The sequence below is a fragment of the Bowmanella yangjiangensis genome (genome assembly GCF_017255015.1).
Classification (GTDB): Bacteria; Pseudomonadota; Gammaproteobacteria; order Enterobacterales; family Alteromonadaceae; genus Bowmanella; species Bowmanella yangjiangensis.
This window is the reverse complement of sequence record NZ_JAFKCS010000004.1, coordinates 1-57,671: the sequence shown is the minus strand read 5'-3', so window position 1 is coordinate 57,671 and position 57,671 is coordinate 1. Positions and strand designations below refer to the sequence as shown.

At 48.4% G+C, this 57,671-nt stretch carries 43 protein-coding genes and 2 pseudogenes (1 of these 45 running past the window's edge); 21 read left to right on the top strand and 24 right to left on the bottom strand.

All coding sequences use genetic code 11. The features are described from left to right. Positions 1–214, top strand: the 3' end of a protein-coding gene (locus J0A65_RS06045) for a sensor histidine kinase (protein ID WP_206593244.1). 1,082 nt of this gene lie to the left of the window's left edge; 214 of the gene's 1,296 nt are visible here — the last part of the coding sequence; its start codon lies off the left edge, out of view; the stop codon is at positions 212–214. Here the strand turns inward: J0A65_RS06045 and J0A65_RS06040 are convergent, their stop codons facing one another. Continuing rightward, on the bottom strand, positions 215–1,054 hold the full coding sequence (locus J0A65_RS06040; protein ID WP_206593243.1) for a peptidylprolyl isomerase: 840 nt from the start codon (positions 1,052–1,054) through the stop codon (positions 215–217). A 73-nt stretch (positions 1,055–1,127) separates the two neighbouring features. Here J0A65_RS06040 and J0A65_RS06035 point away from each other — a divergent pair, with 73 nt between their 5' ends. Beyond that, the gene (locus J0A65_RS06035) at positions 1,128–3,173 is read left to right on the top strand and encodes a TonB-dependent receptor (RefSeq protein WP_332874302.1); all 2,046 of its coding nucleotides are present in this window, start codon (positions 1,128–1,130) and stop codon (positions 3,171–3,173) included. Here the strand turns inward: J0A65_RS06035 and J0A65_RS06030 are convergent. Beyond that, positions 3,140–4,192 carry a GGDEF domain-containing protein gene (locus J0A65_RS06030; protein ID WP_206593242.1) on the bottom strand — a complete coding sequence of 351 codons (1,053 nt, stop codon included), beginning with the start codon at positions 4,190–4,192 and terminating at the stop codon, positions 3,140–3,142. The genes J0A65_RS06035 and J0A65_RS06030 overlap by 34 nt on opposite strands. A gap of 15 nt (positions 4,193–4,207) precedes the next feature. Continuing rightward, positions 4,208–5,380, bottom strand: a complete 1,173-nt coding sequence (locus J0A65_RS06025) for a hypothetical protein (protein ID WP_206593241.1) — start codon at positions 5,378–5,380, stop codon at positions 4,208–4,210. Positions 5,381–5,471: 91 nt separating this feature from the next. Between J0A65_RS06025 and J0A65_RS06020 the strand changes: the two genes are divergently transcribed. Then, on the top strand, positions 5,472–5,885 hold the full coding sequence (locus J0A65_RS06020) for a hypothetical protein (RefSeq protein ID WP_206593240.1): 414 nt from the start codon (positions 5,472–5,474) through the stop codon (positions 5,883–5,885). A gap of 14 nt (positions 5,886–5,899) precedes the next feature. Here J0A65_RS06020 and J0A65_RS06015 read toward each other — a convergent pair whose 3' ends face one another. Further along, positions 5,900–8,047: a TonB-dependent receptor gene (locus J0A65_RS06015; RefSeq protein ID WP_206593239.1), complete on the bottom strand. Its 2,148-nt coding sequence runs from the start codon at positions 8,045–8,047 to the stop codon at positions 5,900–5,902. 364 nt (positions 8,048–8,411) lie between these two features. On the opposite strand from J0A65_RS06015, the gene J0A65_RS06010 reads away from it, so the two are divergent. The 8 genes from J0A65_RS06010 (at position 8,412) to J0A65_RS27810 (ending at position 24,474) form a co-directional block, all read left to right on the top strand. Then, the gene (locus J0A65_RS06010) at positions 8,412–15,005 is read left to right on the top strand and encodes an ATP-binding hybrid sensor histidine kinase/response regulator (protein WP_206593238.1); all 6,594 of its coding nucleotides are present in this window, start codon (positions 8,412–8,414) and stop codon (positions 15,003–15,005) included. Between the two features lie 78 nt (positions 15,006–15,083). Next, entirely contained in the window at positions 15,084–15,968 is an 885-nt protein-coding gene (locus J0A65_RS06005; protein WP_206593237.1) for an SAM-dependent methyltransferase, read from the top strand. A gap of 25 nt (positions 15,969–15,993) precedes the next feature. Next, positions 15,994–16,284: a hypothetical protein gene (locus J0A65_RS06000; protein WP_206593236.1), complete on the top strand. Its 291-nt coding sequence runs from the start codon at positions 15,994–15,996 to the stop codon at positions 16,282–16,284. 4 nt (positions 16,285–16,288) lie between these two features. After that, on the top strand, positions 16,289–19,393 hold the full coding sequence (locus J0A65_RS05995; protein WP_206593235.1) for a tetratricopeptide repeat-containing hybrid sensor histidine kinase/response regulator: 3,105 nt from the start codon (positions 16,289–16,291) through the stop codon (positions 19,391–19,393). Between the two features lie 15 nt (positions 19,394–19,408). Further along, the gene (locus J0A65_RS05990) at positions 19,409–20,365 is read left to right on the top strand and encodes a GGDEF domain-containing protein (protein ID WP_206593234.1); all 957 of its coding nucleotides are present in this window, start codon (positions 19,409–19,411) and stop codon (positions 20,363–20,365) included. Further along, complete coding sequence (locus J0A65_RS05985) at positions 20,331–22,151, top strand: response regulator (RefSeq protein WP_206593233.1); 1,821 nt, start codon at positions 20,331–20,333, stop codon at positions 22,149–22,151. Before J0A65_RS05990 ends, J0A65_RS05985 begins: the two co-directional genes overlap by 35 nt. A gap of 15 nt (positions 22,152–22,166) precedes the next feature. Next, the gene (locus J0A65_RS05980) at positions 22,167–22,547 is read left to right on the top strand and encodes a response regulator (RefSeq protein ID WP_206593232.1); all 381 of its coding nucleotides are present in this window, start codon (positions 22,167–22,169) and stop codon (positions 22,545–22,547) included. 61 nt (positions 22,548–22,608) lie between these two features. After that, positions 22,609–24,474, top strand: a complete 1,866-nt coding sequence (locus J0A65_RS27810; RefSeq protein ID WP_206593231.1) for a diguanylate cyclase — start codon at positions 22,609–22,611, stop codon at positions 24,472–24,474. 26 nt (positions 24,475–24,500) lie between these two features. On the opposite strand, the gene J0A65_RS05970 is transcribed toward J0A65_RS27810, so the two are convergent. The 5 genes from J0A65_RS05970 to J0A65_RS05950 form a co-directional block, all read right to left on the bottom strand. Further along, positions 24,501–24,974, bottom strand: coding sequence for a flagellar biosynthesis anti-sigma factor FlgM (locus J0A65_RS05970; RefSeq protein WP_206593230.1), 474 nt, complete (start codon positions 24,972–24,974; stop codon positions 24,501–24,503). 41 nt (positions 24,975–25,015) lie between these two features. Beyond that, positions 25,016–25,756: a substrate-binding periplasmic protein gene (locus tag J0A65_RS05965; protein WP_206593229.1), complete on the bottom strand. Its 741-nt coding sequence runs from the start codon at positions 25,754–25,756 to the stop codon at positions 25,016–25,018. 74 nt (positions 25,757–25,830) lie between these two features. Then, positions 25,831–26,904, bottom strand: coding sequence for a ferrochelatase (hemH, locus tag J0A65_RS05960; protein WP_206593228.1), 1,074 nt, complete (start codon positions 26,902–26,904; stop codon positions 25,831–25,833). A 22-nt stretch (positions 26,905–26,926) separates the two neighbouring features. Then, positions 26,927–28,528: an AbgT family transporter gene (locus tag J0A65_RS05955; protein WP_416135298.1), complete on the bottom strand. Its 1,602-nt coding sequence runs from the start codon at positions 28,526–28,528 to the stop codon at positions 26,927–26,929. 248 nt (positions 28,529–28,776) lie between these two features. Beyond that, on the bottom strand, positions 28,777–29,931 hold the full coding sequence (locus J0A65_RS05950; protein ID WP_206593226.1) for an AGE family epimerase/isomerase: 1,155 nt from the start codon (positions 29,929–29,931) through the stop codon (positions 28,777–28,779). Positions 29,932–30,009: 78 nt separating this feature from the next. On the opposite strand from J0A65_RS05950, the gene J0A65_RS05945 reads away from it, so the two are divergent. The 6 genes from J0A65_RS05945 to nspC all read left to right on the top strand — a co-directional run bounded on the left by J0A65_RS05945 (position 30,010) and on the right by nspC (position 35,776). Continuing rightward, complete coding sequence (locus J0A65_RS05945; protein WP_206593225.1) at positions 30,010–31,362, top strand: MATE family efflux transporter; 1,353 nt, start codon at positions 30,010–30,012, stop codon at positions 31,360–31,362. Between the two features lie 146 nt (positions 31,363–31,508). Continuing rightward, positions 31,509–31,982, top strand: coding sequence for a hypothetical protein (locus tag J0A65_RS05940; protein WP_206593224.1), 474 nt, complete (start codon positions 31,509–31,511; stop codon positions 31,980–31,982). Then, on the top strand, positions 31,982–32,215 hold the full coding sequence (locus J0A65_RS05935; protein WP_206593223.1) for a helix-turn-helix transcriptional regulator: 234 nt from the start codon (positions 31,982–31,984) through the stop codon (positions 32,213–32,215). Before J0A65_RS05940 ends, J0A65_RS05935 begins: the two co-directional genes overlap by 1 nt. Positions 32,216–32,544: 329 nt before the next feature. Then, positions 32,545–32,928, top strand: coding sequence for a YciI family protein (locus J0A65_RS05930; RefSeq protein WP_206593222.1), 384 nt, complete (start codon positions 32,545–32,547; stop codon positions 32,926–32,928). A gap of 410 nt (positions 32,929–33,338) precedes the next feature. Then, positions 33,339–34,538: a saccharopine dehydrogenase family protein gene (locus J0A65_RS05925; RefSeq protein ID WP_206593221.1), complete on the top strand. Its 1,200-nt coding sequence runs from the start codon at positions 33,339–33,341 to the stop codon at positions 34,536–34,538. 101 nt (positions 34,539–34,639) lie between these two features. After that, positions 34,640–35,776 (top strand): carboxynorspermidine decarboxylase, encoded by a 1,137-nt coding sequence (gene nspC / locus J0A65_RS05920; RefSeq protein WP_206593220.1) that lies wholly within the window; start codon positions 34,640–34,642, stop codon positions 35,774–35,776. Positions 35,777–35,850: 74 nt separating this feature from the next. Here nspC and J0A65_RS05915 read toward each other — a convergent pair whose 3' ends face one another. Beyond that, positions 35,851–36,567 carry a 2OG-Fe(II) oxygenase gene (locus tag J0A65_RS05915; RefSeq protein WP_206593219.1) on the bottom strand — a complete coding sequence of 239 codons (717 nt, stop codon included), beginning with the start codon at positions 36,565–36,567 and terminating at the stop codon, positions 35,851–35,853. After that, a complete protein-coding gene (locus J0A65_RS05910) occupies positions 36,557–37,408 on the bottom strand; it encodes a methylated-DNA--[protein]-cysteine S-methyltransferase (protein ID WP_206593218.1) in 852 nt (283 codons plus the stop codon). The genes J0A65_RS05915 and J0A65_RS05910 overlap by 11 nt, the downstream gene beginning before the upstream one ends. Before the next feature lie 200 nt (positions 37,409–37,608). Here J0A65_RS05910 and J0A65_RS05905 point away from each other — a divergent pair, with 200 nt between their 5' ends. Together J0A65_RS05905 and J0A65_RS05900 are read left to right on the top strand one after the other, a co-directional pair. Continuing rightward, positions 37,609–38,106, top strand: coding sequence for a DUF1203 domain-containing protein (locus tag J0A65_RS05905; protein WP_206593217.1), 498 nt, complete (start codon positions 37,609–37,611; stop codon positions 38,104–38,106). Between the two features lie 108 nt (positions 38,107–38,214). Then, on the top strand, positions 38,215–38,970 hold the full coding sequence (locus tag J0A65_RS05900) for a DUF4097 family beta strand repeat-containing protein (RefSeq protein WP_206593216.1): 756 nt from the start codon (positions 38,215–38,217) through the stop codon (positions 38,968–38,970). An 80-nt stretch (positions 38,971–39,050) separates the two neighbouring features. Here J0A65_RS05900 and J0A65_RS05895 read toward each other — a convergent pair whose 3' ends face one another. Together J0A65_RS05895 and J0A65_RS05890 are read right to left on the bottom strand one after the other, a co-directional pair. Beyond that, a complete protein-coding gene (locus tag J0A65_RS05895; RefSeq protein WP_206593215.1) occupies positions 39,051–39,542 on the bottom strand; it encodes a TlpA family protein disulfide reductase in 492 nt (163 codons plus the stop codon). Positions 39,543–39,660: 118 nt separating this feature from the next. Continuing rightward, positions 39,661–40,704, bottom strand: coding sequence for an alkene reductase (locus J0A65_RS05890; RefSeq protein ID WP_206593214.1), 1,044 nt, complete (start codon positions 40,702–40,704; stop codon positions 39,661–39,663). Positions 40,705–40,822: 118 nt separating this feature from the next. Between J0A65_RS05890 and J0A65_RS05885 the strand changes: the two genes are divergently transcribed. Then, positions 40,823–41,404, top strand: a complete 582-nt coding sequence (locus tag J0A65_RS05885; protein ID WP_206593213.1) for a TetR/AcrR family transcriptional regulator — start codon at positions 40,823–40,825, stop codon at positions 41,402–41,404. 441 nt (positions 41,405–41,845) lie between these two features. Continuing rightward, positions 41,846–41,974 (top strand): annotated as a pseudogene (locus J0A65_RS27885) (IS110 family transposase); the annotation flags it as partial. A 46-nt stretch (positions 41,975–42,020) separates the two neighbouring features. Here the strand turns inward: J0A65_RS27885 and J0A65_RS05880 are convergent. The 11 genes and pseudogenes from J0A65_RS05880 to J0A65_RS05830 form a co-directional block, all read right to left on the bottom strand. After that, positions 42,021–42,326: a hypothetical protein gene (locus J0A65_RS05880; RefSeq protein ID WP_206593212.1), complete on the bottom strand. Its 306-nt coding sequence runs from the start codon at positions 42,324–42,326 to the stop codon at positions 42,021–42,023. 97 nt (positions 42,327–42,423) lie between these two features. Beyond that, the gene (locus J0A65_RS05875; RefSeq protein ID WP_206593211.1) at positions 42,424–43,374 is read right to left on the bottom strand and encodes a hypothetical protein; all 951 of its coding nucleotides are present in this window, start codon (positions 43,372–43,374) and stop codon (positions 42,424–42,426) included. A 508-nt stretch (positions 43,375–43,882) separates the two neighbouring features. After that, positions 43,883–46,321, bottom strand: coding sequence for an alpha/beta hydrolase family protein (locus tag J0A65_RS05870; protein WP_206593210.1), 2,439 nt, complete (start codon positions 46,319–46,321; stop codon positions 43,883–43,885). Between the two features lie 471 nt (positions 46,322–46,792). Further along, entirely contained in the window at positions 46,793–47,845 is a 1,053-nt protein-coding gene (locus tag J0A65_RS05865) for a PepSY-associated TM helix domain-containing protein (protein ID WP_206593209.1), read from the bottom strand. Positions 47,846–47,909: 64 nt separating this feature from the next. Beyond that, complete coding sequence (locus J0A65_RS05860; RefSeq protein ID WP_206593208.1) at positions 47,910–49,970, bottom strand: TonB-dependent receptor; 2,061 nt, start codon at positions 49,968–49,970, stop codon at positions 47,910–47,912. Positions 49,971–50,073: 103 nt separating this feature from the next. After that, positions 50,074–51,150: a WD40/YVTN/BNR-like repeat-containing protein gene (locus tag J0A65_RS05855; RefSeq protein ID WP_206593207.1), complete on the bottom strand. Its 1,077-nt coding sequence runs from the start codon at positions 51,148–51,150 to the stop codon at positions 50,074–50,076. 324 nt (positions 51,151–51,474) lie between these two features. Then, complete coding sequence (locus J0A65_RS05850) at positions 51,475–52,299, bottom strand: LytR/AlgR family response regulator transcription factor (protein ID WP_206593206.1); 825 nt, start codon at positions 52,297–52,299, stop codon at positions 51,475–51,477. Next, entirely contained in the window at positions 52,275–53,390 is a 1,116-nt protein-coding gene (locus J0A65_RS05845; protein ID WP_206593205.1) for a sensor histidine kinase, read from the bottom strand. The genes J0A65_RS05850 and J0A65_RS05845 overlap by 25 nt, the downstream gene beginning before the upstream one ends. After that, positions 53,383–54,096, bottom strand: coding sequence for a LytR/AlgR family response regulator transcription factor (locus J0A65_RS05840; RefSeq protein ID WP_206593204.1), 714 nt, complete (start codon positions 54,094–54,096; stop codon positions 53,383–53,385). The genes J0A65_RS05845 and J0A65_RS05840 overlap by 8 nt, the downstream gene beginning before the upstream one ends. A 193-nt stretch (positions 54,097–54,289) precedes the next feature. Continuing rightward, positions 54,290–57,364, bottom strand: coding sequence for a TonB-dependent receptor (locus J0A65_RS05835; RefSeq protein ID WP_206593203.1), 3,075 nt, complete (start codon positions 57,362–57,364; stop codon positions 54,290–54,292). 201 nt (positions 57,365–57,565) lie between these two features. After that, positions 57,566–57,671: pseudogene (locus tag J0A65_RS05830) on the bottom strand (IS200/IS605 family transposase); the annotation flags it as partial.

Below are 57,671 nucleotides of genomic sequence, written 5' to 3'. Positions count from 1 at the left end.
TGACGGCCCAGGTATCGCTGATGAGAAACTACAGGATGTGTTTAAGCCTTTTGTCAGCCTAGAGCAAAATCGACAGCGCAATAATGACAATTATGGACTGGGTCTGGCTATTGTAGAGCGAGTCGTGACCTGGCATGGCGGTAGTATCCGAGCGGATCGCAGTACAATGCGGGGCGCCCGCTTTGTGCTTAGCCTGCCCCGCCATTCAAAATAGTTACCCCTCGGGCGTTAATCTGACCTTAGTGGGGTAATAACAGATGTCCAGGTTGCCGTTGCCTTTGAAATGAAAGAACGCATTGTCCATATCCCGGCCTCTTTTCAACCGGGCTTGCATAGCGGGAGAGTCCTGTTCTTGCACTTGCAAGGCCAGCCGCTGCTCAGCAGGTATATCGCTGGCGATTCTGGCTCGTACAATTTTGCCCTTTGGCTGATCCTTTGCAATAACGCCCATGTCTACTTCCGGGTTGCCTCTGGGCAAGCTCTGAATTAGTGGCATGCCCCATAGCACGCGGCCAAACACACTCATGTTACGATCCAGATGACGGGGTGCCTGACCAATAACGATATAAAAATCGGTACTGCCGCTATCCGCGTCGGTACTGCGGGCCATCGCCAGTGTACCGGGACAATGCACCAGCCACTCCTGTTTATCCTGGTGGTCTCGCGCGGCGGCAAACCCCTTTAAGTAGCCGGTTTGCTCAGCAAACAAGTCCGGCGCCTGAACCAGGCTGAAATCACTGTCTTGGCTTATAGGCCGGGTAAATTCGGCTTGCAGGTTTTGCTTATGCTCAGACGCTCTGGTTTCACTGACATCGCCGGCCTGGGCCACAAAACCCTCCACCACCCGATAGAAATCCAGTCCGTCGTAGTAACCTTCCTTTACCAGCGCTTTAAATTGTTTAACATGCTGGGGAGCCATAAAGGGGGCCAGCTCCAATACAACCGGCCCTTGTTCTAACTCTAAGTAAACCAGGTTATGCGCCTCTGGGGTGCGCCATTCATCGGCAGTGGCAGTGGCGGCTAGCAGAAACAAACCAGCTAAAGCGTACTTCATTCCATTTCCTTATTATTAGGGGATATGGAGCTATCATCTTCTTTGTCTGCAAAAGCTGCAAGTACAGTAAGCCGTGAGTGGTTGTGTTAACCTTGTCGGCAATTCTCATCCGTTCTTCCCTTGTATGCTGCGTCATTTTGCGATTATTTCTGTGTTCCCCCTGTGCCTGTCTGCCAACGAACTGGAGCGTATCAGCGTCACTGCAAAGCCAGCACAGTCGCTGCCACTTAGCCATAGCCGCATTGATGCAGAACAGCTGTCCCTGCTTGGGGCGACACACATCGCCGAATCTCTGGCCAGCCAGCCAGGCGTATGGATCAGCCGTGGCAATGGTCAGGAGCATCTCACTGCCATTCGCTCACCAGTCTTAACCGGCGCCGGCGCTTGTGGAGCATTTCTGGTAAGCGAAGACGGTATTCCCATCAGAGCCAGTGGCTTTTGCAACGCCAATCAGCTATTTGAGCTGAATAGCGAGCAGGCTTATGCTGTTGATGTATACCGTGGACCAGGCAGTAGTTGGTACGGTTCCAACGCCGTACATGGGATTATCAATCTAACCAGCCGCCCTTTGCCTGAGTATGCCACCTCAGAAGTGAAGATAGAGGCAGGCCCACATCAATACCAGCGAGGCAGTTTCGCACTTGGCAATCCGGATTTTCTGGCGTACGGAAATCTCGTCCATGATGGTGGCTATCAAGCATCATCGGGGTATGAACAGCAAAAAATCAACCTGGCTTACCAACAGACGCTGGGCGAATGGCATGTAGTCCATCGCCTGGCTGCTACCCACCTGAATCAGCAAACCGCTGGCTATATCAGTGGCTATGATGCCTATCGGGACAAAGATTTACGTCGCACTAATGACAATCCTGATGCCTACCGACACGCCTCCTCCCTGCGCTTTGTTAGTAGCTTCAGCCATCAGCTTGATGAGCAGCAAAGCTGGCAGATTCGCCCTTATGCGCGCTGGCAGCAAATGGACTTTCTGCAACACTATGTGCCGTGGCAGGCCCGTGAAGACAATAGCCAGCAATGTGTTGGCTTGCAGACCCGGTATTTATTCGAAAGCGAAAAGCTTAACTGGCAAGCTGGTATGGATGCCGAAGTCAGTGAAGGTGAATTGCAGGAATTTCAGGATAAGCCTTTCAGCCCAAACATCCCTCAGGGAATGCACTACGATTATCAGGTAATCGCTCGTAACCTGTCCCCTTTTGCCAGCCTGACATGGCAAACCGATACGCAATGGCAGCTTACCGCCAGTCTGCGTTTTGACCTGCAACAATACGATTATCGCAATCACTTGAGTGAAGGCAGCGCCTGCGCCGAGTCGGTCAGCGTTTGCCGCTTTTACCGTCCTGATAGCCAGACTCTGACTTACCAGCAATGGTCACCGTCATTGGCAGCACAATACGCATTGAGTGCCTCAAGTCATGTTTATGCGCGGGTCAGCCGTGGCTACCGCGCTCCGCAAGCAACTGAGCTGTTCCGCTTACAGGATGGCCAGGAAGCTGCCAATCTGGATGCCGAGCAGTTAACCAGCATTGAAAGTGGCCTGCGCGGCAACTGGGGAACCCTGGATTACGACCTGGCGTTGTATTGGATGGATAAGCAGCACCTGATCTTTCAGGACACTGAACGTCAAAATGTCAGTAATGGACACACCCGCCATCAGGGCATTGAAATCGCACTGGCGGGCCAATTAGGTACTCAGTGGTACTGGCATGCTACCGGCAATCTAGCCAAGCATACTTACCAAAGCGCGGTAAAACTGGCCAACGAAAATATCGCAGGAAACGACATGGATACTGCGCCTCGCCAACAATTCTCTGCACGAGTGGGCCGACGCGGTGTTGATGATTCGGTGCTGGAACTGGAATGGTTGCATATGGGCCGCTATTACCTGGATCCACAGAATAGCGCCAGCTATCCAGGCCATAGCTTACTGCATCTGCGCGCCCAATATCCACTCAGTCAAAACTGGCAAATCGGCTTAAGGCTTATCAACCTGACCAACCGTGACTACGCTGAACGCGCAGATATAGGTTTCGGACAATATAGGTACTTTGTTGGCCAGCCCCGTTCGCTTTATCTGTCAGTAAGTGCTAACTGGTCATCGTGAAATTCGCTGATACACAGATGATTCCGGCCATTGCCCTTAGCCCTGTACATGGCTTGGTCAGCCCGACCTAGCCATTGATAGCCAGTCTCACCATCCTGATACTGAGCAACCCCCAGTGAAATCGTCACCTGACAATCACTGATGGTGGCGCCGGCTATATCGCTGCGTAACTCTTCGGCCAGCAGGCAGGCTTCCCGCAGACCTGTGTTGTCCGTGATCACAACAAACTCTTCGCCACCAAACCGATACAAGTGGTCACTACGACGTATTCGGCGTTGGATTATATCGGTCACCGCGATCAGAATGCGATCGCCTTCATCATGACCATAACTGTCGTTAAAGTGCTTGAAATTATCCAGATCCAACAAGATCAGCGACATGGGCAAATGCACGCGCTGAAAATGGTGCACTGCCTCCAATAATTTTTCCTCCAACGCCCGGCGATTACCGGCACCGGTGAGAGGATCTTTAATTGCTAACCTGAGTAATCTGAGCTGTTGCTCTTTGGTTCGCCAGGCAAAAATAAACGCGAACCCCATAGTCGCGAGGGCAGATAACACAAAGCCAAACAGATGTAGCATGGTTATCTGAGACCACAGCAAAGTGCTCAAGACCAAAATACTCAGACTTACAATAGCCAATGCTAACCAGGGACGTAAAAGGAAAAACACCACAAGAGCGGCAGGATAGAACCAGAACAGCTGATCTGCGCCTTTGAGCATCACTGTCATGACCAACACCAGTTGACAAAGACCGACAAATACATGGCTCATCAATACCGTATTACCGCTGAAGTAGACACGTATAAAAATGCCAAACATGGCTACAACAGCAAAACCGTCGAGTGCGGCCAACAACCAATCTCCACGCAGCAAACGCAACAAGGCAAAAGTCAGAATAATCAACGCACCCAGCAGGCTGATGCTGATTAAGATCCACTCTTCGGTGCTGCGCTGCATCTTTTGCATATAGTTTTTACTGACCTCTTGTTCAAAAAACAGTACCAGCAGATGCAGCAATGCCTGATACGGCCTTTACTTAGTGACCACCTGAATCTGTTCATCCAAATGCTCAAGGTTATCCAAGCGGATATCGGTGTTGAATCCCAACAGATTACCGCTCCAAATAAACACCTGCCATACCAATACGCCGAATGGAATATAACCAAAATAGCCCAGCAGCGGCATCTCTGAGAACAGATGGATAACATTCACATAGGGAATGTTGTAAACCCAATAATTTGGATTAGTCAAAGTGGCATGAAACGCATGGCTGCCAAAGTTCCAAAACTCCCAAAATAAACCATTACACAACGAGGCAACACCAATCAGTACGCCAGCGCTCCAGTCCCCTTTAGCGATATCAGTAAAGGGATTCCAGATATTCAGGCGCATCAAGATGCCGGTCATTACGGCAAAGGGACCAATCCAGACAACCCAGAAAAACGGGTAAGGCCACATCACCATCAGTCCAATAAGAACCGTACCAATACCTATCATGGTATTGCCATTAAGTGGCATTTTGGGGCCGTTCTTATAGCGGGCCGGCAAAGCAGGAAAGGTTTGGAACAGGCTGTACCATTGAAACAATACCGGCGTGACCGTGCTGTAAGTCACCAGAAACTCCAACGCCAGAACAGGATAGGGCCAGGGAGCCTGATGAGCATCGGGGTAATACCAATTGCCCAGTACAAAATAGTCGTAATATTCAAAGTAAGCCCAACCGCCAATGGACACCAGCGCCGCAATAAACAATGTGGTTGGTCGGCTGGCGAATAACGACTTACCGTTATTGCGGTGATAAACCAGCCCGTCTAACACCAGGATAAATCCCCACCATAAGGGTGTGAATGACCAGTAAACCAGATCGCCAAACGCCGTAGAGTGGGACCACATCAACCACCAGAAAAATAAATTAAGTACCAACCCCAGCCAGAACCACCAAGGTAACGGCTGCTTGGCGGGTTGTGGCAATGGCGTGGCGCCTTTAAAGCCATATAGTTTAGGAAATAGAATTAAACCGCTGATATAGACTGCACCGGCCCCAACAGCCAGAAAAACCCATAGATTAAAACCTGCAGCCTGCTCAACAAACTGCGGAGGAAATACACCAAATCCAGGTGGTAGGTGAGTTGGGTAAACAAACCACGCTACAGCAAGTGGTACGATCAAAGTCAGCAAAACCGGCCAGATCAATTGAAATCGCATCTAGTTGCTCCAGTAACATCCTTTTAACATTGAATTTCAGTCTGCCACAGGTATTCTTTTTTCGTCAAAGACTTGTAGGAAATTTAAGCAATTGACTAGCAAAAATCTTCTGCCTTCATGGCAACCTGGGTTGGCACGTGATGCCATTTTGGAATTTATCGAACGAGTTACCCATCCAGAATCATTGGATTTTGTGCCCCAGGAGCAACGCATAGCAACCTTCGATAATGATGGCACCTTGTGGCCGGAAAAGCCGGATATTACCGAGCTGGTATTTCTCAAGGATCTGATGCGTTTTGATGAGCCTTGCTCCCTGCCAATAGGTGCGGGGCTCAGGCAAAAAATCAAACACTGGTTACACCACATTCATGATGAATTGATTGAACACACGGATGACATCCGCGAATATCGCTATTCCCCGGGAGACGACACCCTGGCAGCAGCCATTGCCCATGGCTGGACTAGAGTAGACATGCGGCGAGACTGGCAACAGGTGTTCAGTTGAACACCTGGTTAAGGCTAAAAGTGGTAGGTTACTTCAACCCCAAGCTGACGAGCTTCGCCACGTAGTTCAGTTACGGCTGACAAAGCTGCAATAGAATCAAAACGCAGTTCATGATATTCACGATTGAACAGGTTTTTTCCCCACAACGCGAGTTCCCAAGCTTCGTTTGGCTGATACGCCAAACGTCCGTGCCAAATACTGTAACCCGGTTGCTCAAGGTAGGGGTTTTCATTCTGATCAAAGAAAAACGACGATTGGTAATCAAAGCCCAATTGCGCCAGCATCCGGCCGCCTGCCAGGTTCATTTCATATTGCATCAGGCCGCTGAAATTCCACTTAGACGTAAAAGGTAACTGGGTGCCTGCAACATAAATGTCGCCTTCTCGGTATTCACCCAACTCAGCTTTGGGTAAGTAGCCCAGATTAAAATCCAGCATGAGTTGGCTGAAAGGAGTATATGCCAGGCTTAGCTCAACGCCATGAATCCTGGAATCACCGGCATTCTTAAGTACGTGATATGGACTCAAGCCAGTGGTCTGGTTAACAAACACCTGCTGATCCTGATAGCGGTACCAAAACGCTGCCATATCCAGATTCATGTTCCAGTCAGGCAGGTAAAATCTGGCCCCCACTTCCCAGGCATTCAGCCTTTCTGGGGCATACTCTGAATCTGCAGCCTGCTCAGCACTGGTGGAGTAGCCACCGTTATAACCGCCGCTTTTATATCCTCGAGAGTAACTATAATAAAGGCTGGTTTGCGCTGACATTTTCTGTACCAGAGCTAGCTTCCCAGACCATTCGGCATCTTCCACCTCGCCTTTGATATCCCACAAAGAGGGGATAAATGCCCCTTCTACATCCAGATCACTTACCGCGTGGTACTCGGTACTCTCATCGGTAAAACGTAAACCTGCTGTCAGGATCCATTGCGGGTTTAGGTAGTAGTCCACCTGGCTGTAGGCTGATAGAGAGCGATTATCCAGCTTGTTGTGATAGAAAAACTGCGCGGCATTGGCAGCTAGACTAGGTATAGCCCTGAAATCGCGGAACAAATCGAGATCGCTGTCCTGTAAGAGCTGTTCTTGCAAGTAAAACAGTCCCATTTGCCAGAAGCTATACTCCCCCTCCCGACTTAAACTTAACTCCTGACTAAAGAACTCACTGTCAGATCCCAATGACCCTTCAATAAAATTACCTGGCCCATCTGAATCAAAGGAATGAAAGCGTTGCAAGTCTTTATAGGCAGTGATGGACTTCAGACTCCAGATTTGATTTAGCTGCCACTGCCATTGCAAGCTGGTCCCCCAACTGTCTGTATCGTGACGTTTGTCCGCCGTATCCGCTTCAGTTTGCCAGAAGTCATCTGTAGCAGGGGCAAAACCGAAGCTGTCGACACACCGCCGACTACCTACATCAGCCGGTAAGCAGCGTTCTCCACTTACCGGGTTCTTCAGAATACCAGCGCTATATATTGGCTTAGGAGCACCGCGCCAATCTTCGGAATACAGTTTGAGTAAAACGGAAAAATTGTCCCATTCACTGCTAACGAGCAAGCGCAAACTATCCTGGCGCATGCCCCCATCCTGTCCATTCGGAGCAAGATTTTGCATAGAATAGTCATAGTCCAGATGGTTGATTGCCAGACGAGCCGCAGTTTGCTCCCCCAACGGCAGATTAACGGCTGCCTGGGCTCGCTGATAGTCATGTTCCGCCAGCGACAGACCTGCGTATCCATCGAACTCCATTTCAGGCAGCCTTGAGGAAATAAGAATGGCACCACCTGTGGTATTGCGACCAAACAGGCTTCCTTGAGGCCCACGAAGTATCTCTACTCGCTGAATATCAAACAGGTTGCTATCGAGAAAATTCGCACCTCCGCTCACCACATCGTCTGCATAAATAGCGATTGGTGAAATCGTCGAGGTGTTGTAATCAAACATCCCGATACCACGTATATTAAACGAGGGCGTCGTACCTTCTCCGGCAACCTTAGAGGACTTAACGTTGGGAGCCAGCGCGGCCAACTGTGTCGTATCTTTAATCTGTTGGCGCTCGATTTGCTCGCCGTCCACTAGGGTAACGGCCACCGACACATCACGAATATCCTGCAGGCGTTTTTGCGCCTTCACTTGAATGACTTCGATGTTTTGTTCTTCAGGCACGGATGCCGCATTCCCTATAGAAGGACTGGAAATGAAAACAGCGGCAGAGCCATAAAGGAGTTTAACTAATGACATGCAGGATCCAGCAAACGAAAACTTAGAATAATGCGCTTTTAACTAGTCAACCTGACACTAGCGCCGAATTTCGCTTCCCTTTGAACAGACCACAGGCGAATGGCTGGTAAATCCCTAAAAATCCACTGATGGAAGCCTAGCAGATTTCCATGACACTTTGTTGCTACAGGATAAAACTATTTAAAAAAACGTTAATTTCCTGTCGAAAAAAGCGTTAAGTGAGTATCTTAACAAGACACCTAATCTCCATTAAGCTCTTCATTTTGCAACAGTCCGTTTTGGTATAGGCATGGAAAAATTCAACGAGTATACAAGCCTCAGCGAACTGCCAGCTTTAAACTTTCACCTTAAGCTGTTCAAAGCGGTGGCACCTAGCGGTGAAAAAGTATTTATTAAACAGCGGATAAATGGGGCGTCCTCTTCTCAAGTACCAGAAACCAAGCTTCCCCAGTTTAGCTTCAGCCCCACAAAACTGACGAGTTTCGTTGAAGCAGGCCACTATATTGAAGTGTTAGCCATGTCTGATAACAGACTGGATCTTTGGCAATTCAGTGCCCGTATAGACGCACAGGATGTCGGCACGCGACTGCAAGCAATGGTCAGCATAGCCAGCGCATTAGAAGAAATTCACAAGCATAAACTTATTTGCGGCTACCTTAATCCCCGCGCAATTTACTGGTCAGAGAACGGTGAAAACCTTAGTGTGATTGATCTCGGTTATCCGAGCGTTGTCAGTCAGATCAGCCGTCAGGATCCTAAAACACAAATCGATATCAATCAGTTGCGTGCCATGGCGCCAGAATCTACCGGTCGGGTAAATTGTCCCATGGACAACCGCTCCGATCTTTATTCTCTCGGCACCCTCTGTTATTTCCTGGCTTCGGGCCACTTTCCTTTTGAAACGGACGATGGCATTGAATTAATTCATGCTCATATTGCGTCTGCACCACCTTCTTTAAGAGAGCTTAACCCTTCGCTTCCTGTACAGCTATGTAAGATAGTTTCGCGTCTGCTCAGCAAGAATCCAAATGATCGTTATGGCGATATCAGGGGGGTAGTTGAAGATCTCGCTAGATGCCTCAGTTGTTGGCAACAAACGGCCAGTATTCCCAGCTTTCCTTTATCAGTAGCGACGGGCAGCCAACGATTGCATTTTTCCAACAAACTTTATGGTCGGGACGAACAAGTCAATCATTTGCTAAGTGCTTTTCAGCAAATGCAACTACAAGGTCTAAGTCGTCTGGTATGCGTTAAAGGATATTCTGGAATAGGCAAATCAGCCATCATCGATCAACTTGATCATCCCAAAACGTTGAAGAAGGCTTATTTCATAAGAGGAAAATGCGAGCAATATCAGAGAGATGGATTGTTTGGTGCGGTCATGGAAGCACTCTCTGATTTGGCCGAGCAATTGCTGCTCGAAGATGTTCAACAACTCACACATTGGCAGAATACCCTTAAGGCAGCAGCGGGAGATGATGCCTACCTACTCAGTGCCTTTATGCCTCAGTGGCAACCTATAACTGGCTCCGCCAGCAATAGCCTGAGTAACGATTACCAGGATGCCAGGTTTAGCAAGCTATTAGTGCGTATTTTTAAGGCATTTGCGCAGCAGAATAGGCCTGTAGTGATCTTTCTTGACGATATGCAATGGACAGACACTGCCAGCCTGAAGCTGCTAGAGGAATTATTTAAAGACAAGCAAATTAGTAACTTACTGGTGATATTGGCCTACCGTGATAATGAGGTCGTCGAACCACACCCGCTGCTCCACAGTATTAAACAGATCAGCGACCAAGGTGGTCAGATAGAGTATATCCAAGTCAGCCCATTACCGCCTGAGAGCATTACCGAATTGCTGGCAGATACTCTGGATCAGTCGCCGGAAACACTTGCTCCCCTCGCGACATTGCTGATGCGCAAAACCAACGGCAACCCGTTTTTTGTTCGTCAGTTTTTATTAGCACTCCACGATCAGTCATTGCTGACGCGTAACGATAGTGGCCACTGGTGCTGGAATATCAAGGATATTGAGCAGCAGAAAATTACCGACAACTTGGTCGAACTCACCACCCAGCGCTTTGCCAGATTAACTCGCACCAGCAAGGCACTGTTAGGTGTCGCCGCGCTACTAGGCGGCAACATTCAATGCGATTTACTTGCCGCACTGCTGAATTTATCCACTATCGAATTAGAAAACCATATAGCCGAAATTGTTGACGAAGGCATTATGACCGCCTTCACCGACAGCAAAGGAACTCGTATTGTCAGCCTGCGCTTCAACCATGACAGGCTGCAGCAGACAGCTTTCAAGCTCAATGACGCTAATGCCAGGCGGCATATCCATCTCGCCATAGGAAATTACTACTTAGAACATTATTCTGAAACACAACAAGCGGAACTGGTGCTGGATTTTGTTGGTCATCTGAATGCCGCCGCCGATCTTTATCTGGTTGATAGAGACAAATTCCCCCTGGCCGAATTCAATTTACTGGCAGGTGAAAAGGCATTGGCCGCTAACGCTTATGCCGCTGCACGAGCCTATTTAGAGCTAGCGGCCAGCTTTCTGGAAGATAGCGATTGGTCTTTGCATTATGCACTTTGTTTCAGGATCTGTCAGGCGCTTGCCAGCAGTTTTTACCTAACCCAAGCTTATGAAGAAGCTAACCATCTTTGTCAGTTCTTAATTGAACAAGTACAGACGCTCAAAGACAAACTGCGGGTCACAAAATTACAATTGCTGATTTTATTCGGACAAAACCAGTTAGCTGAAGTTTATCAGTTGGGTGCTCAGGTATTAATGGAAGCCGGCTTTGATATTCGCGATCCAAGCGGCATCGGGGCTCTCTATCTGGATCTGGAGCACCTTTACGATAAACACAATATACACGCTCTGCTGGCTAAACCCGCCTTAACTGACGAAACCCTTCAGCTTGCCATTGAAGTGCTGAATGTTTTATCTACCGCCGCTTTTATATTGGGTCCCGAGCACTATCTGATGGTAACCCATGCCATGGTTGAATTAAGCGTCACACAAGGTAACTCTGCACCAGCCAGCCGGGCCTTTGGATCCCATGCCATCATTCTGTGCGGTGCATTCGGTCAATATCAGCAAGCACTGCAATTTGCTAACCTGGCCATTGAGGTTGATCAACAGTATCAACACCGCTACACCCCTGAAGTACAGTTCCAAAAGGCCGCAGCCGTACTACCTTGGGTTGCACCATTAAGTGATAGTCTGGAGAGATTAGAGAGCAATATATATGTAGCAATGGACGATGCTAACATAGAGTTTGCCGTGCATTCTGCCTTGTTTTATAGCTTCTATCTGTGCCTGAGCGGCACCCCCTTGGACAGGGTGATTTCGCAAATGGATAAATATGCGCGTTTCATCGCAGACAAACGCATTCCCTACAATCTGGAATTTATTAACCTGTGGCGTCAATGCGTAATAAATTTACGCAGTGACGAGGGACAACCACTGCTTTTGTGCGGCAGTGCATTTGATGAAACTCACCAGCTTGAAGCACTGGAGCAAACAGAGAACCTGACCATCCTGTTTTGTTATCACTGTGCTAAGTTAATCCTGGCTTATTTGCATGATGATTTAGAACTGGCGACCAAGCATTACAGATTAGCCGAACCTCTGGCAGCGGTTGCATTTTCACTTTATCACCAAACTGAGTTTCATTTATTTGCCGCCTTGTTGGCAGCCAGACTTAGCCAAAGCAAAGAGGATGAGTGGCACCAAATACTCATTAGCAAGCGTGCCTTAATAAACAACTGGGCGAACAGCACACCAGATAATCATCTGCACAAGGTCATGTTATTAGATGCAGAGTTAGCCCGATTAGGCAGACAAGCTGATGGTTGGCAAAAGTACGAAACCGCTATTGTTGCAGCCCAGCAAGCTGGTTTTTTACAGCACAAGGCCATAGCGGAAGAACGCTACGCCGACTTTTGGACGCAGATGGGCAATCCCGACTTTGCCAGACATCAACAATCCAAAGCGTATCAGAGTTATCAACTTTGGGGAGCTAACAGTAAAGCCCGCCATATGCGTGTGCGTTTAGGTAACGTGCTAACAACAGAGATAAGTAACTTACAGCATAACGATGATGTGGACTTGGCTTCGATACTCAAGGCCTCAGAAACCCTGAGTGGAAAAGTCAATCTGCGAGCCTATTTGGACAGAATGATCCATATCATTGTTGAGAATGCTGGTGCACAGTCAGGAAGCCTGCTGTTCGTTGACGATGAAAACCTGTTGAAGAACCGTGCCGGATACCCCGAGCTTAGGCATCAGGATGATTTACCTCAGAGCTTGCTGACTTTAGTTAGCCGGACACTTAAACCCAAATTAGTTAATGATCTTAGTCAAGCTGGCAGCCTTTCAAAAGATCCTTACCTGCAACGAAAACGTCCGCAGTCTCTGTTATGCATACCAATTATCGTTGCTGGCAATTACCGGGGAATTTTGTATCTGGAACATTTCAGTATGACAGGTGCATTTCCCTTTGATCGAGTCAATGTATTGCAGTTGCTGGCGAATCAAACGGCTGTAATGTTCGACAACACTCGCCTTTACCATAAAGTTAGTGAAGCCAATCGTAACCTTGAAAGAAAAGTCCAGCAGCGCACTGCAGAACTCGCCGCATCCAAACTGAAGGCCGAAGAAGCCACACAGGCAAAGTCTTCCTTCCTGGCCAAAATGAGCCACGAGATACGTACCCCGATCAATGCTGTTATCGGTTTGAGCCGCTTAGCAATGAAGACCGAGCTGGATAAAGAACAACTGGATTACATCAATAATATCCAGGAATCCGGTGAGACCTTACTGAGTCTGGTGAACGACATTCTCGACTTCTCGAAAATCGAAGCCGGCAAGATGATCATTGAACATTGCAGTTTCTCGCTGAATAAGTTGCTGCAACGCAGTATTAATCTCAATGCATTTCGTGCACATAGCAAAGGACTGGAACTACTGTGCGATGTGGATAGGGACCTCCCTGATAGCCTTTTGGGTGACCCACTGAGAATCCAGCAAATATTGGTAAATTTGCTCAGTAATGCCATCAAGTTTACTGAACATGGGTTAGTCCATCTTCGCATCACAGGGCAAATAGGAGATGACGCTAATTTGCTGCTGCGTATCAGCGTAAGGGATACTGGCATAGGTATGACAGAAGAGCAGCAAAGCCGGCTATTTCAGTCATTTACTCAGGCCGACGATTCTGTCACCCGGAAATACGGTGGAAGCGGTCTGGGATTAACCATCAGCAAGCAACTATGTGAGTTAATGCATGGGCAAATATGGCTCGAAAGCGAACTGGGTATAGGCTCAACCTTTCACGTCAGCCTTCCCCTTCAGCGTGCAAATCAGTCAGAAATCCAGCCAAGCTGCTGCAGCGCCAAGCACATAGCACAGATGCGGGTACTGGTGGTTGACGATGTGCCTCTGGCCAGGAAACTTCTGTTAGGACTACTAGATGAACTAGGCATAAAAGCAGACCAGGCTGACAGTGGCACCCAAGCCATCGAAATGGTGCGCCAGGCGGCCATGGAGAAGCGTCACTACCATACTATTCTAATGGACTGGCGCATGCCAAATATGGACGGTATTGAAGCATCCAGGCGTATACAACAACTTGGGCTGACAAATTCTCCCCGGGTCCTCATGGTTACGGCTTACGATAAGCAGGATGCACGTAAACAGCTAGGCGATACCCAAATAATTCAGTTTTTAGAGAAACCGGTAAACCACTCGACCTTAGTGGATGCTCTCACCAACGTACTTGCAGGGCAACATCAATTATCCCCCCCTGAATCCACTAAGGAATTCGTTGGAATACCAGATCTAAGCCGTTACAGAATTTTATTGGTCGAAGATAATGCCATTAACCGGCAGGTCGCCGTGGGGCTACTTAAAGACACCGGCGTAAAAATAGATACAGCGGAGAACGGTTTAGTTGCACTTGAGAAATTGCAGAAGCACGACTTTGATCTGGTATTAATGGATATCCAAATGCCACATATGGATGGCCTGACAGCCACCAATCTAATCCGCCACCAGTTAAAGCTCACAGAGCTACCAGTTATCGCCATGACCGCGCATGTTATGGAAGCCGACAGGCAGAAAAGTCTGGAGGTAGGAATGAATGAGCATATCTGCAAGCCTCTTGATCCTGACAGTCTCTTCCAAGTATTAGTCGCTCAATTACAAGCTTCGCCGTCTTTGCAGCCCCTTGAGACTGTGGCAGCAAAGCTAATCGCTGACACACCTGAGCTAACGCAAATTTCACGCATTAAGCAATTGAATTGCAAGAAAGCCATAGACAATATGAGTGGTAAATCTCAGCTGTACCTAAGCTTATTGCATGATTTCTATCACGAGCAGCAGGAAACTGCGGTGCAACTGCAACAACTTATGTTGGCCGGAAAGTTGGATGAACTTCTACATTTAGTTCATTCATTAAAGTCTACCTCCGCTTATATTGGCGCCTTTGAAATATCTAAACTTTGTGGCGAATTGGAAAGCTTGCTGTTGAAAAAGAGTTGTGATGAGAGAGCACTCACGACAATTTGTCAGATGTTGGAGCAATTACTTGATGATCTCAGCCCGTATTATGCGCTTAACCAAGGTGAGCAATCTGTACAAAGATTCAATACAGAACAATTTAGGCAAGAGTTAAACCTTTTGCTGCCACTATTGCAGCAGTCTGACTTCGCCGCTGAACAATATCTCGCCAACCTAATAAATCTGGCGCAGGATACCCCTTTTGCAGAGCAACTGGCCGGTATCAGCCAAAAAGTGGGAGAGATTGAATATGAGAAGGCTGCCAGGATGGCGGGGCAACTAATTGAACAACTGAACAGAAGCTAACCTATGAAGAGCGTACTATGTTTCGAGGTCGTAGCCTCGAGAATGGTGTGAACTCTGGCTTCGCCTATTGCGCAAGGCATGATTGTTTTTTATGCTTGCCTGATAAGGATAACAATAAATAAAAACACAAAGGGAACGTCTATGACAAAGGGTCGTCTTACAATTGCAGGTTGCGGCCTGCATCCAGGCCATATGACCTTAGAAACACAAAGCCTAATTCAGACGGCAGAAGTGGTTCTTTTAGTTGCCCCTAATCCGCTCTCCATTCAGCACATTCTGCAACTTAATCCCAATACCGAACATTTGGGTCGTTTTTATACTATGGGCTACTCCAGACCTGAGATTTATCGGCAGATGGCCAAACGGATTATTGAACTGGTCACCGAAGGTAAGGACGTCTGCACCGTATTTTACGGTCACCCAGGGGTTTTTGTTTCTTCTACCCGCATGGCCAGCAGGGTCCTTAAACCTCTGGGCCACCAAGTACGAATGCTACCAGGAATTTCAGCCGACGCCTGTTTATACGCTGATTTAGATCTGGACCCTGCCGATACAGGTTGCCAATCTTATGAATCTACGCGTTTTTTATTAACCCGTCGCCAAGTGGATACCAGCGCTGCACTGATATTGTGGCAAATCGGTCTGACCGGTGAACATAGCATGGACCACTTCAAACCTGGCGAGAAAGGGCTAGATGCGCTGACCCAATTATTGCTGCAAAGCTATCCGACCGATCACCAGGTATGTCTATACGAGGCACCGATATTTGCAGGTTTCGAACCAAAAAGGGATTGGGTTACTTTGGCTGAACTGCCCAAAGCGGAAGTAAATACAGTAACCACCCTATATGTGCCGGCTTGTAAAACTCCAGAGTTTGCCGAAGACCGCCTTACCTGGCTAGGTCTGACTGAACAGGATATTCATCATTGGGATGAGTATGAAGAAGTAGAAAGTGAAAGCTAAACCATAACAACAAAAGGAAAACATTATGGATAATCTAAGTCGTTTCTACATTGAGTTGGCAACAGACGCCAATAAACTTAACATCTTCAACACGGGTAACACAGCCGAAGAACTTGCATCTAATCGTCGACGTCTGCTATCAGAAGCCGGGGTGGAAAATGCGGAGCAGTTGCTGGCGATGGATAGTGAGACACTCCGCCAACGCATGGCAAGCGCACTCATAGCCTCCACGGGCGACTGGAAAGGGTTAGAAAATAGCTCTGCCAATAGTGACAATAAAGACAATATAGGTCGCATTGGCTTAACCACACATTAAAAACGTGATTAAGTTAACTAAGACCTTATTACTTTTACTCTTTCTTCTGCCAGCAATGGCAGAAGAAAAGAGCGTCATTTCTGAAAGACCAGATATATCAGAGATAAATTTAGACTTTGTTGAAGATCTCGAAAAGCAAGCACGCAAAAATCCCTCCACAGCATTAACAGTTTCAGATTTAATACTGTCAAAATATCGAGAGCAAATTTCGCCAGATTTGTTAGGCAGAATAATTAACAGCAAGTCATACGCACTTTACTTCCTTGGTGACTATGAAGATTCAATGAAGAATGCACGTGATGCAGAAGTGTTAGCCAAAAGAAATGAACTTTTTAAGGTGAAGGCACGTGCAAAAATGTTGCAAGGCAATGTATTACAGGTATTAGGCGAATACCCTAAAGCAATTAGCTTATACAATGATGCCGCAGAGATATACAAGGAAATTGGAGACAACAAATACCTAGGTTATTGTTACAACAACATTGCGAATTCTTTTGAGCGCTCTGGAAAATACCAAGCTGCACTCTCGTATTATGAGAAGTACAAGTCGCTAAACAAGGAAAACACAGAGGCCGGTGTTGAACTGGGTATTGCTACTGTTGAATTAGCGATGGGAAACATTGAAAAATCAATAACCCATTTTAATTTATCAATGCAGCAGTATATGAATGATGGCGATGAGCTTGGAATTGCATTGGCTTCCAACGGCCTAGGTGATGCGCTTTCCAATCAAGGAAAACATGCTACTGCACTTGAACGCTATAATGATGCTATCAATATTTCCCAAAGAAAAAACATTAAGTATTTAGAAGCATCGACGCTGAGAAAAAAATCAGTAGCACTGCTAAAGATCGCGAATTTAGACGAAGCACTCCAATCAGCTAACTTAGCCATCTCAATATCAAAAAAAGTAAATGAGAAATTAGAATTAGCGGAAAGCTACCGAGTTCAAGCAGAAATTCAAGAAAGATTGGGAAATTTAACTGAAGCCTTACTCAGTTTAAAAAATGCGGAAAAAACAGACAAAAGCTTTAGGAACGAGAGGGCGGCTACGCAGTTGGCTGTCATGCAAGCCTTATTTGATAGTGAGGCAAAAGAAGCACAAATTGCAGATTTGGAAGAGCAGAATAGACTACTAGGTCTTGAGCGGGAAATCAGTCAGAAACGCAGCGAAAATGCCTGGTTAACTGCCACCTTATTGTTTGGATTACTGGGCTTCTTAGCCTTATGGTCCATGTACATGCATAGAGAGAAGACGCGTTTAGCCAGGCTCAGCAAACAACTAGCTGTTGCCCGACATGACGCAGAAGCTGCGACTGAGGCCAAATCTGCATTTTTGGCCAGAATGAGCCATGAACTCCGCACCCCTATTAATGCTATCACCGGCCTTAGTCGACTGGCATTAGAGACTCGCTCAACGAACGAGCAACGTAGCCATCTGTTGAACGTGCTGGATGCCGGGGAAATCCTGTTGCGTTTGGTGAATGATATTTTGGATTTCTCACGCATAGAAGCAGGAAAGCTAACCATAGATATGGTTCCTTTCGCGCCCCGCGAGGTGGTCAAATGTGCACTAAATATGCACATGCTTCAGGCTCGAGCTAAGAACCTGCAATTAATTGAAAAGATTTCCCCAGACATGCCTACGCAACTTTTAGGCGATCCTTGGCGCATAAAGCAGATCTTGAACAACCTAGTGAGTAATGCCGTTAAATTTACCGACAGTGGTGACGTTACTATAGAGTTGACTGCGCGTCAGTTACCTGACAATCAGAACCTTGTATTACTTGAGGGTGCTGTCCGTGACACGGGGATTGGCCTGAGCCAGGACCAGCAAGATGCACTATTCCAAAGCTTTAGTCAGGCAGATGACTCGATCACCCGAAAGTATGGAGGAACGGGTCTGGGACTGGCAATTTGCAAACAACTCTGTGATTTGATGGATGGTCGAATTTGGATTGAGAGTACCCCAGGTGAAGGTGCTTGCTTCAGATTTTCCTTGCCTCTGGCACAAGTCAATAAAGCGAGTATGCAAACTGTCGTTCTGGCCAAAGAAACATTGATTCCCGATTGGTCGCAATACCGATTGTTGTTGGTAGAAGACAATGAAGTCAATCGGCGGGTGGCACTGGGCATTTTACAAAAGACTAAGGTTGAAGTGGTGGTAGCTGAAAATGGCCAACAAGCGATCAGCAAATTGCAGGACGAGTTTTTTGATGCCGTCTTGATGGATATTCAAATGCCGGTCATGGACGGACTCACAGCAGCAGTTATTATTCGCCAGGATATGGAACTGCAAATTCCCATTATTGCTATGACAGCACATGCTATGGAAACGGACCGCCAGAAAAGTTTGAAGGCTGGTATGAACGGGCATCTAGCAAAACCGTTCGACAATAGCAGTTTATTTTCTATTTTGGCTGAACACCTTCCCACAGAGCGCACCATTACAGCATCAGATACACCTAACAGTGATTCTCTAACCTGGCAAAATGAGCAATTAGCGGGACTCGAGGTGCAACAGTCGATAACCAGATTAGGAGGCAACCCCGAACTTTATCGAACCTTGCTCTGTTCTTTCTATCGTGACCAGCAGGACACGCCTACACAATTAAGACAACAACTTGCAGAAGCACAATTTACTGTATTGTTCAGGTTGATACATTCGCTCAAATCTTCCAGCGCCTATATTGGTGCCCTTGGCTTATCCTCGCAATGCAGCGCATTAGAGCCAATACTTGAACATGGACCCTGCGACCCGAAAGCGATATTGATGATTGCCGAAGAGTTGGAGCATTTGCTGCAAGGTCTGGCACCAATGGTGAAAGAACAACAAATGGCTCATTCAATGTCATTGTCTGAATCAGACTTAGTTGAGGCGCTGCGGCAGATTTTAGATTTACTCAAGCACTCAGACTTTCAGGTAGAAGACAAACTGTTCGCCTTAAGAGACATAACAGAGGATTCCCTTATCAGTGAACGTTTGGCAGAAATAATTAAAAAAGTAGAAGATGTCGAGTACGAACGAGCTGCAAAATTGACAGTATCCCTGCTAAACGAAATAGAGAGACACGAACAAAAAAGCCCCCACAAAGTGATTAACTCTTAATTTGGACCTGAAATCATGTTGGCGAAACAGCGGGTACTTATCATCGACGATGAAAAGACCAATCTAAAAATACTTAGCGATATACTTCGTGATGAAGTCGAAATCGTGTTGGCCAAAAATGGAGCCCAGGGAATTCGCAAAGCCGGAGAGTTTGCGCCAGATTTAATTTTACTGGACGTCGTTATGCAGGATATGGATGGCTTTGAAGTCATCAACCACCTCAAACATGATGCCGCAACCTGTGCAATTCCAGTTATATTTATTACATCGCTGGGCGATGTTAGTCACGAAGAAAAAGGACTTTTGCTGGGTGCCTGCGACTATATCCAAAAACCGTTTCACGCCGCGGTAGTATTAGCCAGGATTAAACTGCATCTTCAACTTGCTCGGCAGAGGGTGATGTTGGAAAAACTGGCTAATATTGATCCATTAACCTCAGTAGCAAATCGCCGTCGCTATGATGAAGTCATGCATCGTGAATGGCGTGTCGCTATGCGAAATAAGTCAGAGTTATCGCTAGTGATGGTAGATATCGATAATTTTAAACAGTTCAATGACCGTCACGGACATGCCATCGGCGACAAGATTCTGCAGGAAGTCGCTATGCAACTCCTGGCGCAGCTAAAGCGCCCCAGAGATCTCGTCGCCCGATATGGGGGCGAAGAATTCGTGATTCTGCTGCCTGAAATCAACAAAAAAGGCAGCATAGATGTAATGGAAAGTTGTCGCCGAGCCATAGAGGCTCTGCAGTTGGAAAAACCATACAGCGAATCCAGGCATAAGGTTACCGTCAGTATTGGTGGTGTAACCTGTCAGCCTAGTATGAACACAAGACCAGAGGATGCCTTAAAACTGGCTGACGATATGCTCTACCTGGCCAAGCACCAGGGGAAAAACAGAGTCTTGTGGTTTGGTGAAGAACAGGGAGTGATCCAGCATGACAGCAGCTCGCCCAACGGTACTGTTGGTTGATGATGAAAAAGCCAATCTAAGATTATTGAGTGACTTTCTTCGCCAGGATACCGGCATCATCCTGGCGCAAAACGGTAATCAGGCTGTCGAAAAAGCCGTAGCCATGCAACCTGACTTAATTCTTCTCGATATTCTGATGCCAGGAATGGATGGCTTCGATACCCTACGCACGCTTAAGTCCATCCCTGCCACCAGTGACATTCCCATTATATTCATAACTGGCTTAGACAACCCCGAAAAAGAACAGGAAGGGCTGCGTTTGGGTGCGCAAGACTATATCCACAAACCCTTCAATATTGACGTGGTGAAGGCCAGGATTGCCACCCAATTAGAGATAGTGCGACAGCGTCGGGCTTTACAACAATTATCCCGGGATTTAAGCCGAGCCAGTGAAGCCAAAAGTCGATTTCTGGCCAATATGAGTCATGAAATTCGCACCCCATTGACCAGCATCATTGGCTATGCAGAAGCGCTGCTGGCTGATGAATTTAAAGGCGAAGAGAAACAAGCCATCAAAGCCATCAGCATAAGTGGTAAACATCTATTAACTTTGCTCAATGACGTACTGGATCTATCCAAAATTGAAGCCGGAAAGCTGGAAATTGAATTGCTGCCGGTTAACCTGCCAGAGCTAATTGAAGAAGTACGATCTCTGGTTGAAGATAGTGCCAGGAAAAAGCAGCTTATCTTTGCCGTCAATATCGGCGAGGCGTTGCCCCGACACATTTATACTGACCCTGTTCGTCTTAAACAAATTTTGGTCAATCTGCTTTCCAATGCTATTAAATTTACCAAGCAAGGGAAGGTTACCCTGGATGTTGGCATCGAAACTGAGCAACTGTTTTTTAAGATTAGTGACACCGGCCTAGGGATTGACAAAAAACGCCAGGCAGAACTTTTCGCCCCTTTTACCCAAGGCGATTCAACAGTTACTCGTGAATTTGGTGGGACAGGTCTGGGTTTGAGTATTTCCGCACAATTGGCTAACAAGCTTTCCGGCCAAATAAGCCTTGAGAGTGAACTTGGAGTCGGTAGTTGCTTCACCTTGACCATGCAACCAAAACTATGCGAAGTCCCAAGAATGGAAGAGGAAAAACCAGACAACCAAAGCAAACTGAGCGGCAAGATATTACTGGCGGAAGACTCCAATGAAAGTCGTAAACTACTGACTCGCATGTTGCAAAGTCAGGGGTTGGATGTCAGAGCAGTTGAGAATGGCCAGCAGTTGATGGAAGCGGCTATGGCTGAGGAATTTGACCTGATTTTCACCGATATTAATATGCCCGTCATGGATGGTCTGCAAGCACTTAAGTTGCTGCGTGCTGTTGGTGTAGAAACACCGGTGGTCGCACTAACAGCCAATGTCATGAGCGATGATATTAAGATGTATATGCACGCGGGATTTTCCGAGCACTTATCAAAACCCATTGACCGTCAGAAGTTTGCCAGGCTGTTACAACAGCATTTGCCTGGTATTTCAGAGCAAAATGATCTGACCATGCCAAACGACGAAATGCGCCAGTTGATGTCACAATTTGTCAACGGTTTGCCAGCCCACTTGTGCGCTATAAAGTTAGCCTATCAGCAGAACAACCTCTCGCAACTTGAACAATTGGCACATAAACTGAGAGGCACAGCAGCTTTGTTCCAGTTTAAACAAATCAGCGAGATGGCCAGACAGCTTGAACACCATATGCCCATAGAAAAACTGCCATTGGCCCTCAAGGCTCTCAGTTTTGAAGTCGAGAAACTTATCGCCAACAAGGACAATTTACCCATTGATTGATGCAAGGAGTGTCTTATGTCATATCAGGATATGACGGCCCTGATTGTCGATGATGATGCCGATGTCAGAGCCTTTCTGCGCACGGCCTTAAGGAGTATGTTTGAATGTAATCTGTTCGAGGCTTCCTGCGGTGATACAGCCATAGGTATTTACGAAAAAAGTCCCACTGATATTGTCTTTTTAGATATTCAGATGCCAGGAAAAGATGGCTTAGCCATTCTGGCAGAGCTTAAGCAATTAGACGCCAATGCCAAAGTTGTAATAGTCAGCGCACATGGCAGTATGGATTACGTCACTGAAGCAATTAAACTGGGTGCATCCGGGTTTATTCTCAAACCCTTTCATTTGCAGAAAATCAAAGCCATTGTTGATAAGCTTCTTGGTACGATGGCCTGAACCAGACTAACACGCTGCAGCAGGACAACGAGATATTGACCAGAGATAACGGAGTTGTAGCGTGCGTAGTTTATTTAACGCCAGCATTGTGGCATTACTATTGATAGCAGGGCTGGCGTCAGCTACCCCGGCCCCAGGATTGACGCAGTTAGACGCCCCATTTGATAAATGGCAAAGCTTGATTAAATCAGATCCTGACCAATTGCTTGAGATTTTGGACGCTCAATCGCCAATGTCAGGGTTGGCACTTGTGCAATATCACCTGCTAAAGAGCCAGGCATACGCCGCATTAGTCTTAGCGGAGCGGTCCATCGCAGAAGCACAAAATGGGCTCGCTTTGCTCTCCCCCTATCAACAACCCTGGCTTTATCACAAATTGCATTTGAGTATGGCATTTGCTCAGGACTTACATGGAACACCAGCTAAAGGATTAGATGACGTCAATGACGCTATAGCATGGGCTGAATCTTATGACCACCTTGATCTTACCCTCGAAGCCCTGATGACAAGAGGCCTTCTGCTCACCAGCCTGAGTGACTATATCGCGGCGATGACAGACCTGCAGCGCGCGTATAATCTGGCCCCACAGCGCGATGCATGGGTTGTCAAAGCAGATTTAGCCGGCGCTATCGCCTTAGTGTACGAATACCGCAGGGAGGACGCGCTGGCCCTGCCTTACTTTGCTGAAGCTGTGGAATACTACCGGCAACAACAAAGCTGGATAAGTTTAAGCATCTACCTATATGGCTTGGGGCGCGCCAATAAAAATACCGGTAACCTCGAGCTGGCCAAGGCACAACTGCAAGAGTCTGCCGACCTGTCCCAACGCATAAATGACAGCCAGGGCGTCGCCTATGCCCTCAAGGAGTTGGCAGGGTTAGACTGGCAAAGTGGTAAGCATGAGCTGGCCAAACAATCAGCGTTGCAGGCGATGGCGTTGTTCGAGCAAGGCAACAATGCCTATATGATACTTGACAGCGCCTTGTTGCTTTCCAGCATTTATCTAGCGCAGCAACAAACGGAGTTAGCTAACCAGTATTTGAAAAAGGCCCGCGAGAGTCTTAATCCAGATAGTATGCCGCTGCAGAAGATAGCCCTACAAGAGCAAGCTGCGCGGATTATGGCTGCCACAGGTCAATACCAGCAGGCTTATGAAACGTTAGACATCACCAATGCTGAGCACCAAACTCTTCTTTCAAAGCAAAGTACTAAACAACTTCATCAGTTGCGTAGTCGTTACGAGCTCGAGGCGCAAGCCCAACAGAATGAATTATTAGAAGCTCAAAATCAGTTACAGCTTGCCCAACTGGCAAATCAGCAACGCAGTAACAGGCTATTACAAGTTCTGTTTGTCAGTTTGAGTTTAATCCTATGCCTGTTGCTGGTTTTGTTTCACCGCCAACGGCTGCATAAAAAAGCACTACAACAACTGGCGGATACCGATACTCTGACTGGACTATTAAACAGGCGAAAAACTCTGGAATTACTGCAGCTACAGGCAGATTTAGCCAAACGCCACCAGATTGATTTCTGTGTAGCATTGGTGGATCTGGACCACTTCAAGAAGATCAATGACAGTCTGGGCCATCAGGGCGGTGACCAAGTTCTCAAGCACTTTGCCAGGCTTTGTTCTCAGACCTTAAGACATACCGACATTGTGGGCCGTATCGGTGGGGAGGAGTTTCTTATTGCTTTGCCTCATACCAATGCACAGGAAGCTGCTTTGCTGTTAGAAAGACTGAGAAAACGTTGTGAAGGAATCGCTGAAACCATGCAACTTGATGAACTTAAAGTGTCAATATCCATTGGATTGGTAAGCAACACTCCTCCTCGCAGCGCCATAGAGCTGCTGGCCAGAGCCGATAAAATCCTTTACTCAGCCAAAGACGCCGGGCGCAACAGACTGGTCATTGATAGAGCTGCCTAACGCACCAAACATTGCTTTTTCGCCAATCAACCCAGGGAAAAGATACTTTTATAAGCCGCTAATTTATCGCCCACTGCGTCGTTCTTTCTTTCCTCGCGAGCAGCACGCTCAGCGGCCTCACGAATTAATTCTTCGAGCATTTTCTTGAGATCGTCGAGCTTTTGCTCCATGACATTCAAATCATCCTGTTGTTTAGCACTGAGAGGCCCCTTTGCTTTCATTCCCTCAATGGCGTCCTCAAGATCCTGAATTTTCTCTTTAAGCTCATCAATTTTTTCTTTATCAATTCCCAGCCTTTTGGCCAGCATATTTTCCAGCATGGATTGCATAAATGCTTGTTGCTTGGATTGCTCTGATAATGACACCTGATCTTCATTGTTTGGCGTATTAGTTGAAACATCTTGCCGCTGGCTGGCGGCAACCTGGCCGGAAGTTGCCGCTCTAGTATCGGATTGAAGCGGCGCGGTGTGAGGGGTGATGTGCATGTTGGCGTCCTGCATGTTGTCTTACTCATCAAAGAGCAAATCCAATGCCAGACTGATCAATTTATTTGGTAAGAGCTTTTCAACTTATCCAGCAGCCCCTGTTCCTTTAGTTGCTCGATTCGCCGATTTAATCTTCTGACCAAGTGCTCGTCAGTATTAATATTAAATGCCAAATGGTTACCGATAGAACGCTTGGGTAAAGTTAAGGCTGGGCTCAATAACTCAGCACCATAACCGGCTTCCTGTGCCATAAAAGGCATCGTAATGTCTGAGCCGGGTATCAGCTCCACCCGGCCCATAAACAACATATTGTAGGTGTCAGAAATATGCGTAACAGGAAATAATAATTCACCTTCGTTCATCCCCAGCGCAAGCAAACGCTGGTGCCATTCACCGTTCCTGACAACAGCGATACGCAGTTTCACAGCATCATTAAGCGTGGTTAATTGGATCTCGTCATTTTGTTTAAGACGATAAAAATAGGGCTGAGATGATAGTAGCGGTCCCACCCACTTAAACTGGGTTTCGCGATGAATATTACGCGGTAAGGTAAGTAAAGCCGTGTTGGGAGTTTCCTGCACCAGTTTGACAGCCCGGGCCCAGTTAATTCGCTCTATACGGTAGCGAATCCCCTCTTCGTCAAGCGCTCGGCGCACCAGTTCATAGTTAATACCCCGTGGCTTACCGTCGTCCATGAAGTGGTAGGGCTTTAAATTCTGAGTATAAATAACCAGCTCGGGAGTAGCCTGTGCTTGACCACACAAGAGTATCAATAGCAGGCCCCATAAACACTTCATACGTCCACTGTGATTGAAGAATGAGTTCACAAACACAGTAGCACAGTCATCTGACACTGTGCCACTGTTACGCCCTATTGTTTAGAATGTGCGTCTGCCCGTTGTTTACGTTCATCTGCATCGGATACCTGCCAACCTTCCAGGTTCTTACTGATCAGCGTTGCCAGCGCCTGGATATGTCCGGGTTCGGCATTTAGCGCAGAAATATATTGATAGCTCTCACCACCGGCTTCGAGAAAATAGTCTCGGTTCTCAACACCAATCTCCTCAATGGTTTCCAGGCAGTCGGCCGAAAATCCTGGGCAAATAACCTGAACAGACTTAACCCCTTCGGCCGGTAATGCCTTCAAGGTTTCATCGGTGTAGGGTTTTAACCATTCTTCACGCCCAAACCTTGATTGAAAGGTGGTGAGATACTGGCCTTTGTCTAACCCCAAACTTTCCGCCACTAACCTGGATGTTTTCAGACACTGGCAATGATAAGGGTCGCCATTATCCAGATAGCGTTGAGGGATACCATGATAGGAAAACAGTAAACGCTCTGCACGGCCATGAGCCTGCCAATGTGCCTGAACAGAATCGGCTAGCGCCTGAATGTAGCCTTTATCATCATGATATTGAGTGACAAAACGGACTTCCGGCATCCAGCGGCGTTGCTGCAAACAGCGACTCAATGCATCAAAAGTAGAAGCGGTGGTTGAAGCGCAGTACTGAGGATACAAAGGCAAAACCAATATCTTTCGTACACCTTGGTCCAGCATGCGATTCACAACACTGTCGATGGAAGGATTACCATAACGCATGGCAAAATCCACCACCAGATCATCCCCCCACTGTGCAGCCAAAGCTTGGCGTAAGCCTTTAACCTGATCTTCAGTGTGGAACAACAGCGGTGAGCCCCGCTCCGTCCACACAGTTTTATAAGCATGGGCGCTGCGCGCCGGGCGAAAATTGAGGATGACCATATTCAGTACCAGCCACCATAACCAACGGGGCGCTTCAACCACGCGAGGGTCTGATAAAAACTCCCGCAGATAGCGCTTTAACGCCGGTTTGGTCGGCGCATCCGGGGTACCTAAATTGGTAACCAACACACCGATTTTGTCGGCTTGCTCATGGCGAAAGCTGTCACTGTTGCGATAACGCATACAACATCCTCAGTCACATAGTTTAGGGAGTGTAATAAGTCGGGGCACCTGGTCCAACCGGCATGCCCAGCACAAATACCCACAAATAAAACAGTAGTGTCCAACCCACAAAAAAGATCATTGAGTACGGCAGCATAGTAGCAACCAGCGTACCAATACCCAGATTTTTCTGATAACGACTGGCCACCGCCAGGATCAGACCAAAGTAGCTCATCATGGGGGTAATCAGGTTAGTCACGGAATCACCTATGCGGTAAGCCGCCTGGATAACCTCAGGTGCAAAGCCCACTAGCATCAGCATAGGCACAAAAATAGGTGCGGTTACTGCCCACTGTGCAGACGAACTGCCCAGAGACAGGTTAACCATGGCGCACATCAGAATAAAGAACACAAAGACTTCCGGGCCATCCAACCCTAGTGCCGTCAGCAGTGCGGCGCCTTTAACCGCCAGTACGGTACCTAAATTGGTCCAATTAAAGAAGGCGACAAACTGGGAAGCGAAAAACACCAGAACAATATACATACCCAGGGTGCTCATGCCCTGAGACATGGCATTGATCACGTCTTTGTCGTTTTTCATGCAGCCCACAGTTTTGCCGTAAACAAAGCCCGGAATAGCAAAGCTGACGAAAATAAAGGCCACAATACCTTTTAGAAACGGCGAGCCTTTTAATCCCCCGGTTTCCGGGTGCAACAACACGCCACCAAACTGCGGAATAATGGTGATACACAGCACCAGACCAACCGCCAATAGCGCCAAACCGGCATTGCGCAAGCCACGTCGCTCTGTGGAAGTTAGAGCCTGCATTTGGGTTTTCTCCAAATTAGACTCCGCTTGAGAGGGGTCGAATTTGCCCAAACGTGGCTCAACAATTTTTTCGGTAATCACAGCCCCTAAAATGGCAATCAGAAACACACTGACAAACATAAAGAAGTAGTTTGCCTCAGGCCCCACCGCATACTCAGGATCAATCATTTTCGCCGCTTCAGTGGTCAAACCCGCCAGCAGAGGGTCGATAGTGCCCAAAAATAAGTTAGCACTATAACCGCCGGATACGCCGGCAAAGGCAGCGGCAAGCCCAGCCAATGGATGGCGCCCTAGTGAGTGGAAAATCATCGCAGCCATAGGAATCAGTACCACATAGCCAAGTTCGGCAGCCGTGTTCGATAAGATACCGGCGAACACCAGGGTAAAAGTGACCAAACGTGCAGGCGCCTTTAACACCAATCCACGCATCGCAGCAGATAACAAGCCTGAGTGCTCAGCCACTGCCACACCAAGTAAAGCCACCAATACCGTACCCAGAGGCGCAAAACCAGTGAAGTTGGTCACCAGGCCGCCAACGATGCGCTGCAAACCTTCAGCGCTAAACAGCGAGATAACTTCAATCATACCGTCAGGATCGCGCCCGGCAGCATCAAGTGGCCGGGGGTCGGGCACACTGACCTCAAAATAGCCGAGAATGCCGCTTAACAGTATGATAAACAGAGAAAAACAGGCAAATAGGGTGATAGGGTGCGGAAGCAGGTTACCCAGCCATTCCACGGTGCTGAGAAAGCGGTTAAACCAACCACCTCTGATCTGCTCCTTGTTGACGGAGCTATTGGTATTTTCTGCTAGCAAAGGATGTCCTCGCAGGTTCTGTCTTTTAGATGAATCCCGCATATTCTAGCAAAAAACCAGTCAAAGTCAGAATTTGACGATTGAGCGTCATTTTTAGTGGCTTCCAATCCTAAAAAAGCCCTTTGTAGCAAGCATTTAAAACATTCACATGTCAGCACCAACTCCAGCATGCAAGCGCTACAGAGCTAATACATTGTAAATGGTCAGACTAGTCTAAAAATAGTAACAAGAGTCTTATTTCCAAACATTTATACTAGTAGATCGCGCTCATACTGGCAGGCTTCCAGGCACGCCATCATCAGGTGGTACATGGAGGTAGCAGGTGCTTGCTGGGCCAAAGGTTGATTGTGATTATCCAGCCGCTCAATGTAAAAACCGCATACCGCAGTATTCAAATGTTGATTGAACAAAGCCTCTATGGCATTAGCAGCCGCAAGCTCAGCCCCTGGTCTGCCATGTCGAGCTTCGGCCAGATGGGCTTTTATCAACTCGGTTACCGTCCACAAGCGCTTAGAAGCTTTTTTAACACCACCGAGATTGTCCACCTCATCGAACAGCAGGCCATTAATATCCTGCCCAAACTGCAATCCGCGCTCATACAAGGTATGGCAATAATCATCCACTGGTGCGCCAGTAAACGACTGATAACGACGCAACAACCACACCCATTCCATATGATGGCCAGGCTCTACCACCTGCCCTTCAGCAAAACTCAAGGGGCGCAGATCCTGCTGGAAGTATTCATAAAGTACGCCATGACGATGATCAAAAAAGCACAGCTCAAATAAACTGAATATCTCGGCGGCTCTGGCCAACCATTTGGCATCCTTGCTCGCTTCGAACCAGGCAAGAAAAGCCTCGAACAAATGCATATGTGGGTTTTGCCGGCGTGTACCGCCCTGGCTGCCTTCCAGCCAACCTGCAGGCTTTCCCTTAAACTGCTTATCCAGCAATGAAAGCAGCTGGTCGGCTCGCGCTTTCGCCTGCATATCGCCAAATACACTGAACTGATAAGCCCAGGCCAGTAAAAAGAAAGCACAGTCGTAAGTATCCAGGCTGTCATCCACCACTTGATGGGCAGCATCCAACTTAAATACATAAGCACCTGGGTATGTTGGATGCTGGGCATAGGTGTCCAGATACCGCTGAATTCCCTCAACCACCTCGCGGCCTTGGGAGCACCAGCCTTGCTGATAAGCAGCTGCGAAGGTAAACATCTGGCGTGCCTGTACCCTGGTGCGTCTGTCCAACGAAAATGCAGCCAGGCCATCCTCATTCATGGATTCGGCGCAGGCTCCAGAAGACGCTTCAATAGCCTGTTGCTGCCAAAGCGGCAATGCATACGTTTGCATCCAGTAGGCAAATTTCTCGATAGCTTGTATAAGTGCAGCACTGCTTGTCATTAGGTTAAGATCCAGCCATTGGCAATGGGCAGATGATATTGAACACCAGCCGGGTTGCAACCGCTTTTAAGAGGCAATGTGAATACCAGAGCACAACAACAAGGTTTATGGGGCTTAAGTAAGCCGCTTTTACTAGAGCAGGCTTTACAATTCAGTGTGCCGTTAATGGACACCCTGTTCCTCGCCATACTTAGTGACGCCGCAGCCTCCGCTGCCGGTGCCCTGGCCCCTGTGCTGTTTCTGTGTGGAAATATTATCTGGGTGACTGTATTTGCCGGTGCCAGTATTGCCAATCAGCGCCTCGGTGCCGGTAACCCGGAAAAAGCCAAGGCCACCATCTGGATCTATGCCTTGTGGTCCATATTGCTTGGTGTATTGATTGCCTTGGGGCTGTATATCGCTACGCCCTGGATCACCAGCGTTATGGGACTAAGTGGCGATATTGGCGCCAATGCCAGCGATTATCTGCACATCGCCGCCATGCTGGTGATTGTCTGGGCCGTAAAAGGGGTCTGTCACTCTATCTTGAATATGCATGGTTTACCCGGCTGGAATTTGCTTGCCAACTTGGTGTACTTCCTGGCCAATCTGGCTGGCAATGCCATCGTGGTGTATCAACTCTTTGGCTTGCCCCATTACGGCATCACGGGGGTAGCCTGGGCCAGTGTTATTGCCTCCAGCCTTGGGGTGTTGGTCAGCCTCACCGCTATCACTTTTAACGTGCGCCTAAAGATAACACTCTCACAATTCACTCAGAATTTTTCTAACGTTACTCAGAATCTGCTGCGGATTGCCGCCCCCAGCGCTATCGAACCCTTGTCTTTTGACATCAATATGGTGGTGCTCAATAGCATGGCCGCAAAACTCGGCGCGCTGGCGCTGGCGGCTAAAGTCTACACCTTCAACACCTTTATGCTGGGCTTAATTATCTCAGTGGCGCTAACAACCGCGACACAAATTCTGGTCACGCAGAAAGTCGGAGCAGGGAAGCTACAGCAAGCGGATCAACAACTACGCCGTAGTCTTCGCATTGCTTTGCTGGGAACCGGCCTGACTGCGGCTTTATTGATTACATTTAACCAATCAATCATGCAGTTATACACTCAAGATGAATGGCTACTGGCCGGTGCATTCTGGTGGTTCCTGCTGGCGGGGTTATCTGAGCCTGGGCGTACAGTGAATATTATGACTGGCTTGAATCTGAGAGCCACAGGTGATGGCTGGTACATATCTGCGGTGGGTTTGTTGTTTACCTGGCTGGTTGCCCTGCCTTTGGCTTACCTGTTGGCATTTGTGCTGGAGTTGGGGTTGTTGGGGCTGCTGATTTCCGCGGTGGTAGATGAGTCTGGCCGCGCTTTATTATTTTACCGGCGCTGGCGACAACAGCGTTGGCATCATTCGCATATCCATGCACGAGAAGCACGTATGTAAGGCCAAGAACCTAGTACAGCGGCAAGTTTGAATGTATAAAAAACCAAACCAAAATAAATATATTTATTACTTAAAGTAAAAAATACTTTACCTCAAAAAGGTTTTAGATTACTTTTTGCGCTCCAATAACGTAACAAGGTAAGACTATGGAATTTCTACGTCACTTTTCCAACCGAGAGTGGAATGTGCTGGCAACCCTGGCACTGGATCTGGCTATTGCGGTGTTGTATTTCAGCAAACTGGCGTCGGTACCCGATGGTCTCGCAGCACCCAGCGCAGCTCTGGCCGGCATTATTATACAAATCACTATTGTTGCCGTGATCGGGGCGGCATTGTTATTCGGGCTGATAAACTGGCGCCGGGGTGATCAAGAACCCGCTGATGAGAGAGATAAATTTATTGCAGCTAGGGGTAACAGCATCGGCTATGGGGTACTGATAGGCGTAATAATCTTGTTCATCGGCCATTTGGTGCTCAGCGCTCTGGGTTTTGAATCTGAGCTGTTGCCCTACAGCCAAGTTACCCCTTTGGTCAGCGCTCATGCTCTTTTGCTTTGTCTGTTAATTGCATCCACCGCCAAACACCTGAGCCAACTAGTGATGTATCGAAGGGGTATTTGATGGCAGTGAATAAAGGCCATATCACTAACCAGATCCGCCGGTTACGTTTTGATCATAATGAAATGACCCAGGCCGAACTGGCTAAAGCTGCGGGGGTAACCAGACAAACCATAATGTCATTGGAAGCAAACAAATATTCCCCCTCTCTGGAATTAGCGTTTCGTATCGCGGGCGTCTTTAACCAGCCCCTCGAGGCCGTATTTCAATTTCAGCCAGCGGGTGGCGAAGAGTGAGCCCGAGAAACAGGTCGGGAGCTGAACAACCAAGCAGATGACAATGTCTGTGGTTATCTTGGTAGAAGCCGAGCCCCAATTCGTGTTCATAGCAATGCACAAGAGATTCGATGCCAGGCCTTCATCCAAGGGTTTTAAGCCCCGGCATCGCTCTCCTGCCCACCAATAAGACGACTTCTCTGCGATACTGCGCGCAAAATTAACCAGGCGCTGCTTTATTAAGCACAAATAATGGTCAAATAAACCACTTTCTTTAGTTCTTTTATGCTTTTACAGCAAAGGCGATTGGGGCATAGTGGGGATAGACCTCCACAACTAGGAAATGACTTGTGGCCGCTAAAAATAAGCAAACCTTTCTACTGCTGTCCCGCGGGCAATGGCATAAGGACCAATCAGCCGAAGACATTCAAGGTGCTATCGACGCATTTTATCTTTGGTATGAAGACAATCTGGCTAAGGGCCATTTTGGCCCGGGCTCGCGACTGGACACACAGATCCGCAAAGTATCCAGTCAAGGCATAACCGACGGCCCATTTACCGAAACCAAGGAAATCATTGGCGGGTACTGGTTTATTCTGGCGGACAACATAGATGAAGCCGCCAAATTAGCCGCTCAGAATCCCTGTATGGCCTGCGGGCTGGAATATGAAATCCGCCCTTTAGATGCGACACCCGCCAGTGCCCTGGTCAAAAGTAATGAAACCCCTGAATAAAACCGGACGTTGCCAGTGCCTGAGTGCAGATAGGCAGAAGACCGCCAGGATTCTGCGCATCTGGCGTCTCAGCACAACTTAGTTGCTCCTTTACCCAGGCATTCACGGCAGACATCTTTTTGTCATCTGTTGCTGACCGCGTGCTGATATTCTAAGGTTACTCCCTGCCTGAAAGGGAAATGACTGCCATAACGTTATGAGCATTTCACGGCAAGACGCAGGTTATGAAGGCCATCAGTACGCCCCCGACCAGGGTTCGCCTCAGTAATACTTGCCAGTTTGCAAATAGCTGATAGCATGCAGCGGTTTTCGCCTGGTAACAGGCCCGTACCTTGTTCAAAATGGTTCTGCCACTGGCAGGATGGCGTCTAACAAGGGCGCCGGAACACAACTTTAGAGGATTATGCCCTATGTCTCGCGTTTTGATCATTGGCGCCGGTGGTGTCAGTACCGTAACAGTCAAAAAATGTGCTCGTTTACCTGAGCATTTTGATGAAATTTATCTGGCCAGCCGCACTGTGTCGAAATGTGAAGCGCTGCAGCAGGAATGTGGCGCTGACCGGGTCAAGGGCGTATTCGCCGTAGACGCCGACGATGCCAAACAAGTTGCCGAACTTATTCGCAAGGTACAACCCGATTTGGTGGTCAACCTGGCCCTGCCTTATCAGGATCTGCCGATTATGGATGCCTGTCTGGAAACCGGCGTGGATTACCTGGATACCGCTAACTACGAACCCAAAGATGAAGCCAAGTTTGAATATTCCTGGCAGTGGGCTTATCAGGAGCGCTTTGAAAAAGCTGGCCTGATGGCACTGCTGGGCAGCGGTTTTGATCCAGGCGTGACCAACGTCTATACCGCTTACGCGGCCAAACACTATTTCGACGAAATTCACTATCTGGATATCGTTGACTGTAACGGCGGCGATCACGGTAAGGCCTTTGCCACCAACTTCAACCCGGAAATCAATATCCGCGAAATCACCCAGCGCGGCCGCTACTGGGAAAACGGTGAGTGGAAAGAAACCGATCCGTTGTCAGTACGTGAAGATCTGGATTACCAGAATATCGGTGTTCGTGCTTCTTACCTGATGTTCCACGAAGAGCTGGAATCTTTGGTTAAGCACTTCCCTACCCTGAAACGTGCCCGTTTCTGGATGACCTTCGGTGAAGCCTATCTGACCCACCTGCGCGTGCTGGAAGGGATCGGCATGACCAGCATTCAACCTATTGACTTCCAGGGCCAGCAAATTGTGCCACTGGAATTCCTCAAAGCCGTGCTGCCAAACCCTGGTTCACTGTCTGAAGGCTATGAAGGTCAAACCTGTATCGGTACCTACATCACAGGTATTAAAGATGGTAAAGAGAAGACTATCTTTATCTACAACAACTGTGACCACCATGCCTGCCACGAAGAAGTGGGTGCACAGGCAGTGTCCTACACCACAGGTGTACCAGCTATGATCGGCGCAGCCCTGATGCTAAACGGCACCTGGAAAAAACCTGGTGTGTGGAACATGGAACAGTTCGATCCTGATCCCTTTATGGACATGCTTAACAAGCACGGCCTGCCTTGGCATGTGATTGAGTGCGACAGCCCATTTAAAAAGTAAGGGTTAAAAAGGGCGAATTTATTCGCCCTTTTAGTTAGTCGACTAACCTAATGTAAAGTCGAATACTGGTCAGTGAACAGAACATAACCGAGGATGCGGCCTTGAACGATCCGATCTTGAATCCACAAATCCCCTCGCCATGCTATGTGTGTGAGGAAGCCAGGCTAGAAGCCAACCTGCAGTTGATGGAGCGGGTGCAAAAAGAAGCCGGGGTGAATATCATCCTGGCTCTCAAAGGTTTTTCCATGTGGTCCACCTTCCCGTTGGTAGGGCAGTATCTGCAAGGTTGTACCGCCAGTTCAGTATGGGAAGCCAAGCTGGCTAAATATGAAATGGGTAAGGAAGTACATGCTTACTCCCCAGCCTACAAGCAAGCTGACATTGATGAGCTGGTGACGCTGGTTAACCATATTTCCTTTAATAGCCTGGGTCAGTATCAGCGCTATAAAGATCAGGTGGCCGCTGCCGGTATTTCTATGGGTATACGTATTAACCCTGAGCACCGCGAAGCAGAAACTGAACTCTATGATCCTAGCGCGCCAGGTTCGCGCTTGGGAATTATGGCTAAGGATTTGGAAGGGGTAGACCTGTCAGGTATTGAAGGCTTCCACGTGCACAACTTATGTGAATGTGACTCCTTTGCCGCCGAACGAACTTTAAAAGCCGTAGAGCAGCGCTTTGCTAAATACCTGCCCAAACTTAAGTGGTTAAACCTGGGGGGCGGCCATTTGATGACCCGCCAGGGCTATGATGTGGACCATTTGATTGCCACACTTAAAGCCTTCCGTGAAAAATACGACCTGGAAATCATTCTGGAGCCAGGCTCAGCCGTGGCCTGGCAAACCGGTCCTCTGGTGGCCGAAGTGGTGGATATTGTGCACAACGAAGGCCCTATCGCTATTTTGGATATCTCCGCCACTGCGCATATGCCAGATGTGCTGGAAATGCCCTACCGCCCGGCGATTCGTGGCGCTGGTCTACCACAAGAGAAGGCCTTTACCTATAAGCTTGGCGGTAACTCCTGCCTGGCAGGCGATGTGATTGATCTGTATAGCTTCGATCACGAGCTGCAAATCGGTGAACGCATTATTTTTGAAGATATGATTCATTACACTATGGTTAAAACCACTTTCTTTAACGGGGTGGAGCATCCTTCCATTGGTATTTTGCAAAAAGACGGCAGCTTTAAGCTGGTGCGGAAATTCGACTATGAAGATTTTCGCGATAAGTTGTCCTGAGTAATTAACCTCAGTAAAGGCCCTGCTAAGCAGGGCTTTTTTATAGCGGGGACGCAACGCAAGAAGAATTCAACTTACAACGCATCGTGAAATATCAGCCCCAGGCTACGTCTGTTTCCTTGCAGAACTTTACTCACACCATGGCGCAGCTGACCACGCTTAAAGCCCAGATTAGCGGACACCAGGCTCAGACTATTAGGGAACACCACGGCCTGCCCCCGCTGCAGTGGCACTACTATGCCGCTACTTTGTTTACGCGGCTGATTCTCCACCAACATAAATTCACCGCCATGAAAATCCTGTCCCGGCTGGCTAAGTAAAATCAGTACCTGAAAGGGAAAATAGTGCTCGCCGTATTTGTCCTGATGCAGGCAGTTATAATCGCCTGGCCCATAATCCAGCATCAAAGGCGTTGCCTTGGTTTGGCCCGCGCTGTGGTTGCTGGCCAGAAATTCATTCAGTGTCGGAGGCCAATCAACATCTAACCCTAAGCGCTCTGCCCACAAGTTAGCCAGCGGTGCCAGTTGGGCATAAAACCCCTCCCGCAGTTGCTGTATAGCTGTGGGCAGCGGATAGGCAAAATAGCGATAACGGCCGCGACCAAAGCCATATTTTTCCATCCGTACTTCATTGCGAAACCTCTGCCGTTCATCAAACCAGGCAGACAGCGTCTGGCACGTTCCCGCATCCAGCTGTACCGGCATGACACTGTAGTTATGTGCCACTAAGTCCGCGTCTAACAAGGTTAAGGGTTTGGCGGCAGACAGACCTTGCAATGCATCAATGTTCACAGGCCAGTCCTTCTTCCATGGCCAGCAAGGCGCGTTTGCGTTGCTCACCCCAGCGATAACCACCCAAACTGCCATCGCCGCGCAGTACCCGGTGGCAAGGTATGAGTACGGCCAGTTTGTTCGCACCGCAAGCGTTAGCCACAGCACGATGCGCGCTAGGCGCACCGATTCCTTGTGCCACCTCCTTGTAGCTAAGATGCTGACCACAACCAATACGGGTTAAAAATTGCCAAACCCGGGTTTGAAACGCGGTACCAAAAAGTTGCACCGGCACCTGAGGCTGCGGCCCGCCGTGCTGTAAAAAAGCCTCCAGGGCAGCCATCCATTTATCCAGCTCAGTGTCCATGCTATCTGGTGTTGTCATAAGCTCAGCATTGGGAAAGCTTTGATGTAAGGCTTCCAGTAACGCCGTGAAGCTGTCAGCCAACTGCACACAACAAACCCCGCGATCGGTTGCTGCCATCAGCAAATGACCAAAGCGGGTTTCTCTTAGCGCAAAATAGATTTCCAGTCCTTTGCCGCCCTGACGCAATACCGAGGGGGTCACACCCAAATTCTCTGGTAGCTTCTCATACACCCGGCTGCTTGAACCAAAGCCCGCCGCATAAATGGCATCCAACACGGCATCGCCTTGCTGCAAAGACTGCCGTAGTTTTTGCAAACGTACGGCGTGTTGAAACTGTTTTGGGGTAACGCCCAGTAAGGCTTTAAAACTGCGCTGAAAGTGAAAACTACTTAAGGCCGCACGCTCCGCCAGTTCAGCCAAAGATAAGGGCTGTTCGGCATGCGTTTCAATATAGCCTGCTACCTGTAAAACCCTGTTATCGGTTGCGTCTGTCATATACCACCTCACTGAATAACCACAGTCTAAAGGCTATCGCACCAACAGGAAAATCGCTGTCCGGTTCTTGCTGTATTGCTCCTCCTGAGCAGGCTTCAATTTAAGAAAATGCCAAAGCGCGAAAGCACAAGAACCGGATCGTCAAGGTAGCTTTGCCTGATTAGGCTTAGTGCTCCTTCAATCCAATAAGGATTTTACTTATGAGTTTTCAATTTCATGCGCTGGACCACCAACAATTTGTTCCTTTTTATGGCCTAAGTGATCAGGAGCTAGCCGAACATGGGATTTCCGCCGACATTGTGGAGCGCCCAGCCGGTTTTCCCTGCCGCGTCAGCCTCACCTTGCCTGAACCCGGTGAACGAGTGCTGTTGCTAAACTACGCTCATCTGGATGTCGATAGCCCCTATCGTTCTCGCCATGCCATCTATATCCGTGACGGCCAACGCACCGGGCATTTTGATGTGGGGCAAATTCCTGAGATGTTTAATCTTAAACGAGTTGCAGTGCGGGGCTTGTCTAACCAGCACCACATTAAGGCCGGTGAAATGGTGCAGGGTGAACAGGAACTGAGGTTGTGTATCGAGCGGTTACTTAACAATCCCGACATTGCCTATCTGCATCTACATTCACCAACCCACGGCTGTTTTTTGGCAACCGTGTCACGTGCAGCGGTTGCCAGCGAGTTGTCCGGTGGATAAAGGCTGAAGCTATCGTCTACTTTAAAAGCGGGTAGAATCTTTTAGGCAATTTAAACCTTTGTCTATTCGTTACCGACTAAGTATCAAAATGCACAAAAAGGAACAACAATGAACAAACAATGGTTGCTCGGCTTGTCATTACTCAGCCCGTTTTGCGTTGCTCAAACACTGCAACTCGATACCCAGGGTCTGCATCAATTTAACATTGAAGCGGGCAGCGGCGACTTGCAAGTGAAGGGCGAGGCTGGTCTGAGCCAAGTTCAGGTCGAAGCCAAGGCCAGATACCATTCCGGTGAGCCTCTGGAGGCAGAGAACTACCAGCTAACCCTGGCCGCCGAGAAAGGCACGGCCCTGTTAGTCGCCCAAACCAATCCACACATCAGCAATGCCTATATTGATGTGGTTGTGCGAATGCCAGCCAACCTAATGCTGGATATTGCGGATGGTTCTGGTGATATGCAGGTAAGTGACATTAAAGCCGCGGTAAAGATACAAGATGGTTCCGGCGACATGCGAGTCAGTCGGATTGGCGGCGAGATGCATATCAATGACGGTTCAGGTGACATCCATATCACTCAGGTAGCAGGTTCAATCGAAGCAAAGGATGCATCTGGTGAAGTGCGCATGAGTGAAATTCAGGGTGACATCCACTTGGTAGATGCGTCGGGCGGTATCTGGATCCAGGATGTTCAAGGCGATATCAGGCTGTTTGACAGTTCCGGGGATATAGAAGTGGACAAGGTCACTGGCCTGGTGGAGGTCGAAGACGGCAGTGGTGATATCGAGGTCAACGACGCGCAGCGTTTTGTTCTCAAACGTGATGGCTCAGGGGACGTAGAACTGAGCAACGTAAGAGAACGTTAACCTAAAGACCTCTGGCACGCAAAGCTTGCATAGCGCTGGCTTTGCGTTTTTTGCCACAAGAGCACTCTGCTCAAAATACGTTATAAACCGGTGAGATCCGACGCCATACTGCGTTTGGGGCGTTCGACCATACGATGAGTTTCTACCCCTTGGTCCAGCACGATAATGGTTGGGGTATATCGCAACTTGTATTGCTTATACAAACCCGTGGGCTCTTGCTTGTCCCTATCGACCGGCACCAGTTGTAACCAGGCTGGGTTAACCTGAGACTCATCCAATAGTTTCAGTAGTCTGGGTACTTCGCGCTTACTGTCATGGCACCAGCTCCCATAAAACACTAATACACCTTTACCACGCAATGCAGCCATCTTCCGCAGTTCATCTCTGCTAGGGTTATAAGCCTGATACTCGGCACGAAAATCCGGGTCTGCCAGCAGCTCTGAACGCGACGTGGGAGCCGGATTTTCAACAGGCGGTGTTGAAGTATTCAGGGGTTGGGAAGCGGTATCCTGACCGCTTATCACACATCCACTCAGTACTAACAGCAGGGGGGCAATAAACTGAACTTTCATTTTCTGTCCTTGCGAAAAAGGACGCTCACCATACCCAATTTAAACAAAGGGGAAAAGCCCTGTTGTGCTGCAACAGGGCCTATACGCGTGATTTTTCAGCGAACGCCGCTGTTAGCCCTCAGACCAGGGTAGCCAGCATATCATCTCGGTATTCGACAAGGTCCTCCTGCTTACGCACCTTAGCTACATAATCAGGATTGGCTATAAAAGGACGGCCGATAGCAATTAGGTCAAACTTATCATCGGCTATCGCTTGGGCGGCGCCCTGTGCACTAAAACCGCCAACCCCCACCAGAGTTTTGTTGTAACGCTGACGCACATAGGCTGAGGCACGACCGTCCAAATAGTCAAACTCCATGCTGTCATCAAAAATACCGATATGCAGATAAGCAAGTGCCCGGCTTTGCAGCTCGCTCAGCAGGTAATCGAAGACCTGACGATCGCGGGCATCACCTTGCATATTAAAATACGCCCCTGGCGAGATTCTAAGGGCGGTTTTCTCCCAGCCGATTCTAGCTGCAATAGCGTCGGTGACTTCCAGTGCAAAGCGACTCATATTTTCTGGCGTGCCACCGTATTCATCAGTGCGCTTGTTGCTATCGTGATGCAGGAACTGGTCAATCAGATAGCCGTTAGCACCATGAATCTCCACCCCATCGAATCCAGCTTCAATGGCATTGGCGGCGGCTTGAGTATAGTCTTCGACTAACTGGTGTATTTCTTCCACACTGGCGGGCTTAGGTGTGACATAAGTCAGGTCACGACGACGGGGCACTGTGCCTTCAACTTTTTCAGCCGAGGGTGCTAATACATCACCGCCACCAAAGAAATGCGGATGCGCCACCCGGCCAGTATGCCAAAGCTGGGCAAATATCTTACCGCCAGCACGATGCACGGCACCGGTGACCTGCTTCCAACCCTCAATCTGTGCCGCGCTATACAACCCCGGCGTATTGGGATAACCCTGGCCGTCGGGACGAATAATGGTCGCCTCACTGATAATCAGTCCTGCATCGGCGCGGCGTGCATAGTAAGCGGCCATATCAGCAGTAGGCACCAGGTCATCGTCGGCCATACAGCGGGTCAGCGGCGCCATCAGAATGCGGTTGTTTAGCTCAATCTGGGCATTGAGGCGAAAAGGATGAAAAAGAATGTCCGACATAACGGGCTCCAATTTTGAATGAGCATTCAAGATAGACATTCTTGAACGATCACTCAAGAACTTTTTTGAACAAACGCTCAAATATAGATATATAATCGCCCCGATAGAGGAGATAAAGATGCGCCAGGCTGAATTTGATCGTGAACAGGTATTAAGAAGTGCCCTGAAAGCTTTTCTAAATAAAGGCTATGGCAAAACCAGCATGCAGGATCTGACCAAGGCAACCGGCTTACACCCCGGCTCTATTTATTGTGCCTTTGGTAATAAGCGCGGCTTACTGGTGGCCGCGGTGGAGCAGTACAAAGAGGACAGAGACGCTCAGTTTGCTGCGACTTTCCCAGCCAACGCACCGGTTTTGCCTTGCCTTAAACGCTATCTTGATGAACTGGTTAATGAATGCCACAGCTGTGACAGCAGCCGTGCCTGCTTTTTAGTTAAGGCACTGAATGAAATGGCCGACCAGGATGCAGAATTACAAGCCGAGCTGAGCACCAGTCTGGAGTCCTGGCAGGCCGCCTTAGAGGCGCAAATTCAACGAGCCAAAGACCGGGGCGAACTGGCCGCAGACAAAAACCCGCAAGTGCTTGCCCGGTATCTGGTTATGGGTATCTATGGCCTGCGAACCTACGCGCAAACCCACCCACAGCGCGAGGTACTACAGCAGCTAGCCGACCAGCTTTATTTGAGTATTTGTCAGTAGCAGTATCGGCTCGCATTTTCAGAGATATGGTCTTTTCCTGATAGACAAGAGCGGTATCAACTTGTGAGGCATTTCTCGGGGATGAAATTCTTAAGTTAAGTGATATCGCTTTCGCAGATTCTCAGTTCGCGTGATATCTATCTCGGCTATTAGCAAATTTTTGATTTAGCGGATGATTACCCATTCTTCGTGTTCTCGGTGGGCTTCGTGGTGAGGAAAAAATTCAAATTAACACGAAGGACACGAAATACACGAAGGGGGAACAGCTACCACCACAGATCTAAGGTGTTTTTTGCACTCTATACGGCCTTTGTGGTGAAAGAGGCATTCAACATGTCACGCTTACCACAAAGTTAGTAAGCGGCCCGAAGCGGGTATGCTTAATCCCAGCGAGCACCAGCTAGCGCAATTTCAACTAACCTGCCCCCTTGTTCCTAATGCAATCAGATATTCAAGCGGCACTATCAACGCCTAAAAGCAGTAGGAAAGCTCCCCAAGGTGGCTCTCATTACCTGCCTCAGGAAGCTGATTGTCATTTTAAATACCATGCTAAAAAACGAGAATAAATGGCGTGAAAATATCGCTCAATTTATTGACTTGGGACCACAGTCACTTGTTATAAGGCATTTTCATGATATTGGAAACTACCTGCTTTTATGGCGATTAAGTCGCCTGACTGCATTTCAATGTTAAACAAACCATCATCCACTTTGAGATGGTTTATTAAATTTGATGGCCCCCAGGGCTGTTCCAAAGTTGAATGAATGTCCAAGCAATCAGAGAACAATAAACATGCGCTTATAGAAGCTTGGTGTTCTCGTGAAAACACTCTTAAACGGAGTATTAATCCTCGGGTTTGCCACTCAAGCTCAACGGACTCAAGAACTGAGTCGTGAAGTGGCAATTTCTCAAATTCATCCATGAACTACCATGCCTTATAACGCCCCGCTAAACGGCGAGCGTTAGCGAGTCCGGTGGAGGCCACGCCTTTTGTGGCCGGAACGTATTTAAGCGGATTGTTATGCACTTTGTATCAGCCAAGCTAAACCACTTTGCGGCAAAGCCCATGTTCCATAGCTAAATTTAAGGTAACCGTCATGCTCGGTAATTTGACTTACCACATCCTCAAGGACGAGGGTTTTAAACTGTATGCTCAGTCCTTCTGGATATGTGATAGTAACGTCGAAATTTTTAGTAGGGTGTGCCATTTGCCAATACTGAAACTTCCCCCGTTCCACAACATACTGAGCCTCAGTAATAACCACCAGACCGTCAACACTTTCAAACTCTGACAATGGCTCTTTTACGCCTTCATTTAGCTTGGTTTGATCCACTTGAATTTCTTGTGATTCCCCAGCCTTCTCGTGATTTGCAGGAAACTGAATCTTGATTTTTAAGGATCGAACTTCCTTGAACTCATCTGGATCAGGTTTCCAACCTATTGAATCTTGTATTTTTCCGCCGGATGCCCTGCACACATACCTTACCTTATCCGTAACTAGGAAATCATCGCTGTCATCAAGTTTCTTCATGAGAACTTCTGTTGACACATCTTCGCGATATGGCTCAGAAATAAACTTGTGAAGGTGAAGATGAAAGTACTCCAGAAAGCTACCATCTTTGTCTATCTGTTGATTGTTGAATTGTGCCTTTAGAACACTTGTTTGCAGCTGCTTCAAGGTGCCAGAGTCCAGAGTCTTCAGATACGAATTATCTATGACAATTTCTTTTAATCTCTCACCAAAATATTCTCTCCAGTTTTTACTATCCAGAAGAATTCCAAAAATACCTAAGCCCATAAGTGCAACAGAAAGAGTGGTTAAGCCGCTCGCGAATGCTGACATTAGAGACCCGTTGGCCGGGCTTAAGGACTCTGAGAGATATGCTGATCCGAATATCCCTACAACACCTACTAGCAAAGCGATGATTGTAGTTAATTCGATTTTTTCCTTTGAATTATTGGATGGCAACTTCAATCTCCATTTTCTCGAAATGCATAACAGTGTATTACTGTGAATTCGCGTTATACCGCAAACTGAAAAACGCCACGAGGTCACAGTTTTATTTAATTTTCCCTATACTAACAACACCTTAGCTAAGTTTGCCAGTGCTTTTAGCATCACCCCACATTGGGGAAAGCGGGAATTAATCTCGAAAAGCGAGCGAGTGCAACTTATCACTGAACAAATGTGCAGTCATTCCTAGTGAAGAGTTGTTAGGTACTTGTCGCTATATGCTTACGTCAGAAGGCTAGGTTGAAGGTTTGCTATTCACTCAAACTTGCCTGTTATAAGGTCTTGCGCGCATCTGCTCTCCAGTCGCGTTTTTATAACTAAACACCTTAACCTATGTGATAACTGTGAAACCACAAGCCGCGCCGGTTCGATATGATTGGATAACAAAAATCCGGCGCCTAAGAGCCGGATTTTTTACTTTCAATAACAGCTTAATAGTAGAGATTAAGCGGATATACAGCCATTACTCTTCGGCGGGATACAAGCTATCCCACCACTGTGGCTGGCCTTTAAGGTGCTTGTCAAAATACGCCAGCATAGTTGCCCACCAGTGGAAGGTCTTCTCGCGGGTCAGAATATGATGGTTATCACCTTTGTATTCCACCAGATCCACTTCTTTACCCAACAGCTTCAGCGCCGTGTACATATTCTGGCTTTCCCCTGGCGGCACATTGGTATCCGCATCCCCATGGATCAGCAGTACAGGGTTGGTCACTTTATCGGCATGAAATACCGGGCTATGCTGGCTATATAGCTCGGCGTTATTCCAGGGGAAACTGCCACGCGACGCCACACCCGAATACATGGCGCCCCACCAGCCCTGGCCCCAATAGCTGGTCAGGTTTGAGATGCCGGCATGGGATATAGACGCGGCAAAAATATCCGTCTGGGTGGCCAGGTACATGGTCATAAAGCCGCCGTAGGATGCACCCAGATGACCGACCTTAGCGGCATCCACAAAGGGATGCGCGGCCAAAAAGGCCTTAGTACCGTCAATGATGTCTTTAGCGGTATAGTCACCCCAGGCGTTAACGTGCTTAGCAGAGAAGTCCTGGCCAAAGCCATAGGTGCCGGTAGGCTGCAACACATACACCACATATCCATTGGCTGCCCAGTGGTTAAAGGGGTAGCGACCGGTAAAGGCACGGCTGACCGGCGCGGTGCCACCGTAGTAATACACCAGGGCTGGATACTTAGCCGCCTTATCCAGATCGTGCGGCAAGTATACCCGCCCCTCGATAGTCACACCCTCGGCATTAACAAAGTTAAATTCCTCAAGCTGGGGAATACGGGTATCGGCGTAGCTGCCCATTGAGTCCCACAGCTTTTCGGCTTTGCGTCCAACCCGCTGCTTAAACAGGGCCTGTGGGCGAGAGGCTGTTGTGCCGGCATATAGGAGTTCGGCTTTATCATCTGGCGTTGCTGCCCAATAGCGCACCACATCCAGCTGTTCGGTCAGTTCCTGATATTTACCTTTACTGACATCAAACAGGAACAGTGGTGAGCGGTCAGCCTTGGATACCGACAGCAGCAGGTCATCATTATCCTGTACCTGCATGCTACTGATGGCAGGATCAAAGTCTTTGGATAAGGCTTTAATCTGCTCACCCTGATAATCCATATGATACAGCTGGCCGTCGTAATCATTGGCAACCAAGCCAGCACTGACGTTTAACCCAACACCACCGGCAAAGTTCGGCCCACCAATCACATACAGACCATTTTTGGCATATTTTGCATCGTTAAACGCCAGATATTCGCCAATCTTGCGCTCTGTGCCACTGGTCAGCTCCAGTTCAAACAACGCGGTTTTACCGTGCGGCGGCTGACTGTAATCCACTAGCGAACGGGAAAACAGCAAGGCTCCACGCTTTTCATCAACATCCAACAGATGGCTACTGGAGCTGTCTTTAGTTAACTGTCGAATCATACCGCTGGCAATATCCAACAGGTATAACTGACTGTTGTCACGCCAACCGCTCCAGCGATCTTCCAGCGCCTGGAAGTGCTTAACCAGCTTACCGTCGTCTTTACCTTCTTTATTCCAGCTAAACACCAGCTTGTCATTACCTACATAGGTAAAGCCGCTGGCGTCTTTTAGTTCTGCGGTTAGGGTGGTCTGTTGCTGATTCTTCAGATTCAGTAATTGCAGCTTATTGTCTTTGCTAAATAACAAGTGCTGGTTATCGGGACTAAATACCGCACCGGAAGGACTGCCGTCCCAGCGTTGCACAACCTGCATACCATCCAGCTTTACCAATTCGGTGCGGCTATCGGGGCTGTCGCCCTTGTCATCATTAAAGCTTTTGTAACTGACCAGTGCATAGTCACCGTTATCAGACAGGCTCAAACCAGAGACTACTTGTGCATCGAAAAGCTGCTTGGCCGACAAACGCTTATTCCCTTGGGTTTGGCTGACTTGGTCGTCGTCGGTTTTACCGACAAAGTCGAATACCAAGGCTTCATCCGTCTTGGTGCCAGAAGCCAGCACAAACAAACTGTGCTCCCCTGTGGTCATCGCCAGCTTAAAGCCCTTATCCCCTTTTGCCAGCTTTTCACCGTTAAGATACAGGCTGGGCTTCTCAAGCCCCGTTACCACCAGCTCTCCTTGAGTATAGCGAGCAACGCTTAACTGCGTTTTGTACAGTGACAAGGCTTTCTCGTCGGGGGTGAATTGACTTAACGACTGCCAGTTGTAGGCCTTACCGAACAGCTTAACCTTGCTCGCCTTATCATTGGCCAAACGGGTTTGCAGATTATGATAAATGGCGTCCTGATGCGGGCCATCCTGCAGCAGACCTGCATCAACCGGCCCCAGAGCCTGAATATTGTCGTTATGTAAAGGTGCAGCCACCAGCGGAGCAGAGAACGCCACCAACAGTGCCAGGATAGTTTTTTTCATTGTTGTCCTTGATAGCAAATCACTATTGCGACCAAGAGCATATCAAAGGGGATTGTACGGAGCTAACCTAATGCGCCAAGCCGAGTAATTCACAAGAAAGAACTCCCGCAGGCTTACTGTACGAAGAAGACGGTAAATCAGCCCTGAGGGGATTCAACCGGCTTGGGTTTGTACGTGTCGGCGTAAGGCTGCCCGACACGACGACATTGTGTCAGGGCGAAAATACGGGAATAAAATGCGAATACTTGCTGCATAAAACCTCTCAGAACAACCACAGTATTGATAGCCTGATAGTTTACTTAAAACTCAGCATTTTGTTGTTTTATTACAGTTATTTGTTTTTTATCTTTTTGATCACAGATAACAAAAAGCCAACAAATGACAGACAAACCATAATATACAATCAGTTAAGTGATTTTCATGGCTAGACATTTGGAGACATAGATTCCAGCCGCTCTTGCAATTTGTAATTTAATTACCTTGCTGGCGACGACCTCTTAACAAGTAGTACCACAAACCCGTGATGAACAGCAGCAGCGGTATCAGACCCCCAACAAGCAGCAGCAATCTATAGGCCTCTCCCCCTACTGCCGCCATATGCAGCGGATACATTAAATTGTAAAAGCGCTGGCCGGACCCAAAGTCATCGGCCAATTGGCTGGCTACAATCTGCTTACCCTCAGCATCCAGCAGCAGCCTGGAGCGGCCGTTAGGGTGCCACTCGTTTATTGACTTGGCGCGCAGGGAAATTGCATCTGATGCATCGCTGCGTAAGCTCAGCAGACGGAATTCCATCTTTGGCCAGTATTCGACAGCCGTATTTAATGCGGTTTGCCAATCTGTTTCAGCCAGCGGCTGGGATTGAACCGTAACAGACTGAGCAACCTCTGGTGGATCATTCATTAACCAGCTGAAAACCGGACGCACTTGCGCGGAAAAAATCAGCGCCAACGCCGTCAACAGTGCCAGTAATTGCAGGGGGGAAGAAAGGCTGGCGACGCTCGTATGCCATTGTCGCATTGCACGTAATTCTGCTTTCGGCTTGGGCAGGCGCCACAATTGACGGCGAAAATGCCGCGGCCACCACTGTACGAGCCCTGCAACAAACATAACCAATACGCCCAAGCCCAGATAACCCATAACCAGCCTGCCATCCTTACCGGCCAGCAGATGTAAGTGGAAATCGTATAGCCAACCGATAAGGTCGCTGTGGGCCGGTCGTATCAGCCTGAGATTAGCCTGATGATCATAGTAGTAGCGATCATCACTATGGGTAACCGCTTCCAGCCAGGGAGCCTCAGCCTCCGGCAATTTGATATAGCGAAAGCGAGGGTCGGCTTGCAGTTGATTGACCAGCGGCCCCCAGATACGAATATCCGCCACCAATTCAATCTCCCTTAACTCAGGGTATTGAAAACCTAGCAAGGGATTTTTATACAGCAGCAAAGCACCGCTGAGGCTAACCAGCACTAAGTAAATGCCCAGCCCTAAGCCCAACCAACGGTGCAGTTGCCGCGCGCTCATCTAGTGTTTTCCTGCAAAAAAAACAGCGCTCCTTTAACCTGGTATCTCACCACCATCACAGCCATCAAAATGCGTGCTGCCAGGTCAGGCTAAGCGTTCTGCCCATACCTGCAAAATGGCTGCTAGCGGCCGGATTGGTTTGCGAGTGATACGTGATGTACTGCTTATCAGTCAGGTTATCCAGGCCCAGCGTCAGACTCCCCCACTTCGCATGCTGATAGCGCAGCGAGGCATCCAACGTCAGGTAACCGTCAAAATCATTACTGGCATTAAAGTCCATATCAAACAAACGGTTCATCTGAATGCGGCTACTCAGATCGCTCGTCCAGCTTTGTTGCCAGTAAAGATTTAAGCGCTCGGGTGCCACATTCACGCCACCAAGATCCGACTCCACCACACCGTCACCATCGCTGTCATACTGACCTTGAGTGCGGGCATAACTGGCGCCAATCAGGCTGTGGCTATTCAGGTAAACCTGCGCCTGCAGTTCAAAGCCGGAAATTTCAGTTTTTTCCCGTTTAACGGAGAAAATACCATCGGCATCCGGCTGCAAACGTGAGCCTAAATCTGAGTCGGACTGAAAATAACTGCTTTGTAAATTCAACCAGTTGTTGCTGTATTCCAGACCAATTTCGCGGTTGTCGGATACCACAGGTTGTAAACTCAGGAAGGAGGTGACCGACATACCCGGCTTATTGATGCCGCGCAGCACTCTTCCCACATCCGGCATGCTGAAGCCTTCACTGTAGCTGGCGAACAAACGCAGCTCGGGCGTAATTTGATACACCACGCCCAGATTTTGCAGCAGCTCGTTGAAACTCGGCTCGCCGCCTTCCACAAAGGTGCTGTTGTAGCTGGCTAAGGTGGTGAAGTCATCGACCTTAAGCTTGCCGTATTCGTAGCGGGCACCAATATTAAATACCCAGTCATCGATACCGTCATAGCGAAGCTGAACGAAAGGTGCCAGGTTATTAAATTTGGCCGCGGGCACCCATTTACGACCGGTCAGTGCCAGCTCCTGATAGGTTTCATCCGACAGCCAATCTAATCCGGTGACAAGGTCCAGATCCGTACCGGCCAGATTCTGCTTAAACCAGGTCAGGCGACTGCCGTATTTTTCGGACTTGTTCTGTGACTGGTCATATAGATTGTCACCATAGGCAGGATCCTGGAAGGCGGCGAAACGACCACCGCCGTACAAAGCCGCAAAGTCCTGCACAAACAATTGCCAGGTTAACTGCCCACCAAAAACCCCCTGGTGCTGGTAGTCGAGGGAGGCGGTGGTGACTTTATTCTGCGGGGCTTCGCCATCAATTTGCCCTTTAGTCGCAGAGGTCGGCAGCCCCAAAACAGGATCTCCCGCCACGGACAGATAATCGCCATTTCCCTGAATATCGAAATGGTTCACCATCAACTGCAGGCTTTGTTCTTCGGTCATCTGCTGGCGAACTTTAACGAACAGATCCTGGCTTTTGGAGTCTTGGGTGTCTCCCTGCGTGCCATCCACACCAATAAGCTCGCCATGGCCATCACGATACATACCTGTGCTGGTCAAAGACACACCGGCCACCAGCTCGGTAGACTCCCCTGCATGGCTAAACAGATAGCTGGCCTTGTAGCTTTGACTGTCGCTACCACTCGGTGTTGAGAAACCAGCACTGAGCTGATGGGGCTTTTCACCCGCTGATTTAGTCACAATATTAATGATGCCGCCACTGGCGCCCATGCCCTGAATAGCATTGGCCCCGCGAATCACTTCGATACGCTCAATCATGGCCGGATCAATGGTTTTACCATCCCGGGAGCCATTGCGCAGAGGGTTTGATTGAGGAACACCGTCAATCATATACAGAGGTTCACGGCCACGCAGAGTTTCACCGGCGGCGGTTAATTTCTGACGGCTGGGTGAAAAGCCGGGTAACAGGTTACCCAATATTTGCGATAAATCCTGGGTATGCGCGAGCTGAGCCTGAATCTCTTCCTGACTAATCAGACTAATGGCCGCTGGCACGGTGCTAACAGGGTAAGCACCACGGGTTGCCGTTACCGATACACGTTCAATATCATCCGCTGCGTGTACAACTGTGGTGACGGCGAGAAGTGGAACAAGAAATTTGCCAGACATGGAAAGAAACCATTAATGAGAAGGATTCGCATTTTATCATCAGTTCTGGCAGGGTCAATGGTCAGGGCCGCCTATTTTCCCTTACAGCGGCCCTTATTTAATGTTATTCCAACACCACTTTCATCACACCACCTTTAAACAGACCAAGATACAACACTTCCTTACCCTGCTCTCTACGACTGGCCATACTGTAAACGCCGCCAAACAGGCTGCTATCCGGATGCTGATAGTTCTGCCAGGTTTTGCCAGCATCCCGGCTTATCTCAAGAATAAGACTTTGCGGATTGTCATAATCTTTCTTCCAACCTGCGGTGTACATCACATCCGGATTCTGACTGTCCAGCAGCAAGCCAAAGTAAAAGCGATAGTTGTCATTGGTACGCAAGGCCTGCCAACTCTGACCATAGTCGCTGCTTTGGATCAAGCCCCCTTCACCTGTTACAAACACGCGTTCAGGATCAGAGGGATGCATAACAATTGACTTCACAACACTAGGGGCCGGCAGAAGTTCGACAACATCCGGATAACTTTCTTCGGCCAGTGTTTCGGTATCCAATTTTCGCAGAACGATATTCTCGATGGCGCCCTGGCCACCATACCAAACATCAGGCTTGCTGGGATGCACCGTTAGCGCCGACATACCGCGGGCAAAACCGTTCCAGCCTCCGGCTAACAGACTCCAGTTGCGGCCTCTGTCTTCCGATACCGCCAGCACGTCATAACCGACGCCATATAATTTGCCTTGATGCAGTGCAAGCTTAAAAGCAGGCTCCCCGCTCATATCACTGTAGTTGTGAGTCAATATCTCCCAACTCAGACCATCATCCTTACTTTCAGCCAACAGGCTTTTATCTTTCTGCATAGCGCTGATAAGCAAGTGCCGCTCGCCGTAGCGCACCATGCTCAAGACATGCCAATCGGCCTGGCTGCGAAGCTGCCACTGGTCATCCTCAAGTAAGTAAACACCTGCATCAGTTGCGGCATATACACTAGATTCGGTTGCCATCAATTGGTTGATAATTTTGCCTTGTAAGCTGACTTGCGCAAAAGCAGGCTGAGAAACTGTTGGCGGAGGGTTTGGCGTGGGTTCCTCAAGAGTACCACCGCCCGAACCGCAGGCCGACAGCAGCGCGCAACAAACTATAAACAATCCAGAACGGCGAAGAGTGGCATAATTCATTTGGTTTCTCCCTTTATTATGTTTAGCTTAATCCCTGCAACCTTTTGTTATCACGGCACAATTTGTGAATAATTGTAATGTACCCTGCACTTTCAATTTCGGATAGCATTATGCTTGTCAAAAGCGTTATCTAACCTAATATAGTGAATCGTAACTTACATTGTTTTGATTAGAAGGACAGCCGCAGCGGCTAGACGGCAGAAACGACAAAGTTTCAATTAAGGAGAGACACTATGTACCCATTAACGACGATGTTTGCTATTCCTATCATTTTAGAGGCGATGAGCGTGCTGCAGGGACTCGGTATTTAATGCATTCGGCGACTTAATTTTCCCCACTTAGCTCTTTAAGTCGCCCTTTATAATTGCGGCTCACTTTAACTTCTTCTCCACAGCGCAGCATGGCGTGGTATTCCCCGTTAGAATTGGGAGTCAGACGGGTGAGTTGTTCAAGATTGATAATCGCCGAACGGCTAACCCGGCAAAAGCGCTGATGATCCAAGTTAGCTTCAATACCACTGAGGGTGTGACGGGCGATATGTGCGGCATTATCGGTATGCACGCAGATGTAATCGCCAGCCGCTTCTATCCAATTAATCTCATCCACTTTAACCCGCAGCCATTGACTGCCGTTCTTTAAGGAAAGGTAGGGATTAAGCGTGGCGAGACTACGATCGGTATCTTGCTGTAACTGCTCGAGCATGCCAACAAATGTCTTACCGGTGCGCTGACGTACCAGTTGATCAAACTGCGCCAATGACTGCCCCGCATCTCTCATAACGCGGCGGTGAATAAATCCCTCAATGCTTTTACGCACACGCTCAACGCTAATAGGTTTGAGAATGTAATCCTTTATTCCCTGCTGATAGGCATCTACCGCAAACTGGTTAAGCGCGGTCACATAGATAACCTCAGTGTGCGTTTGTAGCCGTGCTTTGAGCGCATTGACCAATTCAACCCCACTCACATGGGGCATCTCAATATCCAGCAGTACCAGATCCGGGTTGTGTTCTGAGATGGCATCAAGTGCCTCAAGACCGTTACGACAACTGGCAACCAGTTCAACCGTATCAATCTCTTGCAAACACATCGCCAAACCTTCCCGAGCCAGCAATTCATCATCAGCTATGACAACGGTAATTCTGTCCATGGTTCTTCTTCAAATGGAATAACAAGAGTCACCCTCAGACCGTGAGAGCCTTGCACATCCATTCTGAGCTTTTGGTACTGACCATATAGCACCTCTAGTCGCTCAATGATGTTTTGCAGGCCAACACCGCTGAGGTTCACCTGATTAACATCCGTCAAAGGGCCATTGTCCGCAACTTGCAAATGTAACATCTTGTTTTCAAGCCAAGCCTGCACCTTGATCACTCCACCGTCCGACATTTTGGCAATGGCATGTTTGATACAATTCTCCACCAGTGGTTGCAGCAGCATGCTTGGCACCATAGCCATGCGCGCCTCCGGGGTGACAGAAACCTCCACATCAAGGCGGTCAGAAAACCTGACCTTTTCAATTTCCAGATACATCATCAGGGCTTTAATTTCGTCATGCAGACGTATTTTCTTTTCCGGTTCACTGTCCAGGGAAAAGCGCAGAAAGGTTGCTAACTGCTCAATCATTTTACCGCTACGTGGCTTATCCCCCTTCATCACCAAAGTTGATAACGCATTCAGGGTATTGAATAAAAAATGAGGGTTAATCTGGTAGCGGAGCATACGAATTTGCGCCAGATGGCTAAGTCGGGCTGAGCGCAGTTGCTGCTCCTGTGCCTGCACCAGACGATAATGATAGTTGATGCCGAAGTACAAACTACTCCATACCATCATAATAAAGAAGGAGTTGCTGACCATCATAAACAAGTGTTGCCACTTAAATTTGGGGTTTGCTGACAAATTGAAAATATCGTCGCCGCTTGCCCAGTAAAACAGCAGGTTTTTGGGCACAATCCACAAACTGGCCAGCAACGCACTTACCGCGATAATCACCGCAGCCTGATAGACAAAAGGCAGATTCCAGCAGTGTCGATACAAATAGCGAACCGGTAATGTCAGAACAAAGCCAATCAAGGTAACTGGGATAAGTATGTAAAGAATGCTGCAACCCAGTGCGTTGTAGTTACCTAGTAACAGCATATTGTCGGCCAGCATCAGAAGATAATAGAACAGCCATCCCGCTGTGTGTAACAACCAAAATGAGGGTTTACTTACCGCAGAACTAAACGATTCTTCAGTCATGAAAATTTAACCCCAACAACTCAAATAGTGCTTTTCGATATCCCTGGCCAATACGCACCTCATCTCCATTGGCCATTTCCAGACTGTTATATCTGCCCATAGAGCTATTAATAGCACGTAAAAATCGGCGATTAATCATGGCCGAACGATGCACCCGAATAAATTGACTGGCATCTAATCCAGCCTCCATCCCGGCCATAGACTCTCGGTAAAGGTAGGTTTTATCCTGGCAGTGTAGCTCCATGTAATTACCCGCTCCGCGTATCCATAAAATGTCATCAGCACGCACAAATTGAACATTGCCCAGAGAACGGATGGCCAATACCTCCAGCGGTTTATGCTGTACAACATGCTGTTTTTCCAGTTTACCCAACACCCTTTCAACCCGCTCTGACTCAAAGGGCTTTAACAGATAGTCAAAGGCATTTAGCTCGAAGGCCTTCACCGCATATTGCCCATATGCCGTGGTAAACACCCAGCGGGTATCGATGACCTCACTCAATTCATGCGCTAACTGCACACCACTGCCACCAATAATATCGATGTCCATAAAACACAGCGTTGGCCGGTAACGCAGCAAGGCTGCTTTCGCTTCCTGATATTCGCGAGCCTCAGCTACCACCTGCCAACCTGGCCGCTGCTCCAACAGAAACTGGATGCGCTGTCTCGCCAAGGGTTCGTCATCCACAATCATGCAATCGAGCATAGAACCTCCAAAATCGATGAGGATAAAAAGACTATAGGCGCAAGTGCTGGCCCCCTATGCTCTGCATAAGCCAGACTGCGGCGAGAAGAGATAAAAGGTACACCGCATGCGCTGAAGAAGTGTAACGGCTATCTCGTAATCTAGATGTGATGGATAAAGAAACGGCCCCGAAAGTAACTTCGGGGCCCGGGCATCAGAACCTTGCTTCTATGCCAAACCGCACCGAACGAGGTGCCTGCCAGGAATAAGCCGCGCCGTACCAAGGATTCGGCGTGCCTTCACTGCGTCTTGCTTCATAATGTTCATTCAATGAGGTCGCCTCTTGGGTGTTCAACACATTAAAAACATCCAATGACGCTCGCATCTCTACCCCAGAAATGTCAAAGCGGTACGCCAGTGACATATCAATATTGAACGTCCAAGGAGTCCGACCCACAGTTCCACGGGGGATGAAGTTGTAGATTTTCTCATCCTGATTACATGCACCATCGCCATTGCTGTCAGGGCACTGACCTGTGAATATGTAGAACGTATCACCATAGCTACCATATACATCCGGGTTATGGTCCGGGTAACCCTGCCCAAATGCCGACAGTGGGCGACCACTGGCCAACGTGCTATTCCAACCCAGTGACCAATCATCGTTCAGATCGTAACTTCCGAATAATTTGAACACATGGCGTCGGTCATTGGCTTGATAGCCGTCGGCTCCATCCATCAAGGCTGGGAAGTCGAAATCCTGCGTCACACCAGCATCCGCTTGGTCGATATCAGATTTCACTGCCCCTTCGAAATTCCCGGTACTGCGAGACCAGGTGTAAATGAAGTTCATACGCAGGTCATCCCGGCGATAGCGAAACTCCGTCTGCAACGCCAAATATTCGTTATTGGCTTCTGGCAGTCCCAATTGCTCAGCTGATGTAGTGCTTCTCGAACCCGGATCGGCGATACCGTCGGAAAGGTCAAAGGCACTGTAATCTTCATCAGGATCATGGGGATCCAAGTTGTTACGCGGATCGCCTTCGCCGTAATAATACACACCATCCTTAAATGCCGTTGCGCTCTTTCCTGGATTCACTAACAGGCAGAATGGATACGCGTAAGCCCCGCAATAGTCATCTAGTGCACTAGTAACTTCACGATAGGTACCGCGTACAGAGAATGCCAAATCATCAGAAAGCGATTGCTCGTAACCTATAATTAACTCATCACGGGCAAAGGGATCGGCTTCCTCGGTTTGAAACACTGCGCGCTCAGGTGCAACAGGTATGGTTGTGAAATTGGTTGAGGATGTTTCCACGCCCGTCACTGGCGTCAGGCCGGTCGGCACCCCAGTTCTGTCATCATGACCGGTGTAGGTATAGTAAGTGGTAAAGTCACTGATGTTTGACGCTGAGCGATAAATGGTATTGTTCGCAACCGGCAGGTAGTAACGTCCCCAGGTAGCATAGAGTTTTGATTCTCCGTCACCATTAATATCCCAGCTAAATCCGAGTCTGGGTGCAATGTCGGTATCAAATTTGTATAGCTGCCGGCCAGTTGTGCCGTCACCTTCAAAAATGTCCTTACGCACACCGATATTCACTTTGAAGTTGTCGGTTAACTGCCACTCATCCTCAATATAGTAGGCCGTCAGTTCTGACTTAAAACTACCGCCGCCACCGAAGAAACGACCAGATACAATTTCCATACTCTGGTCAGTGGTATTGGTGAACGGAATCCCCTGAATACTGGCATTAGGCGCCAATGTGGAGTAGGTCCATGCCATGCCGTCAGGACCGATAGGGTCAGTTATCCTGGTAGATTCGCGCTCCTGATAATCCCAGCCAGCACGAATTAAATGGTTTTCAAAGGCATACTCCAGGTCCAGACGATACTGAGTGTTCTTATCCAGATTGTCACCTACCGAGCCGCCTGGGCCACAACCTAGTATGGGATTAGGTACATTGCGGCTATCGGAAACACTTGGGCACTCGGTGTTACTGGGAACGGTAGAATATTGGGTTTCAATCTCCCCGGCCATGGCTGACACGGTCAATGAATCAGTCCAGTAACCGGTATAATTCAGGCTTTGCGCCTCGCCACCACGCTTGCGAATATTAACACCTGTGGGATCACTGCTCGTTTCACCCGTGTTCGGATTGTAAGCATAAATATCTTCTGTGACGTCACGGCGGTCAGAGTAGGCAAAGTAGCTCAGTCGGTGATCATCGTTTACATCCCAGTCCAGCTTGACGCCCCAGAACAAATTGTCGCCACCGGAAGCTTCTCTGACCCGATATTCAGTATCAGGGCGGTAAAAAGCGTTGCCATCAGCAATGTCTGAAGCAAACTTATCTGTGACATTTCTGGGATTAACTAAAGCATAGATAAATAGCGAATCTTCAATAATAGGACCGCTGGCTGACAGAGTCACATCGTATTCGCTATGCTCGGTTACCCGGTTGTCTCTGAAAATATTACCGGTGCCGCCACTTCCTCTGGATGCCTTGCCATCTTCCTGAAGCCCTGCTGGCGTCCAGTTAGCAGTCGCAGCAAACTCCCACTCATTGGTACCACTTTTAGTGACCGCATTCACTACGCCACCGGTGGTGCGCCCAAACATGGCCGAGTAGCCCCCGGTCTTGACTTGGAACTCCTTGTAAAACTCGAAGGGTACAGACCCACAGCCTAACCCCTGACGAGTATTAGTTACCTCCAATCCATTGATATAACATGAGTTTTCAGCAACAGATGCACCACCAAATGAGGCAGTATTGCCATCTCCGAAGCCTTCATCGCCTTTCACTACACCGGGGGCCAATAAAGCCACCGCCGTCATATTGCGGGCGATAGGCATTTTGTCGATATCGAACTCACCAATCACTAAGCCCGAATCTGTTGTAGACACATCCACATTAGCAATCCGCGCCCCGGTAATTTCAATACGCTCTGCGCTATCGGCTGATAAGTCAAAGCTCGGTGAGGCATTCACACCAAGAGATAAGCGAACCGTCTGGGTTGCCAATACAGCACCATCGCGGGTTATTTGGATTTCGTAGTTTCCTGGGGGCAACTGCGCAAAGCGAAAGCTACCGGACTCACTTATTTCTATCTGCCGGCTGTAACCTGTCTGAGGATCTTTGGCTGTGACCTGCAGGTCATCCAAGCGCTCAGCTTTTACACTTCCCACTATATTCGAGGTGTTATTGGCTAACGCCGGGGCGGATATGCCCAGAGCCGCAGCAATAGCCAACGCAGTAAGGTGCCTGTTGAATGTCTTGTTCATCTCGTGTCTCCATTATTGTTATCCCGGCCAGAAAAGGCCGATTAGCGAGACACTAGCAGCAGAGAAATTTCACTGTAGATGAGAAGTGATAAGGCCGTCGATTGAAGGGACATGCTTATCGTTTGGTGGGAAATGGTGTAAAAATCCACCTGCATAGCAGGTGGCTTTGCTTAAGGGCACCCTAGAAGGGTGCCTTTCTGCTCAAGAAAGCTCTAAGCGCTGTTGACGCTCCTCTTCCTCTTTGGCTTGTTTATCCTGATACTTCACATAACGGCGAATGATGTCTTCGTTAGCGCCAACCGAATCA

What these genes read in the sequence shown, in the direction of transcription:
- J0A65_RS05940 (WP_206593224.1), top strand. Translation starts at nt 31,509, where the DNA reads ATGGAATTTCTACGTCACTTTTCCAACCGAGAGTGGAATGTGCTGGCA.
- J0A65_RS05990 (WP_206593234.1), top strand. Translation starts at nt 19,409, where the DNA reads ATGTTGGCGAAACAGCGGGTACTTATCATCGACGATGAAAAGACCAAT.
- J0A65_RS05865 (WP_206593209.1), bottom strand. Translation starts at nt 47,845, where the DNA reads ATGAGCGCGCGGCAACTGCACCGTTGGTTGGGCTTAGGGCTGGGCATT.
- J0A65_RS05900 (WP_206593216.1), top strand. Translation starts at nt 38,215, where the DNA reads ATGAACAAACAATGGTTGCTCGGCTTGTCATTACTCAGCCCGTTTTGC.
- J0A65_RS05890 (WP_206593214.1), bottom strand. Translation starts at nt 40,704, where the DNA reads ATGTCGGACATTCTTTTTCATCCTTTTCGCCTCAATGCCCAGATTGAG.
- J0A65_RS05870 (WP_206593210.1), bottom strand. Translation starts at nt 46,321, where the DNA reads ATGAAAAAAACTATCCTGGCACTGTTGGTGGCGTTCTCTGCTCCGCTG.
- J0A65_RS05985 (WP_206593233.1), top strand. Translation starts at nt 20,331, where the DNA reads ATGACAGCAGCTCGCCCAACGGTACTGTTGGTTGATGATGAAAAAGCC.
- J0A65_RS05905 (WP_206593217.1), top strand. Translation starts at nt 37,609, where the DNA reads ATGAGTTTTCAATTTCATGCGCTGGACCACCAACAATTTGTTCCTTTT.
- J0A65_RS06010 (WP_206593238.1), top strand. Translation starts at nt 8,412, where the DNA reads ATGGAAAAATTCAACGAGTATACAAGCCTCAGCGAACTGCCAGCTTTA.
- J0A65_RS05950 (WP_206593226.1), bottom strand. Translation starts at nt 29,931, where the DNA reads ATGACAAGCAGTGCTGCACTTATACAAGCTATCGAGAAATTTGCCTAC.
- J0A65_RS05895 (WP_206593215.1), bottom strand. Translation starts at nt 39,542, where the DNA reads ATGAAAGTTCAGTTTATTGCCCCCCTGCTGTTAGTACTGAGTGGATGT.
- J0A65_RS05970 (WP_206593230.1), bottom strand. Translation starts at nt 24,974, where the DNA reads ATGCAGGACGCCAACATGCACATCACCCCTCACACCGCGCCGCTTCAA.
- J0A65_RS05965 (WP_206593229.1), bottom strand. Translation starts at nt 25,756, where the DNA reads ATGAAGTGTTTATGGGGCCTGCTATTGATACTCTTGTGTGGTCAAGCA.
- J0A65_RS05835 (WP_206593203.1), bottom strand. Translation starts at nt 57,364, where the DNA reads ATGAACAAGACATTCAACAGGCACCTTACTGCGTTGGCTATTGCTGCG.
- J0A65_RS06005 (WP_206593237.1), top strand. Translation starts at nt 15,084, where the DNA reads ATGATTGTTTTTTATGCTTGCCTGATAAGGATAACAATAAATAAAAAC.
- J0A65_RS05980 (WP_206593232.1), top strand. Translation starts at nt 22,167, where the DNA reads ATGTCATATCAGGATATGACGGCCCTGATTGTCGATGATGATGCCGAT.
- J0A65_RS05880 (WP_206593212.1), bottom strand. Translation starts at nt 42,326, where the DNA reads ATGGATGAATTTGAGAAATTGCCACTTCACGACTCAGTTCTTGAGTCC.
- hemH (WP_206593228.1), bottom strand. Translation starts at nt 26,904, where the DNA reads ATGCGTTATCGCAACAGTGACAGCTTTCGCCATGAGCAAGCCGACAAA.
- J0A65_RS05935 (WP_206593223.1), top strand. Translation starts at nt 31,982, where the DNA reads ATGGCAGTGAATAAAGGCCATATCACTAACCAGATCCGCCGGTTACGT.
- J0A65_RS05885 (WP_206593213.1), top strand. Translation starts at nt 40,823, where the DNA reads ATGCGCCAGGCTGAATTTGATCGTGAACAGGTATTAAGAAGTGCCCTG.
- J0A65_RS06000 (WP_206593236.1), top strand. Translation starts at nt 15,994, where the DNA reads ATGGATAATCTAAGTCGTTTCTACATTGAGTTGGCAACAGACGCCAAT.
- J0A65_RS05840 (WP_206593204.1), bottom strand. Translation starts at nt 54,096, where the DNA reads ATGCTCGATTGCATGATTGTGGATGACGAACCCTTGGCGAGACAGCGC.
- J0A65_RS05845 (WP_206593205.1), bottom strand. Translation starts at nt 53,390, where the DNA reads ATGACTGAAGAATCGTTTAGTTCTGCGGTAAGTAAACCCTCATTTTGG.
- J0A65_RS05860 (WP_206593208.1), bottom strand. Translation starts at nt 49,970, where the DNA reads ATGTCTGGCAAATTTCTTGTTCCACTTCTCGCCGTCACCACAGTTGTA.
- J0A65_RS06040 (WP_206593243.1), bottom strand. Translation starts at nt 1,054, where the DNA reads ATGAAGTACGCTTTAGCTGGTTTGTTTCTGCTAGCCGCCACTGCCACT.
- J0A65_RS05910 (WP_206593218.1), bottom strand. Translation starts at nt 37,408, where the DNA reads ATGACAGACGCAACCGATAACAGGGTTTTACAGGTAGCAGGCTATATT.
- J0A65_RS05855 (WP_206593207.1), bottom strand. Translation starts at nt 51,150, where the DNA reads ATGAATTATGCCACTCTTCGCCGTTCTGGATTGTTTATAGTTTGTTGC.
- J0A65_RS05925 (WP_206593221.1), top strand. Translation starts at nt 33,339, where the DNA reads ATGTCTCGCGTTTTGATCATTGGCGCCGGTGGTGTCAGTACCGTAACA.
- J0A65_RS06025 (WP_206593241.1), bottom strand. Translation starts at nt 5,380, where the DNA reads ATGCGATTTCAATTGATCTGGCCGGTTTTGCTGACTTTGATCGTACCA.
- J0A65_RS05850 (WP_206593206.1), bottom strand. Translation starts at nt 52,299, where the DNA reads ATGGACAGAATTACCGTTGTCATAGCTGATGATGAATTGCTGGCTCGG.